The organism is Bacillus cereus group sp. Bc010, from assembly GCF_027716745.1.
In the GTDB taxonomy this organism is placed as follows: domain Bacteria; phylum Bacillota; class Bacilli; order Bacillales; family Bacillaceae_G; genus Bacillus_A; species Bacillus_A pacificus.
Genome location: NZ_JAQFUY010000004.1, coordinates 1 through 57,671, shown reverse-complemented (window position 1 = coordinate 57,671; position 57,671 = coordinate 1). Strand labels below are relative to the sequence as shown.

The window sequence follows — 57,671 nt, the reverse complement described above, 5'->3', positions numbered from 1 at the left end:
TCGTTCACTTCCTTCGTTTGTTTACACTCTTCTTTTCAAAAGGAAGAATATACCTCCTTTTGAATTTATTATAATAACGTAGTCTTTCCTGTAGTGTAAAGCTTTTCTTTCACATTCATACTTTTTGCAAGAAAAGGACATTCTACAAGTAAGATATTCAATATTGATTATTAATATTATTAATACAACAATAAGAGTTATGTTAAGTTTTTGTAAACTTTTCGATAAAATGTTTTAAAAAACGACAGTTTTTTGTTAGAATTGACTAGCCAATATATTTTACATATATTACTTTTGTGGGGGTAACTAATAATGGTCTTTAAATCAAAAAAAGATAAATTTTCTGAAATGTTAATGAATGTTTCCGAAAATTTAAAAGAAGGCGCGCAGTTTTTCGTGGAGTATAAAATTAAAAATGCTAGCGATTTAAAAGAGTTTTCTATGCGCATGAAAGAGTATGAGTCAAAAGGTGACTCATTTATTCACGAAATCATTATGGAGCTAAACAAAGCGTTTATTACTCCTATTGAACGTGAGGACATCCTACAGCTTGCAATGAGTATGGATGATGTATTAGACGGATTAGATCATAGTGCTGGTCTATTCGAAATGTATTCTATTACAGAAGCTGATGAATACATGATTAAATTCGTAGAAGCAATTAATCAATGTGCGATTGAAATTGCAAACTCTGTTGAATTAATGTCTAACAAAAAATTAGTCGACATTCGTACAAATGCGATTAAGATTAAAGATTATGAATCACAATGTGATGATATTCGCCGTCACGCGATTAAGCACTTATTCTCTCGTGAAAAAGATCCAATTAAGATCATTCAATACAAAGAGATTTACGAAGAGCTTGAAGAAGTAGCGGATAGCTGCCAAAGCGTTGCAAACGTATTAGAAACAATTATTATGAAGAACGCGTAAGGAGTTTGATCATGGATACACTCTTGATACTGACCGTTTTAGTAGTCATTTGCGCTTTAGCTTTTGACTTTATTAATGGATTTCACGATACAGCAAACGCTATTGCAACGGCTGTTTCAACGAAAGCTCTAAAGCCTAGACATGCAATTATTATGGCAGCTATTATGAACTTTTTAGGTGCGATGACATTTACAGGTGTAGCAAAAACGATTACGAAAGATATTGTTGATCCGTTCGCTTTACAAAATGGTTCTCTTGTAATTTTAGCTGCTTTACTTGCGGCAATAGCATGGAATTTGATTACTTGGTACTACGGTATTCCAAGTAGTTCTTCGCATGCAATCATTGGCTCCATCGCAGGTGCAGCTATCGCTGCTGCTGGTTTTAGTTCATTAAACTTTAAAGGATTCATAAAAATTATTGAAGCTTTAATCATTTCACCAATTATCGCATTTGTTATTGGTTATATCGTATACAGTATTTTTAAAGTCGTCTTTAAAAACTTTAATTTAACGAAGACGAACAAAAAATTCCGTATATTCCAGATTTTCACTGCTGCATTACAAGCTTATACACATGGTACGAATGATGCGCAAAAAGCAATGGGAATCATTACAATGGCTCTTATGGCGAATAGTTATCATACTTCTAGCGATATCCCGTTCTGGGTACAATTATCTTGTGCCATTGCAATGGGTCTTGGTACTTCTGTCGGCGGATGGAAAATCATTAAAACTGTCGGTGGACAAATTATGAAAATTCGTCCTGTAAATGGTGTAGCTGCTGATTTATCATCATCTCTTGTTATTTTCGGGGCAACATTCATTCACTTACCAGTTAGTACGACGCACGTTATCTCTTCTTCTATTTTAGGGGTTGGTGCTTCTCATCGTGTGAAAGGTGTAAAATGGGGAACTGCAAAACGCATGTTAATTACTTGGGTTATTACACTTCCTATTTCAGCTTCTTTAGCTGCTTTATTTTATTCTTTATTACACTTAATCTTTTAATTAAAAGTCGTCTTCCTTATTTTTCTAGGAAGACGACTTTTTTGTGAACAAAGCTTTTTCCCATGAAAAAGCGTGTATAATAATTGGTGGATAAGTTATATAGAGGAGTTGGCAATTTTGGAATACATCATGTTACTTTTCATCGGGCTAATCGCCGGGACAGTCGGGAGTCTAGTCGGACTTGGCGGCGGAATTATTATTGTTCCGTTATTAATCGGATTACACAGCCTATCACCACAACTTGCAGTAGGAACCTCAATGGTAACAGTCGTTTTTACAGGACTATCTTCCACCCTTACTTATATGAAGCATAAACGAGTAGATTACAAAAGTGGACTTATTTTATTTATCGGGAGTGGCCCTGGTGGTATCATCGGCTCGTGGGCGAATAAATTTTTAAACCAAGATACATTTTCTTTATATTTTGGGATTTTTCTTATTTTTGTCTCCATTCTTCTTATGTTACGAGACAAATTAAAACCCCTTTCTTTATCAAATATGACTGTAATCAAGCGCTCTTTTACAGATAACGAAGGAAACACTGTACACTATCAATTCCCACCGCTTCTCGCTATCTTTATCGCCTTTATAGTTGGTTTTATATCTGGGTTATTTGGAATTGGGGGCGGTGCTTTACTTGTTCCAGCAATGATGCTACTTTTTGCATTCCCAGCACATATTGCTGTAGCAACTTCGATGTTTATCGTATTTCTATCAGCAATTGTAAGTTCTGCAACTCACATCTCCCTTGGAAATGTCAGCTGGATTTACGCATTAATTCTTATTCCTGGTGCATGGATTGGTGGAAAAATCGGGGCATATATTAATACAAAATTAAGCGGTAACGCCGTAATTAATTTATTACGTATCACATTAATTATTCTTGGGACTAGATTAATCATTACTTCTTTTTTATAACGTGTTCTTTTTAGAATGCGTTTTTTCTTATACACATGAATATAAAAATCCTCCTAAGAGAACAAATAAAATTAAACAAACACATAATAACATGTAATTGGAAATATGTACTTTCTTCACGTTGACCACTCCTATAACTGCGACTGTTACCTTTATGATAGCGAAAAAATAATTTACTTGCAGTTACAAAGTGCTAACAATGCAAAATCATTTATTACAAATTTTATCCTTATATTTCATTTCTTTGTATATTCTATCGTTTTAATAAAAAAAGATGTCATATTGACATCTTTTTAGTGAAGAAGTGACCATCCCATAAAGTCTTCATGTACTTGGCACGCCCTCTTATCATTTCGATCATACAATTCAGCATAACTATCTGTTTCTTCATCATAAGCCATCGTATAAATAATTTGGCCATCCACTTCAACGGATAACACGACTCCACCTTTCATCTCTTCTACATGAATGATGGCATTTGCCGGAATTCTCATATCCGTCATTTTTATCGCATCTAACAATATACTAAACCCCCTACAGCGTATTCATTGCTAGTACTATTACACACTAAATAGTATACTACTGTAATAGCATATATTTCGTCAATGAAATTGCTGTTTAAATAGCATATTGTCTTTATACATATACACTAAAAAATAGAAATGTTTAATAAACGGGGGGCTAACATTGATTCTACACAAAGGAGATGTACTATTCCGTCAAGGTGAGGACGGTCCTTTATATTTTATAAAAACAGGTTTATTAAAAGTAGTAAGGATAGAAGAAGATGGAACACCATTTCTATTTAACATTATCGTTCCAGGAGAAACGATACCTCACCATTCCTTAATTTCACCGAAGGAATATCACGGTACAGCAATCGCTTTAATGAAAACGGAAGTTGAACCTATAATTAGCAATGAGTGGTACAATCAACTTCAAGCGGATCCTGCATCATATGCAAATATCGCTATGCAATTACAGTCAAAATTAAGAATGATGCAGCAACGTATCGACCAATTGACGACCGTCTCTCCAAAAGAACGTCTTCATCGCTTACAAGAATGGTTCACACTATATTTAGGTGACATTCCTATATATGAAATATTAACACAAACTGAAATTGGTCAGCTCATCGGTATACGCCGCGAAACGGTAAATCGATTATTGCGAGAACAAATAAAAAACGAGGTGAAATAATACCTCGTTTTTTTGCTTCTTCAAACTCCATCTATTGTAAGCTTGCTGCTGGACCGAAAAATTCATAATGAATATGCTCTTGTTTCACACCTAAATCAGTTAATGTAGCATTTATATGCTTCATAAATGCTACTGGACCACAGAAATAAAATTCTGCTTCCGTTGTCGGAATAATCGTTTGCAGCCATTCAGCTTCAATCAAACCTTCTTTATCAAAGTTTTTCATTTCCAGATCTTTTTCAGTCGGCGCCGAATAGCAAGTGTATGCTTTCACTTGTTCGTATTCATTATCTACTGCCTCAACGTGTTCTTTCATTGCATGTGTATTACTATTTAGTGCTGCATGAACAAAACATACATTACGTTTTGAATCTTGTTCAATTAACGTATTTAGCATACTCATCATTGGTGTAATACCTACTCCACCACTAATTAGGACAACTGGTAATGTTGAATCCATATTTAATACGAAATCTCCCGCTGGTGCACTTACTGGTAACATATCGCCTTCTTTTACATGATCATGTAAGTAATTAGATACTTTACCGTCCGGTGTATCTACACCTTTTTCTTTCTTGACACTAATACGATAATATTCTTTTCCAGGAGCATCTGATAAGCTATATTGACGATTATGTGTATATGTTTCACCTTCAATATTGATTTGAACCGTTACATATTGTCCTGGGATGAATGAAGAAACTTTCCCTCCATCTTCAGGTTTCAAATAAAATGACGTAATAACATCGCTTTCCTTCACTTTTTTTACAACTACAAAGTTACGGAAATCTTTCCATCCACCTTCTTTATGTGCCGCTTCTTCATACATCTCTGCTTCAATACTAATGAATGCATCAGCAATGACACCATAAGCTTCTCCCCATGCGTTTAAAACTTCATCAGGTGCACCTGCGACCTCTTTAATTGCGCGTAGTAAACATGTACCTACAATCGGGTAATGCTCTGCTTTAATACCTAAACTTCTATGCTTATGACCAATTTGTTTTACAACTGGAATAATAACTTCTAAATTATCAATGTACGTTGCAGCTGCATAAACAGCATTCGCTAACGCTTGTTGTTGTCTTCCCTTTTTCTGATTTGTATGATTGAAGATATTCAATAGCTCCGGATGTTCCGAAAATAAAATTTCATAAAATCTCGTTGTAATTTCAACGCCTTTTTCCTGTAATAATGGTACTGTTGACTTTACGATTTCAATTGTTTTTTCACTTAACATTGTATCCCACTCCTCTATTTCCTTAACTGTTTTTAGTTTAACCGAATTGTATAATACAGATTGTGATTTTAATCACTATTAACACGGTGTTTTTGTGAAAAATATATGAACATTGCACTTACAAAAGAAAATAAGCTAACTAGCTTATCATTTCAACAATATTTTTCTATACATTCCTCGTTGGCAAATGTTCTTGTAAAACCATATACCCTTCATAAGCTGCGTAACCGAGTATAGCCATTAATCCGATATAACAAGCAAATGCTGTCCATTTCGTTTTCGTATCCACTTTGTAATAGTTTTCCTGTTGTCTCTTGTCTGCATCCCATTCCTGTAATTTTCTTTCTGACATTTCAAATGCTTCTCGTATATGAATTGTATGTGTTTCTTTTTCATCTTCATATGGGACGTAATCAAGTGGCTCAAACTTTGGTAAAAGATATTCTAACACTTCAATCTTTTGAAGTTCTCCTGTTTTTAATTCTTTCTCTCTTTCTTTTTGCCTTAATACATTTATTTCATGTTGCATCATATATATATTCCGATGCACTGCACCAGTTTCTTTTAACTCTTCTTCAAGCCTTGCAACATATTCTTTCATTCCATCAATTTTATATCCTAATTCCTTAATTGGCTCATCTCTCTTTATTACTCTATACAATTCCATACAGCCGATAATAAAAATAAATCCGCCCAAAATACTTTTAAAATAAATTGAATACCCAAGTAGTAAAACAAGCCCCGCTCCCCAAATTTTCGTACTTACAACTGAAATAATCCGTCCCCCGTCTAACGGAGAAACCGGAATTAAATTAAAGAAATTAATCATACTTCCGAGTAAAATAATGAGCGCCCAAAACGGCTCTTTCGTTATCATATAAAGTGGAATAGCCGGTAAAAATGAAAGTAATCCGAAAAGAGGTCCCATATAGGCAATATATGCTTCATCTTTTGCATTTTTAGGCATCTCTTTCATCCCAATAAGAGCGCCCATAAATGGAATAAATATTGCTGGCGATGTTGGTATACCTTTTACCTTTTCTTTTCGCAGCCCATAAATGACCCATTTCATGAATAAATAACAAATAAATGAGCGCTACCCCAAATTGCCAACCATATATAACTGCGTACGCACCAAGTGATAGAAACATACTAAATACCGTTGAAAACTTTGCTAATTTAAAAATTGCAAATACCCACTTTAACTTAGAAAGTAAAAATAACCCTATTGCAACAATAATTCCCCATAATCCTTTTTTATTATTTTTCATATTCCTCTCCTTTATCTTTCATTAATGAATGATATACATTCATCAAAGCTTGTTCTTTTTTCTATTATGACATATTTTTTTCTATTGTTAGAAATAATGTTTATATAATCCATTTTTAGCCAAAAATATAAATAAAAGGAGGTGCGCACAATTGAATTTACAATCTCTCATAATAGGAGCTCTATCTTTTTTAGCCTCAACTCTTATTTTTTATACCGTTAGTTACGTGTTACTATTAGATTTGTTGCCCAATCACGTATTTATTGCTCTTATCATCCTTTCCGCTCTTATGATTTCTTTTCTTATTACACGAAAATCAATGAATGAGCCATCTGCAAAAGCAAAGTAATAGAGAGGGGGGGTTCCCCTCTCTATTATCATTTCCTAGGAAAGTTCATATAGAATTGAGGAGTTTATCTCGAATAACGTTTCACCTTATCTTTGTAAATTCATTTTTTCACCATAATCTTTAACAATTTGAATAATATTTTGAAAAACACCTATTTTTTCTTGTTTACTATTTAATATTTTCAAATCATAATTTTCATAATATGTTTCTAATGACTTTAATTGTGATTCTGAAGCACCTTGTACCGGAACAGTAGCATGCAATTCATACTGTTTATATCCTTCCTTTACCTTTTCTCCTAAGATTTTTCCACTCTCTTTTGCTCCAATTAATTTTTGAACTTTTTCTGGAAAAATGACCTGCAAATAGTATTCTTGTTCCTTCTCTAACTTGTTGTATAGTGATTGTGAAATCGTATACCGTACTGTATAATTCACTTTTTGATCGCCCGCTTTAATATGGAACGCGGTAATCTGCAAATCTTTTTTTGTTACTTCCGTTAAAGGACCTGCCTGTGTTTCATCTTCTTTTTGTTCTGATACATTTGGAAATATAGCCAAAAGCTTTTCTGTATCTTTTTTATTCAGCATATACATAGCTTTCTTATGTTGTACCCATCCTCGTCTGTCTTCTCCTCTTAGCCATGCATAATACGTTTCTTTCTTCCCATCTCTACTAATTTGTATTTCATATTCAGGTTCACCAAAGCTACCTGTTATTTCTTGTTTCTCAGCTTTATCTATAATGTCTATTACTACCTTAGCTTCTGATTCCTGTAACTTTTTCTCTTTATGTTTTTTTTGTATAACGGTTACCTCTATTGTTTCTTTCACTTCATTCACCGTCTCTTCCACTTTTTTTGTTTCTTTTTTTTGCTCAACTTGACTACAAGATGCTAGTAACATAACAAATAACAGCAATACATATTTCATTTTCAACTTAATCCTCCTTTTACAATAAGAAACTCTTATAATCTTCATACAAAAAACAAAAACGTGACACACTATAAAATACGCTATACTAAGCATTGAAAGGAGGTCTTTTTCATGTCCATTAATTTTCACGATGCAAATAATAAATACACATACGCACAGCGAAACGCCCATATTTCTTGGAGAGAAATGATAAAAAATATTACAGACGTACAAAATAAACGAATAATTGATATCGGCTGTGGTGGCGGGATTTATACGAAAGAACTTGCTCTTATGGGAGCAGAAAGTGTTGTTGGGCTTGATTTTTCAAAAGAAATATTACAGGCTGCAAAAGAAAATTGTAGCGGATTTTCAAACATTTCTTTCATTCAAGGTGATGCACATAGCGTCCCATATCCTAATGATACATTCGACATTGTTATTTCGCGCGCAGTTATTCATCATTTACAAGACGTTCCTACATTTCTACGTGAAGCTTCTCGTATATTAAAGAAAAACGGTGTACTTATTGTACAAGACCGAACTATTGAAGATTGTACGATCCCTGGAAGTCCCGAACACATCCGTGGATATTTTTTCTCTATCTTCCCAAAACTCATTGAAATAGAATCAAAAAGACGTCCAAAAACCACCACGATACAGCAAGAATTACAAAAATATTTTCTTCACGTTTTCCCGACTCAAACACAATGGGAGATACGAAAAATACATGGTTCTGTACAGGCATTATTGCAAGATTTATCACCTCGAACAGGCCGATCCATTCTATATGAACTAACAGATTGTGAACTTTCTCAACTTCTACAACAAGTAAAGACCGCCTTACAAAACGTCTCTCCTATTATCGAAAGAGATCGTTGGACCATTTGGAGCGCCATGAAGTTGTAAGGAAGGAAGCCTCACAAAATAATGTGAGGCTTCCTTCTTTCATAATCTAATTTTGCAACACTCTTGATATCCTCCACTTCTGGCCTGTGCACTTCCACACTTCGGACATACTAAATATCTAGACTGATTTGTCAACAAACTACCTTTTTGAAAGAGTAAAACTTCTGCTTGTTTAAACGAACGCGAATAATATAACCACATAAAACCAATTATAGCAATAATGCCAAATAATACTCCCATCGCAAGCATTTCAGTCACCTCTTTTGGTTTGTTCTTTCCAGCAAGTGGATTGTTGTATTATTCTCTCTAAATTCAAACAATCCCTTCTTTACTCCTATAAATATCAACTTTCTCTATAAATTTTACAATTCTCCGCAAATTTTTACTTCTGTTTTACAATTCAATTTACATCAACTATTCATTCCAAAACAAATAACATTTCCACATATATATATTTTATTAAAAAATATATTGACTTTCTAAAAAAAAAATGTAACAATACTTTCAGAATACTTGAATAAAAATTCATTGACGAGAACGAGTACGTTATAGGACTGTCCCCCAGAGAGTTGGCGATTTGCTGAAAGCCAACGTTCAGTGCGTAGCCGAAAATCATCTCCGAGAAGTAGAACCGAATGTTATAGTAAGTTCTTACCGGCTGTCCCCCGTTACAAGGAACACGTATCATGTTGTACGTTGCAGAGCCGTATACATATAGAATTATTTCTACATGTATAAATTAGGGTGGTATCGCGGGTAAATATAACTCGTCCCTTTCTTTAGGGACGAGTTTTTTGTGTTCTTACAAATGAATTTTAAAAAAGGAGGAAAAACAATGAACACTGTATCAAAAAAACATATTTTTTTCACGGGTCTTATGCTATTTTCTTTATTTTTTGGGGCAGGTAATTTAATTTTCCCTCCCATGCTTGGACAAAATGCAGGCGAAAACTTTTGGCCGGCAATGATTGGATTTTTACTAACAGGAGTCGGTTTACCACTACTAACAGTTATCGCAATTTCTTTATCAGGAAATGGTATGCAGCAACTTGCAAGTCATGTTCACCCATTATTCGGAATATTCTTTACGGTAGTTGTATACATCGCCATTGGTCCTTCTATGGGTATTCCACGCGTTGCAAATGTCGCTTATGAAATGGGCGTTAGTTCTTTCTTACCAGAAACGATTCGCTCTAGCAGCCTAGCACTTTTTGCATATACAATCATCTTCTTTGCTATCGTATATTGGCTGAGTTTGAATCCATCTAAACTTGTAGATCGTATCGGAAATATATTAACACCTATTTTATTACTCTCTATTTTCTTATTGTTTGTTAAAAGTGTATTTACACCACTTGGACAATCAGGACCTGCAATGCAAGAGTATCAAACTTCTCCGATTTTCAAAGGCTTTATGGAAGGATACTTAACGATGGATACCATTTCAGCACTTGCATTTGGCATTATCGTTGTAAATACCATTCGCTCTAAAGGTGTAAAGGATCGTAAATCCATTGCCATCGCAACAGCCAAAGCTGGACTTATTGCTGCTACTGGCCTCGTACTTGTATATGGTGCGCTTGGCTGGCTCGGTGCAACTAGTGTCTCGCTCGGATATGCAAAGAATGGTGGACAATTACTTACTGTGATCGTACAACAATTATTCGGTCCATATGGTCTGCTTTTATTATCTCTTATCGTTACACTCGCTTGCTTAACAACATGTGTTGGACTTGTATCTGCATGTAGTCAATATTTCTCAACATTATTGACTAAATTTTCATACAAAACATTCGCAAGTATCATTTGTGTATTGGGATTATTAGTTGCCAACTTAGGTTTAACAAAAATCATTTCCATCTCTGTTCCAATTTTACTTGTTGTATATCCAGTTGCGATTGTACTTGTTCTACTATCGTTACTGCATAAATATTTCGGTGGATATCGCTCTGTTTATGTAGGTGCTTTAATTGGCGCAGCAATCGTAAGCGTATTTGATGGATTAAAACAAGGTGGTATTTCAGTTTCATTTATCACATCATATTTTGAATTTATCCCTTTATATAATGAAGGAATAGGTTGGCTAGTACCTGCATTAATCGGAGCTCTTATCGGCCTTACAATCGCTAAGCTAAGCGGCGCGAAAAAAGTTCCCTTACTCACCGAATCTCGTGAAATAAAAGCATCCTAAAAAACTCCCGAAAGGGAGTTTTTTTACATTTGATAAGCAGTATGATTAAAACTGCTTATTTTATACGCTTTCGTATAATAATCGATATTTGTATCCACTGTTTCTACTTTGACAACATCGTAGCACTCTTCTTGCTTTATTAAAAATAAATAGTACTCTTCTGTCGCCTCAACAATTGCAATTTTATCTGTTTCAACATTATATTGTTCACAAAGCGCTTGTAATGCGTTCACATAATCCCCTAGTTTTTTAGACTTATCCATACCGAATATAGTTTGAACTAGCATATACATTCTCCCCTTTGTATGTACTGTTAACAACTTAATGATAGCGCTTACATTTATTGGCGTCAATAAAAAGATTTTGTACAAACTAATAACCAGTGGGGACCACCCCACTGGTTAAAATTTCACTTTATCATTTCGTCAATTGATGTCGAAACGCATAAATAACCGCCTGTGTCCGGTCACTTACATTTAGCTTATTTAATATATTGCTCACATGTGTCTTTACTGTTTTGAGGGCAATAAACAACTCGTCTGCAATCTCTTGATTACTTTTCCCCTCTGCAATTAATAACAAAATTTCAGACTCTCTTTCTGTTAACTCCTCATGCAAAGGTTGTTCTTTCTTCTGACGCATACGAGACATCATTTTACCAGTAACTTTCGGCTCTAATACCGTTTCTCCATCATAAGTAGCTCGTACAGCGTCTGCTATATCACTCGCTCTTGATGTTTTTAATAAATAACTTGTCGCTCCGGCCTCAATAACAGGATACAATTTCTCATCATCTAAAAAGCTCGTTACAACTACAATTTTTGCTTCTGGCCATTCTTGAATAATAGCACGTGTTGCTTCAACACCATCCATCTCATCCATGACAAGATCCATCAAAATAATATCCGGCCTTAATTGCAAAGCTAACTCTGAACCTTTTCTTCCATTTTCAGCTTCTCCAACTACTTCAATATCTGGCTGCGTTGATAAATATGCTGATACACCCATTCGAACCATCTCATGATCATCCACTAGTAATACTTTAATCATGATTCTCCCCCTCTCTCAATCATAATCGGTACTTTTACTTCTATTTGTGTACCTTTATTTGGAAAACTAAGTACCTTTAATGTCCCACCAATTTCATGAACACGCTCTTGTATTGACCTTAATCCGTAAGAACCAGCCTTATTCACTCCTACTTTAAAACCTACACCATCATCAATAATTTTCAATATTGCATATTGATCAATTTTTCGAAGACGCACTTCCGTTTTCTTTGCCTTCGCATGACGTAAAGTGTTAGATAGCGCCTCTTGTACAATGCGGAATAAGTGATCTTCTACACCTTTTTTTAATTGAATCGGTTCAATTAACCATTCAATTTTCATACGTTGCTTTCTAGATAGTTCTGTTAATAATTCTTCTATACCTTCTGTTAGTTTCTTACCTTCTAACTGTACTGGGCGTAAATGAAGAAGCAATGCTCTCATTTCTGACTGTGCATTTACAACCATATTTTCAACGAGCTGTAACTGCTTTTTCGTCGTTTCTGGAAATTCAGCTACTTGTTCATTAATAGCCGACATCATCATCGACATTGCAAAAAGCTGCTGACTTACAGAATCATGCAGCTCCCTCGCCAATCGATGCCTTTCTTGGGAAATCGCTTCTTGTCTCATCTCTTCATTCCAATGAGCTCGTTCATTCGTTACCTTTTGAAAGAGTCCAGCTTGCTCCTCTAATCGACGAGCCAGACCGATTACTTTTCGTTCCACTTCATGAAATTCATCATCTGCAGTAAACGAAACATCACTCGGAAAATTCCCTCGCTCTACTTCAAATAGAAACGTATTTAATCCTTGTATACGCTGCTCTATATAGTAACCGATTGCATATCCTACAATCCCCCCGATAAGTAAACTTGTAGTCATAATAAACAAGCCAATTGGAACAGAAGCGATGGATTCCTTCCATAATAAATCATATACTTGTTGCTCGCTTTTCCATACATATACAATTGTACAAATGAGTGCGATACTAACTGAGGACAACATAGAATAACGAATATACATCCACGAAATATTTTTTTGTTTCTTCATTATACTTTCCTCACTTCCGTATCGCCTACGACAAGCGAAGAAATAATTTTAATACGACGAGGAGCCTCTTTATACTGCTCTGTTCTAAATGTAACATTGCGGTTAAACCCTGTCTCCTCATGACCTGGCAAGAGCACACGTCCGACAATAACAGAATGATTTAAAGACAGTTCAATATCATATGGCACATATAAACGAATATTACCAACGACACCCCGAATAACAATTACCGTTTCTCCTTCTGGAATCATAGCAGTTGTTAAATCTATTTCCACATCACAAGCACCATATTGAACATTAATATCCTCAAGTTCATAAATATGATCCATCATTCGTACATTGCCTACAAACATATTTTTTAAATATGGTTCTGTACGATATATTTGCTTCTCTTCGTCTATAATCCCTTCTTCTTTAATTTCAACCTTCATTGCTTTTTGCTGATGCCCTTGTTGAATCAATTGATAACCAATTAAAGCTAAACAAGCAAATACGACAAGAACAAATGCTGCTGATGAAAATAAGAAGAATAAAAATACGATACCACCGACAAATAAAAATACATTTCCCCGTACATAACGATTCTTTTTACGATAATGCCTTCCAAACATAAGCATAATAAATGCAAAAATGAGACCACCTGGTTCAAAATGTCCAAGTATCATATCAAGAAAAAGACCGAATCCAAATATGATGAGGAGCATCCCCATTAATTGTGTCTTTGAAAAATGTTTCTTCATTTCAGCTCCCCCCTTCTTGTCACATATACATAGAAGAAAAGGCATTGCTTTCCAACACCTTTTCTCCTATCACTATATCATAAGCCTGTTTTATAATATACTACTATTATTTTGTTAACTCTTTCGCTAACGATACATCATTCTTTTCTTTCATTTCACGCTCCAGCTTTGCAATCTTCATATCAAATGTGTCACGTTCATGCTCCTCGTTCATACGAGTTTCTAAGTCGCGAATATGATCTTCAATTTCTTCAAAGCGTAAGAATGGATTATTTTCATCCATTTTATGCATCGCAGTATTCATACGACGATTTGCATGTGCCATATTTTCACGTGCCATTAATTCCATACGTTTTGCGTGCATTTCTTTTAATTTATTTTTCATTTCAGAAAGACGACGCTCTAGCTCATCAATTTGTTCTACAACACCTGCATACATTTCTTCTAATCGAGTTACTTGCCCTTCATAATAAGCTACTTCTTCTAATGCACGCTCATGTAGTTGTAGTTCGCCTGCTTCTTGAGCGATGATCGCTTGCTTAGATCTTTTATTCACGAAATAACGTGCTTGCTCAAGCTCACGAGCAAAGTTAGATTTTAATGTTTTATGACGCTGAATTAACTTCTCAATTTTTGTTATTTCACGCTCACTATCACGTAAATATTGGTTTAACATAGCAATTGGGTTTTTTCTTTCTTTCTCATCTAACACATTATGAAAATCTGCTAAAATTGCATCGCGTACACGTCCGAATAAAGATTGTTTCATTATAATCTTCCTCTCTTCTACTTTATAAATTTGATTTGATTGATTTTATATTAGTTTTTCATTAACTTGTTCCACTCATCTTCAAAGTTGCTATATGGTTTAGAACTTTCTGGAGCAGAATCAACAACTACATCTTTTTCTTTTTTCCACTCACGGTATCCGTAGTATAAAACTACTAATGCTGCTATACCGATTAATGCTGGGGAATGAGAAAGGGCGATGGACAAGCCGATCAAACCAACAATACCCCAAGCTAACTTTCCAAAAAATGATTGTGCTCGCACAAATGATTTATAGCTCCAGTACACAACTCCTGCTCCGATTGCGAATCCTACAATACCAGCAAGACTACCAAGAGCAATTAAAGCTAAAATACCAGCCGCGATAAACGCTAGAAATTGTTTCATCTTGTGCTTGCCTCCCTTCGATTTGATACTCTTATCTTAACTATTTTTTCTTTTTTCCATAACGAGCTTAAGAACCGTTTTTAACTCAGACTTAAGACCGAGTTGCATTCAGCCTTTTGTAAAAACATACGGTAGCATGGGATCGTTCACTCTTTTCCCGCACATAAAAAGCCGTACAGAGAACATTCTCTGTACGGCTTTCGTTACTTTTCATACACTTCATTTTCATTATGCTGTTTTATGATACTCTTTTTTTCCGCTACTTTAGAAAACCTCGGGAAACCAATTAATATAGAAATGATTCCACATACGCCAACTAAGATTGGATAAAACGCATATGGTAACAGTTCAATTGGAGATAACGCCGCAAATCCTGCTGCTGTTAACATTTGCGCACCATACGGAATTAACCCTTGCACACAGCACGAGAAAAGATCTAATACACTCGCTGATTTACGAGGATCAATTTCATATTGATCTGCAATGTTTTTCGCAAGCGGACCTGTAAAGATAATAGAAATGGTATTATTCGCTGTACACATATTCGTCATACCTACTAAACCAGCTATACCGAACTCTGCTCCTTTTTTTGAACGAATGTTACGCGTTAAAATATTCATTAAATATTGAATGCCACCATTATATTGAATCAATTCGACCATACCGCCAATTAAAATAGCAAGTAATACTAACTCCATCATACCGCCCATTCCAGTCGTTACACTTTTAAAGAAACTCTCTAACGTATAACTTCCATCTAAAAGACCGATAACCCCAGATAGTACAGTTCCACCAGTTAACACGATAAGTACATTCCAACCAAGTAGCGCTGTAATAAGTACTCCTGCATACGGTAAAATCTTTATCCAGTCAAAGCTATGCGTTTTAATCTGCGTATCGCTTCCTAAAGTAATGATTACTAATAGTACAATTGTAATAATAGCTGCTGGTAATACAATTAAAAAGTTCGTTTTAAACTTATCTTTCATTTCTGTTCCTTGTGAACGTACAGCTGCGATTGTTGTATCTGAAATAAATGATAAATTATCACCAAACATCGCTCCGCCAACAACAGTAGCCATCGTAAGTGCAATTGAGATATCAGTTTGCCCACTAATACCTACAGCAATTGGTGCTAATGCAGCAATTGTTCCCATTGAAGTTCCCATCGCTAATGAAATAAATGCTCCTATAACGAAAATGCCAGCTACGATAAATCCTTGTGGTAAAATCGATAACGCTAAGTTAACTGTAGAATCAACGCCACCCATCCCTTTTGCTGTTTCAGAAAATGCTCCTGCCAGTACAAAAATCAGAACCATAATCATAATGTCTGGGTTCCCTGCACCTTTAGCAAATCGTTCCACTTTTACATGAAAACTTTCTTTACGATTCATTGCTAAAGCGACTCCTACAGCAATTGAAATTGCTACAAGTATCGGCAATTTATAGAAATCACCTGTAATAATTCCAGAACCAATAAATAGCGCCAAAAATATCCCAAGTGGTAATAATGCCAAACCATTTCCTCTCGTTTCTTTCAAAGTACCATCTCTCCCTAGTTTCAACCTTTTTCTAATGAATAACAAAAGACCTCTTCCAACGAGAAGAGGTCTTATACATCTATAAGAAACGCTCTTCTCATCTTTCAAGCATATGCTTGCTGGATTTGGCACAGCACTCTGAAATCGAGTCCGCTGCCGAGGCATCGTAGGGCCAGTCCCTCCGCCTCTCTTTATAAGAAGGTTTCATATTTATTTTTTAATAATAATTTCTTCCCTAACTTTACTCGCTTACAAAACAAAAGTCAATTATTTTTTGTATAGATTTTTTTGGTAATTATACAAAAATTTGAATACAATAATCATTTTAACTTTTTGATTTCTTCTTCCAATATTGAAATCCAATAAAATTCACTATTTTTTATTGCAGCTATGATCCATTTCGTAGTGTACCAAGCTAACTCATACTCTTCTTTTGTAACATCGCCACTTTTATAAGCATCCTCTAGCTCATCTTCATCGAGTACATACATTTTACCATTCGGTAATAACACTACATCTAAATATAAATCATCAAAATATGGTAAGCCACAGTCATCTATTTCATATTCTTTCGCCACATCGATATAATATTGCACTAATTTTTTCTGATCATCTAACATAGCTGTAATCGCAAAGTTTTTCCCATCTATGAAATATTGAATCCACGTATACTGATTACCAGCAATACAAAGTTCCTTACCATCATATGCTTTAAAACTAGGTTCTCTCACCTTTTTTATTTCCAGTATTCCTAGCATTCCTTCTTCTATTTGCTTAACAGTATAATCCCTCTCTATTAGTCGCTTCCACGAAGAACCGTCACCATATTTACGTTTCATTTCGTCTGCTCCCTTTCTATATAGAAAAGCCCCCACATATTATGTGAGAGCTTGTTCAAATTATAATTAAGCTGCTTGCTTATTAGAAATTTCTTTCAAGTAGGCTTGTCCTTTTTCAGCGTCATACTGACCTTCCCACTTAGACATAACTACAGCTGCTAAAGAGTTACCTACAACGTTAACTGCTGTACGGGCCATATCTAAAATACGGTCAATACCAGCAATAAAGGCTAAACCTTCAGCTGGAATACCTACTGTACCAAGTGTCGCTAATAATACAACGAATGATACGCCAGGTACACCCGCAATACCTTTTGATGTAAGCATTAATACAAGTAATAATGTAATTTGTTGTGTAATAGATAAATCAATACCATACATTTGTGCTAAGAAAATAGCCGCAATTGCTTGATATAAAGTTGATCCATCTAAGTTAAATGAATAACCTGTCGGAATAACAAAAGATGTAATTGCCTTTGGACAACCAAACTTCTCCATTTTCTCCATGATTTTTGGTAAAACTGTTTCTGAACTTGCTGTAGAGTACGCTAAGATCAGTTCATCTTTTAAAATCTTAAAGAATTGGAAAATGTTAATTCCAAATATTTTCGCTGTAATTCCTAATACGACTACAACGAAGAAAATCATTGCTCCGTATACTACAATTAATAATTTCCCTAATGGAATTAATGAAGAAAGACCAAATGTAGAAACTGTAACTCCAATTAACGCAAATACACCAAATGGTGCAAATTTCATAACTTGGTTTGTTACGTAAAACATTGCATCAGCTACACCTTGGAAAAATTGAAGAACCGGTCTTCCTCTTTCACCAATTGCCGCTACACCTAAACCAAATAATACAGAGAAGAATATAATAGCAAGCATATCTCCGTCAGCTAATGACTTTACAATGTTTGTTGGAACAATATTTACAAATGTATCTGCAAACGAATGACTTTGTACTTGCTCTGTCGTATGTGTATATTTCGAAATATCTGTCTTTGTTAACTGCTCCATATTCACGCCTTTTCCCGGTTGGAAAATATTCGCAATTAATAGACCGACAATAATTGCAATTGTTGTAATAATTTCAAAGTAAATAATTGTTTTTCCGCCTAGTCGACCTAATTTTTTAACATCGCCAACACCAGCAACCCCAACAACAATACTCGCTACAACAATCGGTACAACGATCATTTTAATTAATCGGATAAAAATATCACCAATTGGTTGTAAATAGCTCACCACTGCCGGATTGCCAAAGAAAATCGCCCCAACTGCAATACCTAGCGCAAGACCAATTAAAATTTGCCATGCAAGTCCTATTCTTTTCATATTTGTTGTAACCCCCTCTTCGATGTTTCACTCTATCTCTCATTCTATCTATCTCTATAAAACTTGAAATTAAGAGTATTACATATTATTCGACAATTCACTACATTTTGTCCCTGTTAAAAATCATAAATCAAAATTTAAAATCTGACAACAAAATAAGTTTGCCCGAACGCAAATAATTTTCTTGACAAAAATAAAACCCATGTCAGAAAACCTAACATGAGAACGATTCCTTACCAGTGTTTTATTAAATGTATAACTAATATTTCACTACATAAAACAATTTCACTTTTTCCTTTATTTTACAAGAAACTCTAAAAATACACCCTTGTTACACAAATATAAAAAATGCATCTGCAGTGAAATTTATCGCTGAAAAATGATAAATTCCGACAAAACTTAGTAATTTTATAAAATTTTCTTTACATTATGGTTACAACGATAGACACTCTTCTTCTTATGATATATAACATTCATAGGGAAAGGAGCCAGACAACCATGAAAAAGAAATTTGTAGCGTTCAGCGTTTTAGCAGCAGGAACGATTTTCGCTTCCCCGTTACTTTCACCCGCATACGCTGAAACGAATCAAGATAAATTATCTAATATTCAATCTGAATTAGAAGGAAAACAAAATGACTTACAAAATAAATCAGCCGAGAAAGAACAAATAGAAAAAGAAATTCAAGAATTACAAAAGAAAATCGACGATTTAACTACTTCTATTAATAAAAACGAAGCTGAATTAAACGATACAAAAAAAGAAATTAGTAAAACACAACAAGTAATTACTGAAAAAAAGAAACATATAGAGCAATTACAAACAAACATAGATACACGTCAGGAAGTTATTAAGCAACGACTGCAATCTATGCAAGAAAAACCTCGCACAAATATCATTACGGAAGTATTAACAAATTCTGCAAACATTGCTGATCTTGTTGATAATATGTACTCTGTCAGTTTAATTTTAAACAACGATACTGATATTGTGAAAAAACAAACAAATGACCAAGATGCTGTGACGAAAGAAAAAGAGGCTGTTGAAAAAAAAGAGCAACAACTGAAAGAATCCGAGCAAAAATTAGAACAAAAACAACAAGAATTACAAAACAACCAACAACAGCAACAAACTCTTATTAGCGATCTACATACGAAAGTAGCAAAAGTAGATTCAGAGATTGAAGGATTAGAAGAATCTAAAGGCATTTTAGAAAATCAGCGTCAAGCTGTTCAAAAGGCAATTGAAGAAGAAAAACGCGCAGAAGAAGCTCGTAAAGCCGAGGAAGCTCGCAAGGCGGAAGAAGCTCGTAAACAAGCTGCTACATCTGCTCAAACAGCTCAAGCGGCCCCAACACCACACGATACAAACATCGGTGGATTTATTAAACCAGCAGCTGGATCAAAAACTTCTGGTTTTGGCGTGCGCTCTATTGATAACCATAAAGGAATCGATATCGCTGCTTCAGGAACTGTTCCAATTATTGCCGCTGCAGATGGCGTTGTTATTCGCTCAGAATTATCATCTAGTTACGGAAATGTTGTGTACTTATCTCACCGTATTAACGGAAAAACATATACAACAGTATATGCTCATATGAGTAGCCGTTCTGTATCGAATGGACAAACTGTAAAACAAGGAACTCAACTTGGATTTATGGGGAATACCGGCCAATCATACGGACAACATTTACACTTTGAACTTCATCTTGGAGAATGGAATGTCGGTAAGACAAACGCAGTTGATCCATCTCCTTATATCGGATTATAAAAAAACTCGGTGCATACCGAGTTTTTTATTTCCCCTTCACACACTATAGGCATTCCACATAGACTACAACTAAATGCCTATAGTTTACGGGGTGAATTATATGAATACACAATTACAACAAGAAATACAAGAAGCTAGAGAGACTTTTATTGGCCGGATATTTACATTTGGCGGCTCAGTTTTATTTTTAATCGGATCATTCCTCGCAGTCGTCACAGCCTATAAAGCATATAATCGTTTATTAAATACACCTACAACATAATAAAAAGACGGAGATTTCTCCGTCTTTTTATCCCACTTTAATGGGCAGTAAGACCCCCACCTCAAAATGCAGCGAAAGCAAAGAAGTTAGGTGGGGGGCGGCTGCCCATTAAAGTCCGATTGGTGAGGGATGATAATCAGTGCGGGATGAAGAAAACCCCCACTGATTAAAGTTTCACTTTATTATGCAAACATTTTAAATACGCCTATCACATTTAAAAATACAATAATTACGGTTACTGGAATAACATAACGAAGTAAGAAGAACCAAATATTAAATAATGTTTTCCCTTTCGTTTCCGTAACTTCTAATTCTTTCATTAACATTTCTTTACTCATTTTATTTGGTACGAATAGCGAAATAGCTAGTACCCCTAACGGCAGCAATACGTTACTTACTGAGAAGTCGACTAAATCAAAGAATGTTTTCCCAAATATTTTCACATCACTCATAATACCAAACGATAATGCTGACGGAATTCCAACCGCAAAAATTAGAATACCAATTAATAACGATGCTGACGGACGCTTTTTCTCGTTATCTTTCGCAACAGATGCTACTACAATTTCAAGCATGGAAATCGCAGATGTTAACGTTGCAAAGAAGAATAACACCAAAAACATAATGAAGAAAAATTGTCCAAATGGTATTTTCGCAAATACCGCTGGAAGGACGATAAATAGTAACCCCGGTCCTTCAGTCGGCTTAACACCTAATGCGAAAATCGCCGGAAAAATCGCTAATCCTGCAAGTACTGTAATAAAAACAGTTAAACTTACAATAGATGTTGCTGATTTTGCTAAATGTTCTTCTTTCTTCAAATAGGAACTATACGTGACCATTACTGAGGCCCCAACTGTTAGCGAGAAGAATGATTGTCCCATCGCGTATAAAATCGTATCTGCTGTCAGCTTTGAAAAATCTGGTTTTAAGAAGAACTCTACCCCAGCAAAAGCACCATCCAGTGTTAACGCACGAACAATAATTGCAATAAACAAAATAAATAATAGCGGCATCATATACTTACTTGCTTTTTCTATCCCTTTCTCTACACCTTTACTTACAACAAAAATCGTACAAAGCATAAAGACAAATTGCGCTCCAATCGCGCTTACTGGATTTGAAATCGTCTCACCGAATAATTGCCCATAATCAGTCACTCCATTCCAGAAGCTTCCTGTCACACTATAGTATAAGTAAAGTAAAATCCATCCACCTACAACACTATAAAAAGATAGTACACTAAAACAAGTAACAACTCCCATGCGACCAATCCAAGGATATACCTTGCTATTTGGCACTAATACTTTATACGCTGTAACTGCCTCTTTTTGCGTACTACGCCCAATAACAAATTCAGCTAAAAGGAGTGGCATACCTATAAATAAAGTTAATAGTAAAAATACAAGGAAGAATGCGCCTCCCCCGCCATTACCTGCAACATATGGAAATTTCCATATTGCACCAAGACCTACTGCGGCTCCGGCTGCTGCGAGTACAAAGCCTATTTTCGACGTCCATTGCTGTGTTTCTTTCATCATAAATTCTCCTTTTCTGAATATTTAAACTTTTATTAATTATACACTTTCATTTCATACTCGCACACCTCCTTTAGAAAATAAAAAAGTCCCCTACACGCAAATATGCATGTAGAGGACGATATATGTAATGTTAATACCGTGGTACCACCTCAATTGGATTGATAAATCCCACTTGTTCAAGTACAGGAAAAACTCCGATACTCTATCCTTTTAACGGCGGAACCCGGGTTGCCTACTACAATGTTCAACATACCTCTCGCAAGCCCATTCTGTATATTTTATCGTACCGGGCTCACACCTTACCCCAGCTCTCTGAACGTATCAAATATACATACTCTTCTTGCTCATCGATTTCATCTATTGAAGTTACTTGTGATTATAAATTATATTCTTATAGTTGTAAAGTACAATTTATTTATTATCCTATATGAACTCTTCTCTCTAATTCTTGTAAAAACAATTCTCTTTTTTGTTCATTTTGAACATATATCGACTTCAATACCTCTTGCAACAATATATTTCTCTCTCTTTTCTCTATTTGTAATTCTTTCACTTTTATTCTAACTTCGTATAAAAAATCAAGATACGATTCATACGTCTCATCATATTTATTTGCGATATCATCTCGAATTTTTTTTGCAAGTTTCGGACTCGCTCCTCCAGTAGAAACAGCTATATTAAGTAGCCCACGATGAAACGCCGCCGGAAAATGAACATTTCCACTTTCCGGATTCGTAATAACATTTACCAGCTGATTTTCTGCCGTATCTTCAGCAACCTTTTCATTCAATACGGCATCACTACTCGCTGCTACAACTAAAAAAGCACCATTAATATCACTTTTTTCATACTCCCTTTGATACCAACGAATTTTCTTTTCTTCTACAAGTTTCACTAAATTCGCATCCAATTCAGGACTTACCACAACTATATCTGCACCTTGTTTTAGTAAAGGAATAATTTTAAATCCCGCGACTTTCCCTCCACCAATGACAACAACACGTTTCTTCTCAACTCGCACTGTAAGTGGATACATATTGATCTCCCTTCAATAATTTCTTCGTTTTCTGAATTAACATATACTGAAACGCTTCATTCTTTCCTAAATACGGACTTATTTTTATCTCATCTCGCTCATATTGGCGCACTTCTTTTTCAATATGTTTCATAAGTAAACCTGTAAATAACAAGTAAGGTAGCACAACGATATTTTTTTCTTTTCGTTCTACAACTTCCTTTAACTTCTCCTCAAATTTCGGCTCGGCAGCCGCTAAGTAACAAACTTCTACTTTCTTAATCTTCTCTTCCGTTTGAAATAAAGAAGCAATCCAGTTTATATCTTTTAATACTTCAGGATCACTGCTCCCTCTTGCAACGAGAAGTAACGTCACTTCATTCTTATCTTCCTGTTCAATGCCACTTCCTCTATACACTGATTTTATAAGTGCTTCTGATACACCAAATGGATTACCATAGGTCACTTTTATACTTGGATATTGATTATTTAACTTTTCCAATTCAAACGGGATATCTTTTTTCACATGACCTGCCGCTAATAAAAAAACTGGAATAATAATAATCTCTGTAGCACCACGCTTCACACATGTACGGAACCCTTCATCAATAGTTGGACTCGCTAACTCTAAAAAACAAATTTCTTGAATACTTGCCTCTACACGGTTCATACATGACGTAATAAATGCAACCGCTTCTTCTTTCGCTGCTTTCAAGCGACTTCCATGACATATATATAAGATGGCTTTCATTTTATAACACTCCACTTACTTGATACGTACTTTCTGTCTGTTTCTCAAACCAATGGATTTTTTCTCTAAAACGGACGACTTCTCCAATTACAATCATGCTTGGATTTTGAATTTGTTCTTTTTTCGCAACATCTACAATTGTTCCTAACGTCCCAACAACTGTACGCTGCATAGATGTCGTTCCCCGCTCAATAATAGCAGCAGGCGTACTTTTATCTTTTCCATGCTTTATCAGTTGCTCACATATGTAGGGTAAATTGCTAACCCCCATATATACAGCTAAAGTCTCTACACCTTTCGCTAAATTTCCCCACTTCACATCCTCTTCAGCATCTTCTTTTCTATGCCCTGTCACAATAGCAAAACTTGCACTTGCATCACGATGTGTCACTGGAATACCAGCATAAGCAGGAGCAGCTATTCCAGCTGAAATACCAGGAACGATTTCAAACGGTACACCTTGCTTTGCTAACGCTTCAGCTTCTTCTCCTCCTCTACCAAATACAAATGGATCGCCACCTTTTAGCCTCGTTACAACTTTTCCTTTTTTCGCATATTTAATAAGAAACGTGTTAATTGTCTCTTGCTTCATCGTGTGATAATTTGGTAGTTTTCCGCAATAAATTAAATCCGCTTCAGGCTTTGCATAAGAAAGCAATTCTTTATTCACGAGACGGTCGTATAAAATAACATCTGCTTTCTCAATGCATTTCAATCCTTTTACAGTAATTAAATCTGGATCACCAGGGCCCGCTCCAACGATATATACTTTTCCCATCATCTCTCCTCATTTCTACTATTAAAGTGAAACTTCCATCCTTATATAGGAATGGAAGTTTTCATTTCTTAATATTTCAATGTTCCTTACTCATGAATAACAAAGGCTGCGCTTTTTCGAATCTTCTTTTTTTCAAATAAAGCAATCTCCTTTACTTCTGGTAACGGTAAAAAATGTTTTTCAAGCTCAATCTCCGCCATCTTAAATGCCTGTTCTTCACTTTCAGCAACAACAACAATCGGAACAATGCTATTCACTAATACCGCTTCAAATCGATATAAATCCATATTGCCCCTCCTAAGACGCTATTACTTCTTCTAACACGTTATTTAACGCTGTTTGTAATGTCTCTACACCAACACGGCCTACAAAATCATAAAACGTTTCAGCTGGTAATTTATTTTCTTTGAAATAACTTATAAATGATGCGAGTACATCAGGTAGATCCTCGCCATCTATTTTTCCTTTTAACTTTTGATTATAAGCACCACCATCTAACAGCGTTCCACCTACATATATTTCAAATGCTTCAACAATTCCTTTTTCCTTCGTTTTCATTTTCACACCTTGCAATCCAATGTCAGCAATTTGACGTTGACCACATGAATTCGGGCATCCTACCATATGAATACGAACCGGAACATCGAGTGCCATTTGTGTATCTAAGTATTCGGCAATTTTTCGTAATCTTTCTTTCGTTTCTACTAATGCAAGATTGCAATATTCAATACCAGTACAAGAAACCGCGTGACCAATAAACGATTTCGGATTTGCTGATATCGCTTCAAACAACGGCTCATTTAGCAAGCCAGTTACATTTTCTGGCGGAACATTCGGAATAATGAAGTTTTGTGAATTACATGTACGAATTTGTCCATTTCCATATTGTTTAGCAATTCTTGCAATCTCAAACATTTCTTCTGCATGTAGGCGTCCTACTGGCACATTAAAACCTACATATTTTAGTCCATCTTGTTTTTGGTCTTGGACACCATAAAAGTATCCCGCATTCCAGCCTTTAAGAGCACTTTCTCCTTTACTTTGTAATGGTCCTGTATATTCTATTAGTTTCTCTTTAAACTTCTCTGCTCCCCAGTCTGCAACAAGAAATTTCAAACGGGCTAAATGACGTTTTTCACGATATCCAAAATCACGGAATATCGTAGCAATCGCAATTGCTACCGCCTTCACTTCTTCTGGTAAAACGAATACATCTAATTCATCAGCTAAATATGGACGGGCTGATAACCCACCGCCTACTTTTATATGAAAACCAACTTTTTTCTCACCATCTATTTCTTTCGTTGCAGGTGTAAATGCAACACAGTTAATCTCTGCGTTTGCTGAATTATAAATGTTAGAACTAATAGACATTTTAAATTTACGTGGTAAGTTAGAAAATTCTTCATTATGTTGGAAATAATCATATACCTCTTTTACAATGCCAGTTGTATCAAATAGTTCATTTGCATCAATACCAGCAAGTGGATTCCCCGTAATATTACGCGTTATATCACCACACGCCCCAGCTGAAGATAACCCAACCCTTGCTAATCTTTTAAAAATATCTGGAATTTGATGAATTTCTAACCAATGAAACTGAATTGCCTGTCTTGTCGTAATATCTATTACGTCACGTCCATAATCCTCAGCGATAGAAGCAAGCACTTCTGCCTGTGCATTCGTAATAATGCCAGAAGGGATATTTACACGCATCATAAAATAACCAGCTTCCTTCGGTCTTTGTAAGTACAACCCTGCCCATTTGAATGCGTCCCACTCTTCTTTCGGAATAGATTCGAAGCCATTCTCTGCATAGTAAGGAATATCATTAAAGATTTCCAATCCATCTTTTTTTAATTTATTTTTCTCAGTTTGATTTAATTTTTCATTGTTAGCCCATACTTTTTCATAACTCATTTTTTATCCCCCTATATAAAACTACGCTCTTGTAAGTACTTCACGATTTGTTCTGCACATTCTTCAATAGAATACTTGTGCGTTTCTACAGTTAATTCCGCTTGCTCTGGTTCCTCATACGGTGAATCGATACCTGTAAAATCTTTAATATCACCTTTTCTTGCTTTTTTATAAAGTCCTTTCGGATCACGTTTCTCACACTCTTCCATTGGACATTTTACAAACACTTCTATAAATTCATCTGCAGCTAATAGATCTCTAACTTGGTTTCGGTCTACTCGAAACGGTGAAATAAACGCTGTAAGAACAACAGTCCCTTGATCTACAAATAGCTTCGCTACTTCGCCAATTCGTCTTATATTTTCCATACGATCACTTTCAGAGAAACCTAAGTCTTTATTTAAACCGTGACGTATATTATCTCCATCAAGTACATAGTTTCCAATATTCTTTTCAAATAGTTTACGAGCAACCGCGTTCGCTACTGTAGATTTACCCGAAGCTGATAAACCAGTAAACCAAATGACAAAACTATGATGCCCATTCTTCACTCTTCTCTCATCTTTTGAAACAGAAGCTGTATGCCAAGTAATATTCGTATCCATCTCATTCTCTCCCTATTCTGTTACTACTTCTTTTTTCAAACCTTTAATTAGTACCTCTACTACCTCTCTACGACTAAATGTACTTGGCGGAACCTCACCGTTTCTTAATAGTTCTCTTACTTTCGTACCAGATAAGATGACATGATCCTCTTTTCCATGCGGGCATGTTTTCGTTGAAGCCATCGCTTCACATTTCGTGCAGTAAAAACTATGCTCAAAAAATAACGGTGTAATCCCTAACTCTTCTACTGTAAAGTTTGTAAAAATTTCTTGTGCTTCATAAGTACCGTAATAATCTCCTACTCCTGCATGATCGCGTCCTACAATAAAGTGGGTACATCCAAAATTCTTTCTGACTAATGCATGGAATATCGCTTCCCTCGGTCCTGCGTAACGCATTGCTGCAGGAAATACACTTAAAAAGACACGATCTTTCGGATAGTAGTTTTGAAGTAATACTTCATAACTTTCCATTCTTACATCAGCAGGAATATCGTCCGACTTCGTTTCCCCAACGAGCGGATTTAAAAAGAGGCCATCTACAATTTCAAGAGCAGATTTTTGAATATATTCATGAGCACGATGTACCGGATTTCTCGTCTGGAATCCAACTACTGTTTTCCAACCACGTTTTTTAAATTCTTCTCTCGTTTCAATTGGATCTAAATGATAAGAAGGAAACGGATTATTTTCAAAACGTTTCGTCAGAACAATAGCTCCTCCGACGTAAACGTTCGGTCGTTCGTATAATTTTTTCACTCCTGGATGAGCCTCATCCGTCGTTTTATACACTAGTAACGCTTCTTTTTCCTTATCAGGCACAAAAATATCTTCTATTTGAATGACACCATATACATTTCCACCGTTAACAAGTTTTACTTCCTCTCCAACTTTTAGCGTCTCTGCTACCTCTTCTGTTACTGGTAATGTAATAGGTATACTCCAAACACTTCCATTATTTAAACGAAGCGTTTCTACAACCGAATCATAATCTTTCTTTCCTAAAAAACCAGTAAGCGGGCTATATCCCCCTGTCGCTAATAGTTCTAAATCACTTAATGCAATGTTGTCTAGCCCAATTTCTTTTTCAATTTGTGATACGTCGTATGTCTCGTCTATTCGATTTATTAATTCGTTTCTTGTACTCATTTTCTATACCCTCTCTTAGCTTTATTTTCAAATTCACCTTATTGATAATGAAGGCCACATTCAGTTTTTACTTTCCCGGCCCATCTACCATCTCTTGAATCGCCACCCTCTCCTACAGGTAACGTACACTTCTCACACCCAATACTTGGATATCCAATGTCATGTAATGGGTTATACGGCAAACTATGTTTGTATACATATCGCCATACTTCTTTCCACGTCCAATGAATGAGCGGACAAACTTTAATAGATCGAAAGCGATGATCTTGATTTATAAACTTTGTATGCTTACGGGTTTCTGATTGTTCCCTCCTCAGTCCCGATATCCACGCTTTTTCATTCGCTAATGATTCTTCTAAAGGCAAAATTTTTCTAATCTTACAACAGAGATTAGGATTGCTCTCCCATAGCTTGTCACCATGCAATCCGGCTTGTTCATCAAGTGTAAGTTTTGCCTGTTTTTCTATAATATTCAATGAAGGAAATCGTTCCCGCACTTTTTGAATTAATTCATATGTTTCTTGAAAATGTACGTTAGTATCTAAAAATACAACTTTAGCAGATGGATTTACTTGGTTAATAAGATGCAGCAGTACCATCCCTTCCACTCCGAAGCTACATGCGTATACAATTTCACTTTTATATTCTTTATAAGCCCAACTTAATACAGATAACGCGCCTTTCGTTTCATCTTCTTCTGAAAATGAAACATCATTTTCTTCCCACGTTTCATACGTCAACATGTTTTTTCCCCCTGTAAAAGCAAAAAGACGGTTTTAACCTAATGAAATAGGTTAAAACCGCCTCTAGTTTTTCTAGTCAGCGCTTTTTACTTTAAACGTACTTTTTCACTTTTCTCTAATTGAATGACTTTTCCATCTTGCACAACAATTGTAATTGAACCATATTTCATATCAGCAAGCATCGCTTCAATTTTCTCAGATACTTCCTCAAAATGTTCCCGTACGCTCACGCGAACAGCCCCCCTTTTTATTCATAAAAAAAATCTTTCCCATTTCGAAAAGACTGTTCGGTAATATATTTTACCTTATCTTTCAAAATGGATTCCATTTTGCTGGATTTAGCACCTTGCTTTCTATAAGCAGGTTGCCGAGCTTCGCCGGGCCAGTTCCCTCCGCTTCTCTTGATAAGCTTTGTATTTGTATTTTATCACAATTCTGATTTTTTTCAATCCTAGTTTTCCGATATATTTTAATTATTTTATTTTATAAAAAAGGAATTGCCCATCCGAACAACTCCTTTTTCCTCATTTAAACAAGTTCTTTAATACGTATGCGATCGTTCCCAATAATATTTTCATATGTTTCGCGCTCTACAACAATTTGTGATGTACCACCTTTCGCGAAGACGACAGCTGGTCTACGAATCCGATTATAATTATTCGCCATCGAGTACCCGTATGCCCCAGTACAAGAAATTGCTAGTAAATCCGCAGAAGCAACTTTCGGTAGATTAATATCCCAAATTAACATATCTCCACTCTCGCAGCATTTCCCTGCAATCGAAACAACTTCCTCGTTCTCATCATTCCCTCGATTCGCTAACATCGCTTCATAACGAGCGTTATATAAAGCAGGTCTTAAGTTATCAGTCATCCCACCATCCACTGATACATATTTCCGAATACCAGGAATGTCTTTCACAGATCCGACTGTATAAAGTGTCGTTCCAGCATCCCCTACAATGCTACGACCTGGCTCAACCCATATTTCTGGCAATGGATAATTACATACTGTAAATTGTTCTCTCACTGCACTTGTTACAGCTCGCACATACGTCTCAAGAGTTAATGGTGCATCGGACTCTGTGTAGCGTATTCCGAATCCTCCCCCTACATTTAGCACTTTTACTACATAGTTTGTTCGCTCTCTCACTGCTTCTAAAAATTGACGAAGAACTTCAATCGCTCGCACAAAGCCAGCCGTTTCAAATATTTGTGATCCGATATGTGAATGAATTCCTAACACGTTATAATTTGATTTTTGTAAAGCAAGCTCAATTGCTTGCATCGCTTGACCATTTGACACGCCAAACCCAAATTTTGAATCATCTTGACCTGTTGTAATATATTCATGTGTGTGCGCCTCTACTCCGGGCGTTACACGAATTAATATGTTCACAAATTTCCCATGTTGCACTGCTAAATCATGCAAAATTTCTAATTCTAAGAAGTTATCTACGACAAAACAACCAATATTCGCCTGAAGAGCCATCACAATTTCTTCATCTGTTTTATTATTACCATGAAAATGAATGCGCGATGCCGGAAATCCTGCTTGTAGTGCAGTATATAATTCTCCTCCAGAAACAACATCTAATGACATATTCTCTTCACGAGCTACTCGGCACATCTCCATGCACAAGAACGCCTTGCTTGCATATGCTACTTGATAAGAGAATCCACTTTCTTTAAAAGCACGATGAAACGCGCGGCACTTTCCTCGAATTGACTCTTCATCGTATACATAAAGTGGTGTTCCGTATTGTTTTGCTAGCTGCGTCGTGTCACACCCTCCAATTTCTAAGTGTCCTTGCCCATTGATTCGGCTTGTGCCGTGTAAATACATTTGAATTCCTCCCTTATTTCCTCTAAAACTCATAACCCCAATCTTCTATTCATTGCAGCACGCTTTTAGATAGACAAAAAACGCGCGGAACAATGTTCACACGCGTTTCTTATTAGGAAAAATATATATTGAAAAAATAAACGAGTTGTTATCTCCTCAAAATAAGAAACCGCATCAACATCTCCAAATAGCTCTCCATAAAATAAATCTTATGACAGTACTACATTTATTCAATGCAGTCCCAATATATGAATAATATGGTTATTCTTATATTTCGGCAATAGTCCCTTTCAACCTATGATCACAGATTCCATTAAATCTCCCATAGCTTACTCTTTCCTATCGCGGCCTCTACCTTTGAGAGTAGATGAGGTAAGTCTATTTAATTTTCAAACATCTAATTGTTGCTATTAACAATACCAAAGGACCATTTTATTTGTCAAACAATTTTTTATATTGCTTTTTTACAGTTTAGTTTCGTATCGTTTGGTAAGCGCTTTACTGAAACCTTTGTCACTTCCCATTCGCCTTCTTCGTTATTAAATGTAATCGTTACCTTCTCAAATGGTGGCGCAATTTTCCCTGCAACACGTTCATACTTTGTCACTTCAATAACTGCTTGAAATAAATATGTACCGCTATACACTTTTTTTAAACTAATAATTTTCGGGCATTGATAAGGCTTCAAGCTCCCATATTGTTTTTCGATTGCTTTATTTATTTTCGGGAATAACACAGAATAAAGGGCATCTTCCATAAGAGGTGCATCATATTGAGCTACCGACACACTTGGTGAAGCAAAAAGTATAACACTACTGCATACTATAAAATATAATAATTTTCGCATTATAACCTCCGTATTGTTACACGATTCTTTCCGCGCACGATAATAATCATACATAGAAACTCCATTTTATTGTCTCCTACTGCCCTTTTTCTACTCAATTGTTATAAAAAAGTCCACAACTCTCTTTTATTTTCGTATAATGATACTCATAGTATAATAAACATAATAATAAAGGACTGTTCGTATATATAAAATGAGGCGCTAATCAAATAGGCCCACAAGAACCGTCATGCTTTTTAGGAGAGGAGTATATTATGCTACAACGTCTGTTTCCAAAACTGCGATTCGCACTCGTTGCAGTCGTTTTATTATGGATAAAAACATATATTGTGTACAAGCTAGCGTTTGATATTAAAATTGATAATTTCTTTGAAGAATTTATGCTTTTTATTAATCCACTAGCTGCGTTACTTTTATTTTTCGGTTTTGCTTTATTTGCATCTAAACACCGAAATCGCATTATAGTTGGAATTAGTTTTATACTATCATTCATTTTATTTGGAAATGCAATGTTTTATGGTTTTTATAACGATTTCGTTACGTTCCCAGTATTATTTCAAACAAATAATATGGCTGATTTAGGGACGAGTATAAAAGAACTCTTTACGTATAAAACATTACTGTTATTCGCAGATGCGATCATCTTAATGTTTCTTTCGCGTAAATTCCCATCATTTTGCGACAAAACGCCGCTTTCTCGCTCTGAAAAGAGAACTTTCTTTAGCGGTGTAACAGCTCTATTAGCACTACAAATTGTTGTTTCCATTATTTATAAACCACAAATGTTCTCACGCTCGTTTGACCGTCAAACTGTCGTGAAAAATTTAGGGTTATACACATATCATCTATTTGATATTACACTTCAATCTAAATCTTCAGCTGAACGTGTATTTGCGAGTGGGGACGGGTTCTCTGAAATTAAAAACTATACAGACTCAAAAGATAAGCAAGTTGATAAAAACTTATTTGGAGCTGCAAAAGGCAAAAATGTTATTTTAATTTCAATGGAATCTACACAAAGTTTTGTTATTAATAAAAAAATAAATGGAAAAGAAATTACTCCATTTTTAAATGAATTTATTAAAGATAGCTTTTATTTCGATAACTTCTATCATCAAACAGGACAAGGTAAAACTTCTGATGCTGAATTTATCGTTGAAAATTCACTTTATCCGTTAGACCGCGGTTCTGTATTCTTTACTCATGCAACAAATGAATATACAGCTACACCAGAACAATTAAAGAAATACGGATATTCTTCTGCTGTCTTCCATTCAAACGATAAAACGTTTTGGAATCGTGATGTAATGTATCCTGCACTTGGATATGATCGTTACTTTAATTTAAATGATTACGTAGGCACAGAACAAATGTCTGTCGGTTGGGGATTAAAAGATAAAGAGTTCTTTGAACAATCTATTCCAAAGCTAAAATCTTTACCACAGCCGTTCTATACAAAATTCATTACTTTAACAAACCATTTTCCATTTCTTCTAAATCCAGAAGATCAATATGTTGATGAGTTTAATTCAGAAAGTGGTGTTGTAAACCGTTACTTTCCAACTGTTCGTTACACGGATGAAGCTCTTAAACAATTTATTAAACAATTAAAAGAAGAAGGTCTGTATGATAATTCCGTTATTGTCATTTATGGAGATCATTACGGTATTTCTGAAAACCATAACGCAGCTATGGCTCAGTTCCTTGGGAAAGACGCTATTACACCGTTTGATTCTATGCAATTACAACGTGTCCCTCTCATCATTCACGTGCCTGGTCAAGAAGGTAAAGTCATTTCTAAAGTGTCTGGTCAAATTGATATTAAACCAACGCTACTTCATTTACTTGGTATTAAAACAAATCAATCAGTTGAATTTGGAACTGACCTATTTATTAAAGAAAAAGACCCTCTTATGGTAATGCGTGATGGTAGCTTCGTTTCGGAAGATTATGTGTATACAAAAAACATGTGCTATAAACGAAACACAGGTGAAGAAGCAGACATCTCATTATGTCAACCGAATATTGAAAAAGCAAAAACAGAATTGAAACTTTCCGACAAACTCATTTATGGAGATTTGTTACGTTTCGATCCTAACAATCGGTATAAAACTGGAACTATGACAACGAACTTTGAATAATACAAGAAGCAACTTTATAAAAGTTGCTTCTTTTTTCACTTATTTTTCCAATCATTCTTCTATGAAATCTTTCACAAATTGGGAATTTCTTTCGTATGAGGAAGAAATTTATGGTATGATAAAATAAGTAAACTTTCATACACTAATTAAGAATTTATTACAGAAAGCAAGGGATCAGATTTTGTATAGAGCAGCTATTCCAAACTTATTTACGCTCGGAAATTTATATAGTGGATTCTTGTCAATCGGCTATGCATCTTTAGGATATTATAAATCAGCTGCTATTTTAGTACTTATCGGGATGATGTTAGATAGTCTTGATGGGCGTGTTGCTCGTTTATTACGTGTTGATTCACAAATGGGAAAAGAGCTTGACTCGCTTGCGGATGTCGTAACATTTGGTGCAGCACCTGCTGTTCTCATGTATTACACATCTTTCTCTAATTATGGAATCATCGGACTATACATAGCGGGGCTATTCCCTCTTTTCGGAGCATATCGTTTAGCACGATTTAATGTAACACCATCTTCTACTTCAATGAAATACTTCACTGGGGTACCGATTACAGCAGCGGGAGGGCTTGTTGCTTTCTTAACATTATTTTCACATACCATTCCAAAAATCGTTCTTATTACAGTATTTGTAACGTTCGCATTTTTAATGGTGAGCCGCATTCGTATCCCAAGTTTAAAAGATGTACCAATTCCACGATATAGCATCATTATTACACTATTTTTAGTGGGCATCATTATCACAATGTACCAAACAGGATTCGGTAATTTTTCTGTTTTCTTATTCATTGCTATTCCACTATATATTTTGTACATGCTATCTCAATTCCTTAGACAACGACCATCAAAAAGAGCAAATAAAGAAAAATAAAAAGAAACCTTCCGGAATCGGAAGGTTTCTTTTTATTTTGTAACGAATACTTTTTGATTGACAGGCGTTACAGGTTCTTCGCCATTTAATACAGCTAAAATATTTCTTACCGCCGTTTCGGCCATCGCATCACGCGTTTCGAATGTTGCATTTCCTACGTGAGGAGCAAGTACCACATTCTTTAATCCTTTTAGCTCTTCAGTAATTTTCGGTTCAAATTCAAACACGTCAAGAGCTGCCCCTTCAATTTCATTCGTTTTTAAAGCATGAGCAAGTGCCGCTTCATGCATAATTGGTCCACGTGAAGCATTTATAATATACGCTGTTTTCTTCATCATTTTGAACTGTTCCTCATCAATCATATGATGCAATTTCGGATTATACGCACAGTTAATTGTAATAAAGTCTGCTGTTTGTAATAATTCTTCCAATGTTACATATGTTGCTTCCAGTTCACTTTCAGCTTCGGGCTTTCGATTTGGTCCTGTATATAAAACATTCATTCCAAACGCTTTTGCACGCTTTGCAACTGCCTTTCCAATTTCTCCAAGGCCGATAATTCCAATTGTCTTACCATGTACTTCGCGGCCTAAGAAAAATAATGGAGCCCATCCGTTAAATCCAGTTGTACGGCATAGCGTATCACCTTCAGGAATTCTACGTGCAGCTGCTAAAAGAAGTGCAAATGTTAATTCCGCTGTCGCTTCCGTTGATACTTTCGGTGTATTCGTTACCGCAATCCCTTTTTCTCCGGCATATGAGTAATCAATATTATCGTAACCAGCACCGTAGTTTGCAACAATCTTTAAATTAGGTGCCGCATCAATCACTTCTTTTGTCACCTTTGTAGAAAGTAAGCTTAACAATGCATCTTTATCTTTTACACGTTCTGTTAATTCATCTAAAGAAATTAACTCCTCTTTATCATACATTTCTACATCATGATCTTTTAATAGTTCTAATCCGATTGCTGGAATTTTTCCTGCTACTAATATTTTTGCCACTATACTAACACCTCTTCTATACAAAATAGGATAGCTCTTATCTTTCATTGTAAGAAATCCACATATAAAAACCAAGGAATTTGATTATAGTTTTGAAAATCGACACTTTTCCATAAAAAAAGAGGAGATGCAAGTCTCCCCTCTTTTTACGCTTTTTCTTGCGATTGTTTTCCAAGCTTCACATCAATTGTTCCTTCTGCAACTGTATCACTAATTTGCTCCTCAATCACTGATTGAGATGTAGCATTCGTATCAGAAGTATACGCTTGTTGCTGTGCATCTTGTACATTTTGTTTATTTTGTTGTTTCACCATTTCTTTACCCTCCTTTTTATTCTTTCTTATTTTGAACAAAAAGATGGGTTTTCATGAAAAAATCGTGATCATTTTGAAATTGTTACTTCTTCTTCTAGTAATCTCATCGTTCGGACTCGTTTCGTAAATGTAGCTAAGTGAGCAATATCATGATTACGTAACGTCTTTATATTCTCTTCCACATATTTCCCTAAATCATTCGGATAATGAGCATCTGAAGAAAGTGTAATCGGAACTTCGTGTTTAGCTAATACTTGTAAATATAGCGGACTCGGACACATTTCGCGCACAGGATAGCGATAGTACAATCCCGCATTTATTTCCGTTGCTGTATTTGTTTCTACTAATGCACGCGCAATTTTCTTATAATAAGAAATTTGTTCATTCTCATCTAACCGATAATTAAATACTTTTATGTTGTCAAGATGAGCAATAATATCAAATAACTCAGAACGAACTGCGCACTCAACCGTTTTGAAAAACGTATCATATAAAGCATATAAGTCATGTTCCTTAAAGTATTCTTTCGTATCTGGATTATCAAATCCCCAGCCATTTAAAAAATGAACAGAACCAATTACATAATCAAAATCTCTTAATGCGAGTAAAGATTGTAATTGTTGTTCACCACCAATAAAATAATCTGCTTCAATTCCAAGTTTAAGCGTAACACCTCTTTTACTCCACCGTTCTTTCGCCTCTTCAATTGCCTTTGTAAAATCATGTAGTGAAGCTACCCTTACTTGGTCTAACCATTCCTTTTGTAAACGTCCAAGCCCCGAATCACTAATATCAACATATTTTTCATAGTATTCTTTCGCTTCATAAAAACGGTATAAATGATCGACAATACCAACTTCTTTTATCCCTTTTCGCAAAGCTTCTTCTAAATATAAATCAATCCATTTCGTTGTAAATGGTCCTTCATTCACACGTCTTTGCAGGCGTTCTTGTGTTTTCACAAGCCATTCCATAGAATGTTTTTCTTCTTTTAGCGGTTCATAATGTTGTAATGATTCATTTATTTTAGCTAGCCATCCTATTGAATATGGCCCTTCTTCTAAATGAATATGATAATCCACCTTCATACGTATTCCCCCTATAATGTATCTATTTCTCTTCTGTCCCCTACTCTCGAAAGCTTCCCATTTCTTTCTGTCACTTCCTCCATAATATCTTCTAATGATATATTTTTTTCGGCTAATAACACGAAGCAGTGATACAATACATCAACCATTTCTTTCACTAGCTCTTCGTTATCATTATTTTTGGATGCAATAATTACTTCCGTACATTCCTCACCAATTTTCTTTAAAATTTTATCTTCTCCTTTTGAAAACAAGTAATTTGTATATGATTCAGGAAGTGGATTTCTCTTTCGTTCTTTAATTGTTTCAAATAGTAATGTAAAGGCGTTTTTCATATGTATCCCCCTATATAATTTTGTAATGAAAACATGTTTTTTCTCCCGTATGACATGCAGGTCCTACTTGCTTTACGACAACAACAATTGAATCTTGATCACAATCTAAATAAAGAGATTGCACATGTTGGACATTACCTGATGTTTCTCCTTTATTCCATAACGACCTTCTTGAACGAGAATAAAACCATGTTCTTTTCGTTTCTATTGTTTTTTCATATGCCTCTTCATTCATATAAGCTAGCATTAAAACTTCTTTTGTATCTTCTTCAATTACAACTGCTGGTAATAGTCCTTTTGAAAAGTTAGGTTTCATAGCCGCACCTCAACATTTGCATTTCTTAACTTTCTCTTTACGTCCCCTATTGTCGCCTCACCGTAATGAAAGATTGATGCCGCTAATGCTGCATCAACTGCTGTCTTTTGAAACACTTCTATAATGTGATCAGCATGACCGCACCCGCCTGACGCGATGACAGGTACGGAAACACTTTTTGAAATTTCTTCTGTTAAACGAAGGTCATATCCGTTTTTCGTTCCGTCTGCATCCATACTCGTTAATAAAATTTCGCCTGCGCCTAGCTCTGTAACGCGCTTTGCCCACCTGATTGCATCCATTCCCGTATCAACTCTTCCGCCGTTCACATATACATTCCACTTATCTTCTGCTACTTTTCTAGCATCAATTGCGACGACAATACATTGTGAGCCAAAATGCTCTGCCCCTTCTCCGATTAATTTTGGATTTCGCACTGCTGCTGAGTTAATTGAAACTTTATCTGCTCCAGCTCTTAGTAAATTGTACATATCTTTCACATTTGAAATTCCTCCGCCAACTGTAAGAGGAATAAATACTTTTGAAGCCGTTTTTTCTACAACATCTACAATCGTTTTTCGTCCTTCATGAGTTGCCGTAATATCTAAAAATACTATTTCATCTGCTCCCGCATCATTATATAAAGCTGCTATTTCAACAGGATCCCCGACATCTTGTAGTCCTATAAAATTTACACCCTTTACGACTCGCCCTTCTTTCACATCTAGACATGGAATAACGCGTTTTGCTAACATAACTTTGTTACCTCTAGCACTTCTTCTAAATCAATCGTTTTCTCGTAAAGAGCCTTACCAATTATGACACCGTATATGTTCATATCATTTAACTTTTTCACATCTTGAATAGATGCAATTCCTCCAGAAGCAATAAGTCGAGTAGAAACGCTTTTTTGTAGTAACTCCAATTGTTCTATATTCGGTCCTGCAAGCGTCCCATCTTTCGAAATATCTGTAAACACAATCGTTTGAACACCTACATTCTCCATTTGTTTTGCTAAATCAATGTAAGAAATTTCAGATACATCAAGCCAGCCTCTCGTTGCTACGAAACCATTTTTCGCATCAATTCCGACGATGATTTTTTCTTTATATAGAAAAACTGCTTCTTCTAAAAATGGCTTATCATAAAGAGCAGCTGTTCCTAAAATCACTTTACCTACCCCTACTGAAAATAACTTCTCTACGGCTACAAGTGATCGAATTCCTCCGCCAACTTGCACTGGAATACGTACTGCCTTGCAAATTCTTTCAATGACGGACAAGTTTAACGATTCACCAGCAACTGCACCATCTAAATCAACAATGTGCAACTGTTTCGCTCCAAATGTTTCAAATATAATCGCTTGCGCAACCGGATCTTCATTCATTACTGTTTCTTTACTAAATTCCCCTTGATACAGTCTAACGCATCGTCCCTTTTTTAAATCGATAGCTGGGAAGATTTCCATGATTCTACCACTCCTTTAAAATTTTTCAACATTTGCATGCCTATATCACCACTTTTTTCAGGATGAAACTGTGCGCCATATATATTTTCTTTTGCTACAAAACCAGGTACTTTCACTCCATAATCACTTATTCCATACACAATTTCATTTGGACAATCTGCGTAATAAGAGTGGACATAATATACGAAAGAACCGTCCTCTACTCCATTCCAAAGCGCTATTTCTCCTTCTTTCTTTAACTCATTCCATCCCATATGAGGAATTTTATAAGGAACCTTTAGCTTTCGAATAACGCCTGGCAATAAACTTAGCCCGTTACAGTCTTGTAGTTCCTCACTTTTTTCAAATAAAAGCTGCATTCCTAGGCAAATACCTAGAAGTGGTTTTCTTGAACGCCCGATTTCTTGTAACACACGCACTAAATCTTTTTCTTCCAATACATCCATCGCTTTTGGAAATGCACCTACTCCTGGTAAAATCACTCCATCACTTCTAAAAATCTCTTCTTTATCACTCGTTACAATGTACGCTGCTCCAATATGCTTTAATGCTTGTTCTACACTACGAATATTTCCCATTCCATAATCTATAATGGCAATCAATTACAACATCCCTTTCGTTGAATTTACACCAGTAATGTTGGCATTTCTTTCGACTGCTTCTCTAAGCGCTCTACCAAACGCTTTAAATAAGGCTTCAATTTTGTGATGTGTATTACTTCCGTATAAAATACGAGCATGTAATGTAATATTGGCAGCATGAGCAACTGCTCTAAAAAATTCTTCCGTTAGTTCTGTATCAAAATCCCCAAGCTTCGGATTCGTTAATTCTCCTTGAAATACAATATATGAGCGTCCACTTATATCAATTGCAACAAAGCCTAAAGACTCATCCATCGGTACATATGCTGAGCCGTACCTGTTAATCCCCTCTTTACTGTGCAATGCTTCTTTCAAACAATTTCCGAGTACAATTCCAACATCCTCAACTGTATGATGCGCATCAACGAATACATCACCTTCTGCCTCCACTTGCAAACCGAATCTTCCATGCCTTGCAAATAAAGTTAGCATATGATCAAAAAAACCAACTCCCGTTCGTACAGAAACGTTCTTCCCATCATCAAGCTGTAAACTTAATTTTATTTTTGTCTCTGTCGTCTCACGTATTTGACTAGACTCACGCACTATTCTTCCTCCTCAAATCTTATTTGAATTGCTCTCGCATGCGCATGTAATCCTTCTTTATTGGCAAGCTCTACAATATGATGTTGGACATCTCTTAATGCTTCCTCCGTATAAGACAGAAAGCTTGATTTTTTCACAAAATCATCGACTGATAACGGTGAGAAAAACCTTGCCGTTCCACTTGTCGGTAACACGTGATTCGGTCCTGCTAAATAATCCCCGAGCGGTTCTGGTGCATATGGTCCAAGAAAGATAGATCCTGCATGTTTCACATAAGCTAAAGCATTCATCGGTTCTTTTATATGTAACTCTAAATGTTCCGGGGCAATTTCATTCGATAACTGTAGTGCCTCATCTATAGAAGGAACGATAAAAATGGCTCCATTTCTATTTATTGATTCACGTGCAATTTCGCCTCTTGGTAATGTTTCTAACTGCCTTTCTATCTCTTTTTCTACTTCTTTTGCTAACTCTATATTTGTTGTAATACAAATTGCTGTCGCTCTCTCGTCATGTTCTGCTTGTGATAATAAATCAGCCGCAATATATTTTGCATTGCCGGTTTCATCCGCAATAACTACAATTTCTGACGGTCCAGCAATCATATCGATATTTACTATTCCATATACTTCTCGTTTCGCTAGAGCGACGTACAAATTTCCTGGTCCAACTATTTTATCCACTTTCGGAATCGATTCCGTACCGTATGCTAAAGCAGCAATTGCTTGCGCACCACCTATCGTATAAATTTCATCTACTCCCGCAAGGCTTGCAGCAACTAAAATATGTGGATCAATTCCTCCTTCTCTTGGCGGTGTTACCATTACAATCTTTTTCACACCAGCGAGTTTTGCTGGCAATACATTCATTAATACTGACGAAGGATACGAAGCGGTTCCGCCTGGCACATATACGCCTACATTCTCTAACGGCCGAATGATTTGCCCTCTAATGATGCCTTCACTCGCACAATCGAACATCGATTGTCTTTTTTGCTTTTCATGGTACGAAATAATGTTTTTCTTCGCCTCTTGTAACGCTTCTAAAAATGAATTCTCTACAAACATACTCGCTCGTTTTTCTTCTTCTTCACTTACACGAAACTCTTTTATCTTTACACCATCAAACTTTTTTGTATAAAAAGATAAGGCCTCATCCCCACTCTCCCTTACATTTCGAACGATTTCGCTTACATTTCTTTGAACAGTTTCTTCTATTATATTAGCGTTTTCTCGTAGCAATTTTATTTTCGATAACGCCTTTTGAAAATCTTCAAAAACGATCTCCATTACAAGTCCCCCTATTTTCCTGACAAAATTTCTTGCTCCATCATATTTATAATACTGAATATTTCGTCTTTTTTAGTTTTTAATGCAGCCTTATTTACAATCATTCGAGCAGATATAGAATACATTTCCTCAAATACAATGAGTCCATTTTCTTGTAATGTTTTTCCTGTTTCAACAATATCAACAATCGCATCTACCAATCCAAGAATAGGAGCGATTTCTACAGACCCTTCTATTTTTATGATTTCTACATCCTCTCCTTTATCATGAAAATAGTTAGAAGTAATATGTGGATATTTCGTCGCAATACGTTTCTTCCGGTAGCTCTTCGGATTATAAGTAGGAATAGAAGCAACACAAAACTTACACACACCTACTCCTAAATCCAACATTTCATAAATATCTTTTTCGTTTTCCATTAAAACGTCTTTTCCAACGACCCCGATATCCGCTACTCCATGTTCTACATAAGTAGCAACATCTACTGCTTTCACCAAAATAAATGAGATATCTGTATTTTTACTTTGAAAGACAAGCTTTCGTCCTTTATTTTTAAGCTCTGAACAATCGATTCCAATCTGCTCAAAGAGTGGAATCACATGTTTTTCTAATCTTCCTTTCGTTAACGCAATTTGAATGTTACGCATGAAGTTTCTCCTTCTTTCTGGACTACCCATTTCTCGTTCCATACATATTCCACTAACGATTCGTTCTTTGCCTCAACAACCGTCACTATTTGATTTTTTCTTGCAAATTGAAAGGTGTCATTTAAATTAGAACATAAAGATATCTCTACTTTTTTCCCGTCCTTTTGAAGTAAATTTCGTAACCGTTCCGCTTCTGCTAATCTATTTAACTCGTAATGAATCATAATATCTATTCTCTTTCGTTCATACGGTTCTTGCTGCTCCTGCAGCGCCTTCACAATTTGATTAACTTGCACCGCGAGTCCAACAGCCGGCAACATTTCTCCAAAATTTCCAATTAACTCATCATATCTTCCGCCACTAACAATTTCTTCTCCAATTTCATATATATACCCTTTGAAAATAACACCTGTATAATAGTCCAAATATTGAATCATACCTAAATCAATTGATATGTACGATCCATAGCCTAGCTTGTCAATTGCTTCATATATTTCTTTCACTCTTGCAATGGCCATTTTCATTTCATTACTGGAGGCGAGTTTTTCTGCTTCCTCAATCACTTCTAAATTCCCAAATAACCTTGGTAATTTCTCCAGTAATCTTACTGTTTCATCACATCGATCAAATTTTTTTTCTCTAATAAAATTTGATAGAGCAGCATAATTTTTACTTTCAATATATGTTCTAAGAACTTTCTCTTCTTCCTCATGAATGGAGAGCTTTTTGACAATACATTTATATAACTGCACTTGCCCAATCTCTATTGTAAAAGATTGCACTTTCAACTTTTGAAGTGATTGAATGACACTTATAACACATTCAATTTCAGCTCTTACATTATCAATACCGATAATTTCAATACCACTTTGCACGATCTCATTATATTTTCCAGTAAGGGACTCATTCGCTCGAAATACATTTCCGCTATACGTCACTTTAAGTGGTGTATCACACCTCTGCGTTCCGATCACTCTCGCTAACGGAATTGTCATATCTGGACGCAATACGATAATCCTTCCCTTTTCATCAAAAAATTTATACATCTTTTCTTCATCTATCGGCCTGCTTTGAAAGGCGAACACATCATAAAATTCAATTGTTGGTGTCCTTATTTCTTCATAACCTCTCTCTAAAAAAGTACGCCTTAATTTTTGCTCCACTTCTTCAATTAACGTACATTCTTCGAATAAATAATCTCTCGTTCCATTTGGATTTGCCCGTTTCCATTTTGTCATCGAAATTCTCACACCTTTCCCTTTCTAATGTATGCTTATTTCATGCACCTAAACCGAAAATAAAAAGAGCCTTGTAGATAAAATATACCTACAAGGCTCTTTAATAGCGTGTAGGTACAACGGGAATAACCCTTGCACCTACACGTTTTCACGCTAGGTTCAAGGGCTTTATGTATGATGATGTAGTTGTGTAAGCATTTTAATAGATTGCATTGTTTTCATAATACTTACTCCCTTTCTCCTCTAATTTTTACATAGTATATAATACTTAATTCTGAATGTAAATACATTTTAAATATTCCGTTATCTTTTAATATACAGCTACCATTCTTTCATACTCCTTTATTTCTTGTTCATATTGCATTGTAATACTAATTTCATCTAAACCATTTAATAATTTCTCTTTCCACATTTTCTCTATTGTAAAATGAAACCTGTGCGTACTTGCTGTAATTACTTCATTCTCTAAATTTACTTCTATTTGTTCTCTTGCATCCGTTTTGGCAAGCTTTTCTCGCATTTCTTTATCCATTACAATTGGTAACATACCATTCTTCATACAATTCATATAAAAAATATCTGCAAACCCTCCCGCGATAATTACGCGGAAACCATAATCAGCAAGTGCCCAAGGTGCGTGTTCTCTTGAGGAACCACATCCAAAATTATCACCTGTAATTAATATACTTGCTCCTTTTCTATCTGGTGCATTAAGTGGGAAATTAAGGTTTTCGTGTCGTTCATTATCATACCGCCACTCATCAAATAAATATTTTCCAAATCCCGTCCTTTCAATTCTCTTTAAATATTGCTTCGGAATAATTTGATCTGTATCAATGTTATCATTCATAAGTACTGCGGCAGTACCTTTATGAATACGAAATGGCTCCATCATAACTCTCCTTTCTAATATCAACAAAATGACCATATAACGCAGCTGCTGCCGCCATTGCTGGGCTAACTAAATGTGTTCGTGCTCCTTTTCCTTGTCTCCCTTCAAAATTACGATTTGAAGTGGAAGCGCAATGCTCTCCTTCAGGTACTTGATCTGGATTCATTCCAAGACACATGGAACATCCAGGTTCTCTCCATTCAAATCCTGCTTCTTCAAATATGTGATGTAGTCCTTTTTGCATCGCCGCGTCCCTTACTCTTTTCGATCCAGGCACAACGAGTGCTCGCACACCTTCTTTTACCTTTCTCCCTTTCACAACAGATGCAGCAATTTCTAAATCTGAGAGCCTGGAATTTGTACAAGATCCAATAAAAACATGTTGAACTGGAATGTCATACGTACTTTGTCCAGGGCTTAATCCCATATAAGAAAATGCTCTTTCGTCATTTACATCATGCTTTTCTGGCAATTTCTCATCAATACGAACTCCCATACTCGGATTTGTTCCCCACGTAACGTATGGCGCTAAATCCGTAACGTCTATCGAAATATGTAAATCATACATTGCATCTGCATCTGTATAAAGTTCAGACCATTTCTTCTCGAAAGTTTCATAGTCTTTCGGTGCATATTTACGTCCTTTTACATAAGCAACTGTTTTTTCATCTGGCGCGATAATACCCGCTTTTGCTCCTCCTTCAATCGCCATATTACAAAGCGTCATTCTCTCTTCCATCTCCATAGCCTGAATCGTCTCTCCGTAAAATTCCATTACATATCCCGTTCCAACTGCTACACCGTACTTTGAAAGGAGATGCAAAATAATATCTTTTGCGTAAACGCCTTTCTGTAATTTTCCTTTTAACTCAATGCCCATCGCTTTCGGTTTTCTTTGCCACAGCGTTTGCGTTGCCAATACATGTTCCACTTCACTCGTACCAATACCAAACGCTAGCGCACCAAACGCACCGTGCGTTGCTGTATGACTATCACCACAAACAATTGTTTTGCCTGGCTGCGTGAGCCCAAGTTCTGGTCCGATAACATGAACGATCCCTTGCTCTTCATCTCCGATATCCGCTAACGGCACCTGAAATTGTTTACAATTTTCCCGAAGTGTATCTAGTTGCTGCTTCGCAATGCGATCAGTAATATTCCAAACATCTTTCGTTGGAATATTATGATCCATCGTTGCGAATGTTAAATCTGGTCTGCGTACCGTTCGATTTGTAAGCCGCAAGCCTTCAAAGGCTTGCGGTGACGTTACTTCATGAACAAGGTGCAGATCGATATATAATAAATCTAATCCATTTTCATTTGTCGCAACTACGTGTCTTTCCCAAAGTTTATCTAGCAACCTTTTCCCCATTATCTTCCTCTCCCTACTAGTGCTTGCTCTTCCATTTCTTGCATTACTGCCTTCGTAAATGAAGTTGTCGTTTCAGTCCCGCCAATATCTGCTGTACATTTTCCTAATTTAAGGACTGCTGAAATCGCTTCTTCAATTGCACACCCCTCTCTCGTTAATCCGAACGATTGCCCAAGCATCATGGCAACAGAGCGCATCATCGCAATTGGATTTGCCTTATTTTTCCCGGCAATATCCGGCGCTGATCCGTGAATAGGCTCGTATAGCGAAGGGCCCTTTTCCGCGTGACTTGCTGATGGAAGCATTCCTAATGATCCAGCTAATACGGAAGCTTCGTCACTTAAAATATCCCCAAATAAATTTTCTGTTACAATTACATCAAACCGTCCTGGATTCCGAATTAACTCCATAGCAGCTGCATCTACTAAAATATGTTCTAGTTCAACATCTGGATAACGAAGGGCTACTTCTTCTGTTACAGTTCTCCATAGTTTACTAGATTCTAAAACATTCGCCTTATCAATAGATGTTACTTTTTTCTTCCGTTTACTCGCTAATTGAAAGGCATAAGAAACGATACGTTCAATTTCATGGCGATGATACGTAAGTGTATCTGTTGCTACTTCGTCGGTTCGTTCTTTCGGATAAGAAAAATAAATCCCACCTGTTAATTCACGAACGACAACGAAATCAATTTCATCAGCCTTTTTTAATGGCGATAAATGTGCCGTTGCACTTTCTACCGTTACAGGGCGAACGTTCGCAAATACACCAAGCCCTTTTCTTAAAGCTAATAATCCTTTCTCTGGTCTTTCTTTCGCACTATCCCACCTTGGTCCACCAACTGCTCCTAGTAAAACCGCATCACTTGCTAAACAAGCGGCAAGCGTTCGTTGTGGTAATGGTTGCCCATTTAAATCGATAGCACTCCCGCCAAAGTACTCATCTTGCAAATGAAAATGATGACCATATAACCTTTCTACCATATGCAATACTTCCTTCGCACTTTCCATAACTTCCGGTCCAACACCATCACCAGCTAAACAAACGATACGTTTTTCCAATTTCAACACTCCTTTTTTGCTGAATTTTCAGAACATTAATTTGACAGGTGAGAATAGTCCCTCTCACCTATCAAACACTTATTTCACAAGCTGGATAAAAGATTTCAATTTCCCCGCTGCGTGGACATATGCTCTCGCCGACGCTTCCAATACGTCTTGCGCAACACCAAAACCTGATACTTGATGTGTTCCTTCTTTTAATTCAACATGAACATGAGCCAGTGCATCTTGACCTTGCGTAATAGATTGTATGCGATAATCCGCCAATTCACATTCTAATCCTAAAATTCTTTGGATTGCATTATAAATTGCTTCAATACTACCAGAGCCAGTAGCTGCATCTTCGAATACATTTCCTTCCTCATCTTTTAGTACAACTGTCGCACATTGTGTACTATTTGATACGAAATGTACTTGCAGTTGCGTAATATTATATTGCTGAGCCGCAAATGCTGCTTCACCAAGCATAAGTGCTCGTAAATCTTCCTCAGTAATTTCCTTCTTACGATCAGCTAATTTTTTAAACGCTTCAAACACTGCATCTCGTTCTTCCGTTGTAAATTCATAGCCAAGCTCTTTCATTTTTTCTGTAAACGCGTGACGTCCAGAATGTTTTCCAAGTACAAATAGGTTTTGAGATTCGCCTACTAACTCTGGTTCAATAATTTCATACGTTGTCACTTCTTTTAATACACCATCTTGATGAATTCCGGATTCATGAGCGAATGCATTCGCTCCAACGATTGCTTTATTTTTCGGTACAACCATACCTGTTAATCTGCTTACTAATGTACTTGTCGCTTTAATTTCTTTTAGCGTCATAGAAGGCTCTGCTTGATAGAAATCTTTTCTAATATGAAGAGCAACTGCGACTTCTTCTAATGCCGCATTCCCTGCTCTCTCTCCAATTCCATTAATTGTTCCCTCTACTTGCAATGCTCCCCCTTCAACCGCAGCTAGCGAATTTGCTACAGCCATCCCAAGGTCATCGTGACAATGACAAGAGAAAATTGCTTTTTCATATGAAGGAACGGATTCTTGTAAGTACTTAAAAAGAGAATAATATTCTTCTGGATTCGTATATCCAACTGTATCTGGAATATTAATTACATTCGCTCCTGCACGAATCGCAACTTCTACTGCCTCAGCTAAAAAATCTCTTGCTGTTCTTGTCGCATCTTCTGCAGAAAATTGTACTGTTGGAAATAATGATTTTCCAAGTGTAACAGAACGATGAATACTATCTAATACATCCTCTTTTGACATACAAAGTTTATATTTCATATGAATATCACTTGTAGCTAAAAATACGTGTAAACGAGGAGATACCGCACCTTTCACAGCTTCATATGCTCTTCGAATATCGCTTTCTTTTGCTCTAGCTAAACTCATAACTGTAGCATTTTGAATTGTATTCGCGATGCGTTTTACCGATTGAAAATCCCCTTCGGAAGCTGCTGCAAAGCCAGCTTCCATAACATGGATCCCTAGTCTCTCTAATTGCCTTGCAATTTGCAATTTCTCTTGTTCATTTAAATTCACTCCTGGTGATTGTTCGCCATCACGTAGCGTCGTATCCATGAACAAAATCTGCTTCATATTATTTCATCCCTACCTTTACTCGCGGCTGTACGAAAGGCATCATTTCACGTAATTTACGTCCAACTACTTCGATTTCATGTTCATTCTCTTTCTCATTTGTCGCATGGAAATTCGGTCTTCCTGCTTTATGCTCTGCAATCCAACCTCTTGCAAATGTACCATCTTGAATTTCTGCTAGCACTGTACCCATCGCTTTCTTCGTATCTTCCGTTACAACGCGTGGCCCTGATACGAAGTCGCCCCACTGCGCTGTATCTGAAACTGAATATCTCATATTTTCAAGTCCACCTTCATACATAAGGTCAACAATAAGTTTCAGTTCATGTAAACATTCAAAATATGCAAGTTCCGGCTGATATCCGGCATCAACTAACGTTTCAAATCCAGCTTTCACCAGCGCAGTTACTCCGCCGCAAAGTACAGCTTGCTCTCCAAATAAATCTGTTTCCGTTTCTTCTTTAAATGTCGTTTCTAATACACCAGCTCTCGTCGCTCCAATTCCATCGGCATAAGAAAGTGCCTTTTCAGTCGCAACTCCTGTTGCATCTTGGTATACTGCAAATAGTGCCGGAACAGCTCCTCCTTCAGCAAACGTACGACGAACTAAATGTCCCGGCCCTTTTGGTGCTACTAAAAATACATCTACATTCGCTTGTGGTTTCACTTGATCAAAGTGAACATTAAATCCGTGTGCAAAAACGAGAGAATTTCCTGCCTGTAAATTTGGCGCAATTTCCGCTTCATATACTTCTGGTTGCAGTTCATCTGGCAGTAAAATCATTACTACATCAGCCTGCTTTGCTGCTTCCGCTACTGTATATACTGAAAATCCATCTTCTTTCGCTTTATCCCAAGACTTCCCTTTTCTTAAACCTACTACTACATCAAATCCGTTATCACGTAAGTTTTGCGCATGCGCATGACCTTGCGATCCGTATCCAATGATTGCTACTTTTTTTTCCTTTAATACATTTACCGTTACATCTTTTTCATAATAAACTTTTGCCATTTTCATTTCCCCCTATATTTAAATGCTTATTGAATTAACATAACTTGCTTATCTTGTTTTTTCATACTACGCGTAAAGGCTGTTACCCCTGTTCTTGCAATTTCTTTCAAACCGTATGGACGAAGTAATTCAATTAATGCTTCTACTTTCTCCTGTGTACCTGTTACTTGCACAACTATGGAATCCTTTCCAACATCTATTACAGCGGCTCGAAACGGTTCAATTAAACTGTATAATTCCGCCCTCGCTACCGAAGTTGCTACTTTAATAAGTGCAAGTTCTCTTGCAATCATCGCTTCTTCTGTAATATCTGATACTTTCAAAACATCAATTTGCTTATGCAGTTGTTTAATTAGCTGCTCAACTTGCTGTTCATTTTCAACGTGTACAACAATCGTCATCCGCGATATGTCCGATGATTCCGTATGACCTACTGAAATACTTTCAATATTAAAATGTCTTCGTGTCATAACACCTGTAATTCGGTTTAACACACCACTTTGATTTCGAACTGTTGCTGTAACAATTCTCTTCACCTTTTTTCCACTCCCTCCATTTGGTGAACACCTTTCCCTGGCGCAACCATCGGCATTACCTTTTCTGATTGAAGTACACGGCAATCAATTACGACCGGTTCTTGTAATTCAATTGCATGCTGCAATTGTTTCTTCGCAAGAAGTGGATCATCTATGCGAACTCCTTTTATGCCATACGCATTCGCAAGAGCAACGAAATCTGGTTGACACGATAGTAAAGAGTGCGAATATCTTTGGTTATAAAATTCATCTTGCCATTGTCTTACCATTCCTAAAGCTTCATTATTTAAAATAAATACTTTAACAGGTAAAGAGTGTTCTTTTAACACACTTAATTCTTGCAGAGTCATTTGAAATCCAGCGTCACCAACAATTGCAATAACTAGTTCTTCAGGCTTTGCAATTTGTGCACCAATTGCTGCAGGGAATCCGAATCCCATCGTTCCTAATCCTCCTGAAGTTACCCATTTATCAGGATTTTTCAGCGGATAATATTGTGCTGCCCACATTTGATGTTGCCCCACATCTGTTGTTACAATCGCTTCTCCTTTCGTAATTTCATATAACATATCAATTGCATATTGAGGCTTAATACTTTCAGAATTTCGTTTATAAGAGAATGGATACTTTTCTTTTCTATTCTTTAATAAAGAGATCCACTCATGATGATTTTCTTTCCTTCCTTCTGGTTGAAGTAATACTTGGAGCGCTTGCTTAGCACTTGCAACAATAGGAATTTCAGTCGGCACATTTTTTCCGATTTCTGCTGGATCAATATCAATATGCGCGACAGTCGCCTCCTTAGCAAAATAAGCTAAATTTCCAGTAAGACGATCATCGAATCTCGCACCTATATTAATGAGTAAGTCGCATTCATATAACGCCATATTAGCTGTGTAAGAACCATGCATCCCTCCCATGCCTAGAAAAAGTTCATCATCTGGCGGAAAGCCACCAAGACCAAGTAATGTATGCACAACAGGAATTTCGTATTTACGAGCAAAACTTGTTAATTCTTTCGAAGCTTTCGCATGCAATACACCTGCTCCAGCTAAAATTAATGGCTTGTTTGCAACCCTAATTGCTTGTAATAATTTGTTTATTTGAAGTAGATTCGGTTCATAATTCGGGTTGTATCCTGGTAAATCCATTTGCGCATCACTACATCGTTCGCCTTGCTCTACTACCATATCTTTCGGAAGGTCAATAACGACTGGCCCTGGTCTTCCTGTTCTCGCAATATGAAATGCTTCTTTAATAATTCGAGGTAAATCTGAAGCCTTTCGCACTTGATAATTATGTTTTGTCACCGGCATCGTAAGCCCCATAATATCGGCTTCTTGAAAAGCATCACTTCCAATTAATGTTGTCGCTACTTGCCCTGTAAATACAACAAGTGGTAACGAATCAATCATCGCATCTGCTAGACCAGTAATCACATTTGTAGCACCCGGTCCACTCGTTGCAATGACAACCCCTGGATTGCCAGTAATTCTGGCATATCCTTCAGCAGCGTGAATAGCACCTTGTTCATGCCTTGTTAAAATATGCGGAATTTCACAGTCATAGAGTGCATCATAAAGAGGTAAAACAGCACCACCAGGATAACCAAAAATCACTTCTACTCCTTCCTTTTCTAGCGCTTCTAACAATAGCTGTGCACCAGTTGCCAGTTTCTCTTCCGTTTTTGAAGACATTGTTCTTATAAGCCCCCTTTTAAAAACTTTTATCAATAAAAAAAATCCTACGTCCACACTCCAGCTATGTGCTGAAGGGACGAAAGATTTCGCGGTACCACCCTTCTTTGCAAGAATACTCTTGCCTCAGTGACCCATAAAATGAGTCTAGCTAGTAACGGAGCTACCGTCTAAGCCTAGACAAATGCTTCAGCTTAGCACTCAAGGGCGATGTTCGTCGACGTGAACCATCGGTTTCCAGCAACCACCGACTCTCTGTGAGGCTTCACAATCAACTACTCCTCCCTATCAACGCTTTCTTATGTTATAAAAAGTTGTTATCCAACTTTATTTTCTTCGTAAATTTTCTCTCCATCTTCTATAACTAACTTTCGGAATTCTTCTAGTAAACGATTCGTATGTGGACCCGTTTGCCCTAAACCAATCGTTCTACCATCTACTGTCGTAACAGCAATCACTTCAGCTGCTGTTCCTGTTAAAAATACTTCATCAGCTACATATACGTCATGTCTTGTAAATAACTCTTCTCTAACGTCATATCCAAGTTTTTCACCAATTTCTAAAATAGCGTTTCGTGTAATGCCTTCTAACGCTCCAGCAGAACTTGGTGGTGTAATTAATTTATTTCCTTTTACAATAAATACGTTATCCCCTGAGCCTTCAGCTACGTATCCTTGATCATTTAACATAAGCGCTTCTTGTACTCCAGCCAATTTCGCTTCGATGCGAACTAAAATATTGTTTAAGTAATTTAAAGATTTTACTTGAGGCGACAATACATCTGGACGGTTTCGGCGCGTTGCAACTGTTACAACTGGAATCCCTTTTTCATAATATTCTTGCGGGAATAAAGATAGTTGCTCTGCAATTACTACTACATTCGGTTTCTTACAAGAATCAGGATCTAACCCAAGATTTCCTGCTCCTCTCGATACAACTAGGCGAATGTATCCATTAGATAATTTATTTTGTCGAATCGTCTCAACAACAATATTCGTTACTTCATCTAAAGAATATGGAATTTCTAACATGATGGATTTTGCTGATTCATATAACCGGACAAGATGCTCTCTCAAACGGAAAACATTACCGCTATAGACTCTAATTCCTTCAAATACTCCATCTCCATATAAATAACCATGATCATATACTGATACTTTTGCCTCGTCTTTTGGAACAAATTCTCCATTTAAGAAAATCCATTGCTCGTTCACTGGAAAGCGCCTCCTATGTTCTATGAATTTTTTATTGTTTCCTAGTTTACTCTCCTTTCTAAATAAATCAAGTGAATTTTTAGAAAATTTATAATTTTTATTCGTACGTACATCTTTAATTATATTGATTTAACAACATTGTTAACGTTTACAAAAAGTCAAAAAATTTTTTTCGTCAATTTCCATTAAAAAAATATTTGTTTAAAAGAAGGATTTTCGTCAATTGATACGAATCTATTGTATTCAATAAACGGACGTCCGTTTTTATAAATTCGGGAATATACAACGACTTTTGCTGAAAAAGGGGGGAAATAATAAAAATAACGCTGTCTAAAAATAACATTCATATTTTTCATTTCGGAATCATAATCCTATTTTTAAAAAACAATTTGTCAAAATGAAGGAGGAAATCAATATGGCGTGTGTACAAATTAAAGGAACGAGACAAGAGGTAGTAGAAATGCTTCAACTATTCGATCTAATGGATACGAAAGGTTTTTGTAAATTCGATAATTATGTAGAGGTAGAACCAAATAATAAAGAACATAACAATTTTATTGCTTCCATCGACATCCATTCAAATACTTCTTCCGCCCAAGATACTTTAAACGATCAATTCGTAAGCCAAATGCTTACTGGTGTATATAACGACTAAATAAAGTCGTACTTTAATCAGACTACCCGTAAATAACAGATAAATATATGCTTCCTACCGTCTTTGTATAAATATATACGATGAACTTGAGCATACTAACAACTAGATGGTAGGAGGTGAGAATTATGGCTAAAATTGGTGTTGAAAATTCGTTAACAGATGTCCAACAAGCTCTTCAGCAACAGGGGCATGAAGTCGTTACAATTAACTCGGAACATGACGCACAAGGATGTGACTGTTGCGTTGTAACTGGGCAAGATTCTAATATGATGGGTATTGCAGATACATCAATAAAAGGATCGGTAATTAACGCCCACGGTTTAACAACAGATGAAATTTGCCAGCAAGTTGAGAGCCGCATTTAAATTCCATACAAAAAAGAAAGAGGACTCCTTCTGAAAAGGAGTCCTCTTTTTTATATTCACCTAACGGGAAAGTAACATATACTGGATGAAAGCCCTACCTCTCTCTCATCATTACGGTTCCACTGACCGCTCCTTGATTCACTAGTATACCTATAAAGCCTATAATTATAATTTATAGGGTTTGTTCACAAAAGTTGTTGGTAAAACTACCCGATCTTTCGCAAACTTTTCGTATTATATTTATAAGATTTATTTACTTTACACTAGCTGTAACCGAGACACGAATTAAAATTTTAACATCAATATAACAACTTGTCAACATTTTTCACAAATTTAAAACAGACAATAACGGTTTGTCTGTTTTAGAATGGAGCTTTTTCTTTTATTACATATACAACAAAACCGCTTACTAACATACATAAGCCAACTACTAAGTTTTTGATATTAATCATAAATTCCTCTCCCTCATTCCACACATCATATATATTTACAGTTCAATTATTCCGATCATCCTAAAGCGCACTTTTTCTAATATATCATAATTCCTAAAAAATGCAAGTTCACTTTTAGCGACCATTTACAAATTTATCTACAGTGCTTGGTACGGTATTTAAAGCTTTTTCAATTAAATGTGTACTACTATTGAGATGTAATACTTGCACACCGTTAGAACCAACTACTAAAAAAGCAACTGGGCTAATAGAAACCCCAGCCCCGCTTCCGCCTCCAAATGGATGACTTTGCTTATTCTCTTTATGCTGCCCTTGTCCATTATTATGTTTTTCGGAAATAAATTCACCTTTAAAGTCACTTCCTCCAGCTCCAAAACCAAAGGCCACTTGAGATACTGTTAATACTACATTTCCGTCAGCTGTTGAAACTGGACTTCCAACAATCGTATTTACATCTACCATCTCTTTTAAATTTGTCATTGCTGTTTTCATTAAATTTTCAATTGGATGTTCCATTATGTATTGCACCCTTTCCTCATTATTCTTTTTTATACTTTCCAAAATAGAGGAAGTCATACTAACTTTTCCTATTTCAAAAAAACAATCTTCACCTTTTAAATGGATATTACTCCCTGTACATACTCGGATAAAAAGGAAAAAGAGATACATACTACTATTGAACCTTGTTATGAAAGGAGTCATGACTTTGACTGAGAAATTTGATGAGTATAAAAAAAGAGATAGAATAGATAGTGATTATAGTGACTATAAAGAAGAATATGCAGCTGAGGTTGCACCACAGCGCATTGATTATGATTACGATGAGAAGGAACATAAAGATGATGTAAGATCGTCCGCTGCTGGATCAACGGCTGGCTTTATCGCTCTTGCCTTATCTATCTTATCACTTTTCACCTTCCCAACATTATTCGGTCTTGTTTCTGTACTACTAGGTATTTACGCTTATAATCGCGGAGCTACTGTAACTGGTGGTATCGCTGCGATTGTCGGCGGAATTGCAGCACTCATTGCAATTTTATTCCGAGTAGCGCTTATCGGCTTATTGTTCTCCCTCTTTTAAAAAGAAAAAGGTATCTCGCTTATGCGGGATACCTTATCCTGTAAATACATCTTCTGACGGATATTTAATTTTTTGTTTTGCTGGTCGCGCTAAAGAAAATACAAGTGTTAACGGTCCGATTAATCCACAAAACATAACAAACATAATCATACATTTTCCAAACGCTGATAACTTTGCAGTAATTCCCATCGTTAATCCTACCGTTCCAAACGCTGAAATTGTTTCAAATAGTAACTGAATAAAACTGAAGTCTTCTGTAAGCATTAACATAAATACTGCTGCAAAAATAAGGATTTGACTAGCAACGGCAATTGCTAATGCTCTCGTTACTGTCGACATTTTAATTGTGCGCTGAAATAATACGATTTCCTCTTTCTTTCTAAAGAAAGAAAGAACAGATGTAACTAAAATAACAAACGTTGTTAATTTAATCCCTCCACCTGTTGATACACTTCCTGCACCAATAAACATTAAAACCATCGTAAATAATATAGATGATTCTTCCATTCCCCCGTAGTCAACTGTATTAAATCCAGCCGTACGAGGAGTAATCCCTTGGAAAAAAGAAGCCCATAACTTTTCATTTAACGGTAAATTCCCTAACGTCTTCACATTATTATATTCCAATACAAAAATCACAATCATCGCTATCACATTTAGCGCTACCGTTCCAATAATCATGATTTTGGAATGAAGCGATAGTTTTCGAAAACTCCGGCTATACCATATATCAATTAGTACGGTAAATCCGAGACCACCTATTACGATTAAAGAGCAAATCCCAATATTAATAATCGGATCGCCTACATACCTTGTTAAATTATCCGGCCATAGAGCAAATCCAGCATTATTATAAGATGCGATCACGTGAAAAATACTATAGTATAAACCTTTTCCAAAGCCAAACTCTGGAATAAAACGAAATGATAAAAAGATGACTCCAATAAACTCAATACAAATTGAAAATATAAAGACACGTTTTACTAATTTTACGAGACCACCTATATTTGTCTGATTAAACGCCTCTCCAATTAATAAGCGATGACGTAATCCGATTTTTTTACCTAATACCCAAACAATTAAAATGGCAATTGTCATAAGACCTAAACCGCCCGTTTGAATTAAAAACATAATTACAATTTCGCCAAACATCGTAAACGTACTTGCAGTATCTACTACTCCCAATCCCGTTACAGTTGCTGCTGATGTTGCCGTAAAGAAAGCATCTACCCAACTAATATGTACTTTCGTTGCGAATGGTAACTTTAATAACAAACCGCCAACCACAATTAAGCAGAAAAAACCTAATGCTAATATTTGTGGTGGATTTAATCGTATAAAACGATTATACAGCCTTTGTCTTTTTGTTACTTCCATATTCACTAGCTCCCTTTTTCCCCTCATAACTAAAGGCTTATAAAAAACCTTAAATAGCAGGATAAACCTTATATTCTTATAATATAGTTGAGCATAATCCTTTTTTTCATAGTTTTCAACTGTTATTTATACTCGAACTTCACTTCATTTATAAAAAGACTCTTTCTATTATAAGTATCCTTACTCTATAACTCTCACAACAATCATTTTATATGTATCATTCCTTAAATCCTCATACCTTTCACTCTATGTTCACATAGGGGTCACATCTATCTTTTATAGTATATGTATCGGAGCTGTTCCTCCCTAATTTATAAGACATTCCCCAGTGTCTTGAACAGCTTTCCATCCCTAATTAAATTGACATAAATTGTCCCCTTCCTTTGGCCATCCTGTGTGATGGTCTTATTTTTTGTCTTTCTATCTTCTATTTAAAACTCCCTCTCTCTTTCACTCTATGTTCACACGGGCGTCACATCCACATTTTATAGTATATGTATCGAAGTTGTTCCTCCCTAATTTATAAGACATTCCCCAGTGTCTTG

62 protein-coding genes, 1 pseudogene, 3 riboswitches and 3 other annotated features are annotated in these 57,671 nt (G+C 36.1%); of the genes and pseudogenes, 14 read left to right on the top strand and 49 right to left on the bottom strand.

From position 1 onward, the window contains the following. Positions 1-312: 312 nt before the first annotated feature. From PDQ68_RS07235 to PDQ68_RS07225, 3 genes are all read left to right on the top strand, one after another. A complete protein-coding gene (locus PDQ68_RS07235) occupies positions 313-933 on the top strand; it encodes a DUF47 domain-containing protein (protein ID WP_000231448.1) in 621 nt (206 codons plus the stop codon). A gap of 11 nt (positions 934-944) precedes the next feature. Next, entirely contained in the window at positions 945-1,943 is a 999-nt protein-coding gene (locus PDQ68_RS07230; protein ID WP_061183999.1) for an inorganic phosphate transporter, read from the top strand. Positions 1,944-2,060: 117 nt separating this feature from the next. Then, positions 2,061-2,861: a sulfite exporter TauE/SafE family protein gene (locus PDQ68_RS07225; protein WP_000455758.1), complete on the top strand. Its 801-nt coding sequence runs from the start codon at positions 2,061-2,063 to the stop codon at positions 2,859-2,861. Between the two features lie 293 nt (positions 2,862-3,154). Here PDQ68_RS07225 and PDQ68_RS07220 read toward each other — a convergent pair whose 3' ends face one another. After that, positions 3,155-3,382: a hypothetical protein gene (locus tag PDQ68_RS07220; protein ID WP_000882907.1), complete on the bottom strand. Its 228-nt coding sequence runs from the start codon at positions 3,380-3,382 to the stop codon at positions 3,155-3,157. Between the two features lie 166 nt (positions 3,383-3,548). Here PDQ68_RS07220 and PDQ68_RS07215 point away from each other — a divergent pair, with 166 nt between their 5' ends. Beyond that, complete coding sequence (locus PDQ68_RS07215; protein ID WP_000600575.1) at positions 3,549-4,061, top strand: Crp/Fnr family transcriptional regulator; 513 nt, start codon at positions 3,549-3,551, stop codon at positions 4,059-4,061. A gap of 31 nt (positions 4,062-4,092) precedes the next feature. Here the strand turns inward: PDQ68_RS07215 and hmpA are convergent, their stop codons facing one another. Together hmpA and PDQ68_RS07205 are read right to left on the bottom strand one after the other, a co-directional pair. Continuing rightward, positions 4,093-5,301: an NO-inducible flavohemoprotein gene (gene hmpA, locus PDQ68_RS07210; RefSeq protein WP_000947720.1), complete on the bottom strand. Its 1,209-nt coding sequence runs from the start codon at positions 5,299-5,301 to the stop codon at positions 4,093-4,095. Between the two features lie 166 nt (positions 5,302-5,467). Next, a pseudogene (locus PDQ68_RS07205) lies at positions 5,468-6,572 on the bottom strand (site-2 protease family protein). A 151-nt stretch (positions 6,573-6,723) separates the two neighbouring features. Between PDQ68_RS07205 and PDQ68_RS07200 the strand changes: the two are divergent. Then, positions 6,724-6,921, top strand: a complete 198-nt coding sequence (locus PDQ68_RS07200; protein ID WP_001053353.1) for a hypothetical protein — start codon at positions 6,724-6,726, stop codon at positions 6,919-6,921. 86 nt (positions 6,922-7,007) lie between these two features. Here PDQ68_RS07200 and PDQ68_RS07195 read toward each other — a convergent pair whose 3' ends face one another. Next, on the bottom strand, positions 7,008-7,859 hold the full coding sequence (locus tag PDQ68_RS07195) for a YhfM domain-containing protein (protein ID WP_000782993.1): 852 nt from the start codon (positions 7,857-7,859) through the stop codon (positions 7,008-7,010). Between the two features lie 108 nt (positions 7,860-7,967). On the opposite strand from PDQ68_RS07195, the gene PDQ68_RS07190 reads away from it, so the two are divergent. Continuing rightward, positions 7,968-8,744: a class I SAM-dependent methyltransferase gene (locus tag PDQ68_RS07190; RefSeq protein ID WP_061183997.1), complete on the top strand. Its 777-nt coding sequence runs from the start codon at positions 7,968-7,970 to the stop codon at positions 8,742-8,744. 39 nt (positions 8,745-8,783) lie between these two features. On the opposite strand, the gene PDQ68_RS07185 is transcribed toward PDQ68_RS07190, so the two are convergent. Then, positions 8,784-8,993 (bottom strand): hypothetical protein, encoded by a 210-nt coding sequence (locus tag PDQ68_RS07185; RefSeq protein ID WP_000880630.1) that lies wholly within the window; start codon positions 8,991-8,993, stop codon positions 8,784-8,786. A 270-nt stretch (positions 8,994-9,263) separates the two neighbouring features. Further along, positions 9,264-9,522 (top strand) — a binding site (T-box leader). A 57-nt stretch (positions 9,523-9,579) separates the two neighbouring features. Here PDQ68_RS07185 and brnQ3 point away from each other — a divergent pair. Next, the gene (brnQ3, locus tag PDQ68_RS07180; RefSeq protein ID WP_061183996.1) at positions 9,580-10,935 is read left to right on the top strand and encodes a branched-chain amino acid transport system II carrier protein BrnQ3; all 1,356 of its coding nucleotides are present in this window, start codon (positions 9,580-9,582) and stop codon (positions 10,933-10,935) included. A 23-nt stretch (positions 10,936-10,958) separates the two neighbouring features. Here the strand turns inward: brnQ3 and PDQ68_RS07175 are convergent, their stop codons facing one another. The 9 genes from PDQ68_RS07175 to gltP form a co-directional block, all read right to left on the bottom strand. Continuing rightward, complete coding sequence (locus PDQ68_RS07175) at positions 10,959-11,297, bottom strand: DUF3922 domain-containing protein (RefSeq protein WP_410973882.1); 339 nt, start codon at positions 11,295-11,297, stop codon at positions 10,959-10,961. Positions 11,298-11,352: 55 nt separating this feature from the next. Further along, positions 11,353-11,985 (bottom strand): response regulator, encoded by a 633-nt coding sequence (locus PDQ68_RS07170; RefSeq protein WP_000598709.1) that lies wholly within the window; start codon positions 11,983-11,985, stop codon positions 11,353-11,355. Then, entirely contained in the window at positions 11,982-13,037 is a 1,056-nt protein-coding gene (locus PDQ68_RS07165) for a sensor histidine kinase (protein WP_270786642.1), read from the bottom strand. The genes PDQ68_RS07170 and PDQ68_RS07165 overlap by 4 nt, the downstream gene beginning before the upstream one ends. Then, a complete protein-coding gene (liaF, locus tag PDQ68_RS07160; RefSeq protein WP_000716091.1) occupies positions 13,037-13,777 on the bottom strand; it encodes a cell wall-active antibiotics response protein LiaF in 741 nt (246 codons plus the stop codon). Before liaF ends, PDQ68_RS07165 begins: the two co-directional genes overlap by 1 nt. A gap of 106 nt (positions 13,778-13,883) precedes the next feature. Continuing rightward, on the bottom strand, positions 13,884-14,546 hold the full coding sequence (locus PDQ68_RS07155) for a PspA/IM30 family protein (RefSeq protein ID WP_061183995.1): 663 nt from the start codon (positions 14,544-14,546) through the stop codon (positions 13,884-13,886). 50 nt (positions 14,547-14,596) lie between these two features. Then, positions 14,597-14,953, bottom strand: a complete 357-nt coding sequence (locus PDQ68_RS07150; RefSeq protein ID WP_000808648.1) for a lmo0954 family membrane protein — start codon at positions 14,951-14,953, stop codon at positions 14,597-14,599. A 203-nt stretch (positions 14,954-15,156) separates the two neighbouring features. Next, complete coding sequence (locus PDQ68_RS07145; protein ID WP_153016953.1) at positions 15,157-16,497, bottom strand: Na+/H+ antiporter NhaC family protein; 1,341 nt, start codon at positions 16,495-16,497, stop codon at positions 15,157-15,159. Positions 16,498-16,591: 94 nt separating this feature from the next. Next, a riboswitch (SAM riboswitch) is annotated at positions 16,592-16,697 on the bottom strand. Between the two features lie 120 nt (positions 16,698-16,817). After that, positions 16,818-17,336, bottom strand: coding sequence for a ribonuclease FAU-1 family protein (locus tag PDQ68_RS07140; RefSeq protein WP_000824671.1), 519 nt, complete (start codon positions 17,334-17,336; stop codon positions 16,818-16,820). Between the two features lie 66 nt (positions 17,337-17,402). Next, on the bottom strand, positions 17,403-18,674 hold the full coding sequence (gene gltP / locus PDQ68_RS07135) for a glutamate/aspartate:proton symporter GltP (protein ID WP_000821138.1): 1,272 nt from the start codon (positions 18,672-18,674) through the stop codon (positions 17,403-17,405). Between the two features lie 498 nt (positions 18,675-19,172). Here gltP and PDQ68_RS07130 point away from each other — a divergent pair, with 498 nt between their 5' ends. Together PDQ68_RS07130 and PDQ68_RS07125 are read left to right on the top strand one after the other, a co-directional pair. After that, positions 19,173-20,444, top strand: coding sequence for a murein hydrolase activator EnvC family protein (locus tag PDQ68_RS07130; RefSeq protein ID WP_000726431.1), 1,272 nt, complete (start codon positions 19,173-19,175; stop codon positions 20,442-20,444). A 100-nt stretch (positions 20,445-20,544) separates the two neighbouring features. Then, entirely contained in the window at positions 20,545-20,706 is a 162-nt protein-coding gene (locus PDQ68_RS07125; protein WP_001095994.1) for a hypothetical protein, read from the top strand. Positions 20,707-20,888: 182 nt separating this feature from the next. On the opposite strand, the gene PDQ68_RS07120 is transcribed toward PDQ68_RS07125, so the two are convergent. The 12 genes from PDQ68_RS07120 to PDQ68_RS07065 all read right to left on the bottom strand — a co-directional run bounded on the left by PDQ68_RS07120 (position 20,889) and on the right by PDQ68_RS07065 (position 31,954). Next, positions 20,889-22,244 (bottom strand): sodium-dependent transporter, encoded by a 1,356-nt coding sequence (locus tag PDQ68_RS07120; protein WP_016716991.1) that lies wholly within the window; start codon positions 22,242-22,244, stop codon positions 20,889-20,891. A gap of 111 nt (positions 22,245-22,355) precedes the next feature. Next, positions 22,356-22,604 (bottom strand) — a binding site (T-box leader). A gap of 61 nt (positions 22,605-22,665) precedes the next feature. Continuing rightward, a complete protein-coding gene (locus tag PDQ68_RS07115; protein ID WP_000283349.1) occupies positions 22,666-23,283 on the bottom strand; it encodes an NAD(P)-binding protein in 618 nt (205 codons plus the stop codon). After that, complete coding sequence (locus PDQ68_RS07110) at positions 23,258-24,013, bottom strand: sirohydrochlorin chelatase (protein WP_061183994.1); 756 nt, start codon at positions 24,011-24,013, stop codon at positions 23,258-23,260. Before PDQ68_RS07110 ends, PDQ68_RS07115 begins: the two co-directional genes overlap by 26 nt. Position 24,014: 1 nt before the next feature. Beyond that, entirely contained in the window at positions 24,015-24,791 is a 777-nt protein-coding gene (cobA, locus tag PDQ68_RS07105; RefSeq protein WP_061183993.1) for a uroporphyrinogen-III C-methyltransferase, read from the bottom strand. Between the two features lie 86 nt (positions 24,792-24,877). Next, positions 24,878-25,078, bottom strand: coding sequence for a DUF3906 family protein (locus tag PDQ68_RS07100; protein WP_000366912.1), 201 nt, complete (start codon positions 25,076-25,078; stop codon positions 24,878-24,880). Between the two features lie 10 nt (positions 25,079-25,088). Then, positions 25,089-26,711, bottom strand: a complete 1,623-nt coding sequence (locus tag PDQ68_RS07095) for a nitrite/sulfite reductase (RefSeq protein ID WP_000119632.1) — start codon at positions 26,709-26,711, stop codon at positions 25,089-25,091. Between the two features lie 11 nt (positions 26,712-26,722). Further along, entirely contained in the window at positions 26,723-27,316 is a 594-nt protein-coding gene (gene cysC, locus PDQ68_RS07090; protein WP_061183992.1) for an adenylyl-sulfate kinase, read from the bottom strand. Positions 27,317-27,328: 12 nt separating this feature from the next. After that, a complete protein-coding gene (sat, locus tag PDQ68_RS07085) occupies positions 27,329-28,465 on the bottom strand; it encodes a sulfate adenylyltransferase (protein WP_049111560.1) in 1,137 nt (378 codons plus the stop codon). Positions 28,466-28,503: 38 nt separating this feature from the next. Next, the gene (cysH, locus tag PDQ68_RS07080) at positions 28,504-29,208 is read right to left on the bottom strand and encodes a phosphoadenylyl-sulfate reductase (RefSeq protein WP_061183991.1); all 705 of its coding nucleotides are present in this window, start codon (positions 29,206-29,208) and stop codon (positions 28,504-28,506) included. Between the two features lie 86 nt (positions 29,209-29,294). Further along, positions 29,295-29,438 carry a YezD family protein gene (locus tag PDQ68_RS07075; protein ID WP_000116161.1) on the bottom strand — a complete coding sequence of 48 codons (144 nt, stop codon included), beginning with the start codon at positions 29,436-29,438 and terminating at the stop codon, positions 29,295-29,297. 72 nt (positions 29,439-29,510) lie between these two features. Beyond that, positions 29,511-29,619: riboswitch (SAM riboswitch) on the bottom strand. 117 nt (positions 29,620-29,736) lie between these two features. Continuing rightward, positions 29,737-31,053, bottom strand: coding sequence for a diaminopimelate decarboxylase (gene lysA / locus PDQ68_RS07070; protein ID WP_061183990.1), 1,317 nt, complete (start codon positions 31,051-31,053; stop codon positions 29,737-29,739). Positions 31,054-31,233: 180 nt separating this feature from the next. After that, positions 31,234-31,415, bottom strand: a riboswitch (Lysine riboswitch). Between the two features lie 89 nt (positions 31,416-31,504). Further along, positions 31,505-31,954 carry a DUF3888 domain-containing protein gene (locus tag PDQ68_RS07065; protein ID WP_061183989.1) on the bottom strand — a complete coding sequence of 150 codons (450 nt, stop codon included), beginning with the start codon at positions 31,952-31,954 and terminating at the stop codon, positions 31,505-31,507. A 200-nt stretch (positions 31,955-32,154) separates the two neighbouring features. Here PDQ68_RS07065 and PDQ68_RS07060 point away from each other — a divergent pair, with 200 nt between their 5' ends. Further along, positions 32,155-34,041, top strand: a complete 1,887-nt coding sequence (locus tag PDQ68_RS07060) for an LTA synthase family protein (protein WP_061183988.1) — start codon at positions 32,155-32,157, stop codon at positions 34,039-34,041. Positions 34,042-34,222: 181 nt separating this feature from the next. After that, complete coding sequence (gene pssA / locus PDQ68_RS07055; protein WP_000285422.1) at positions 34,223-34,924, top strand: CDP-diacylglycerol--serine O-phosphatidyltransferase; 702 nt, start codon at positions 34,223-34,225, stop codon at positions 34,922-34,924. 32 nt (positions 34,925-34,956) lie between these two features. Here the strand turns inward: pssA and PDQ68_RS07050 are convergent, their stop codons facing one another. From PDQ68_RS07050 to ilvE, 20 genes are all read right to left on the bottom strand, one after another. Continuing rightward, on the bottom strand, positions 34,957-35,928 hold the full coding sequence (locus PDQ68_RS07050; RefSeq protein WP_001062826.1) for a 2-hydroxyacid dehydrogenase family protein: 972 nt from the start codon (positions 35,926-35,928) through the stop codon (positions 34,957-34,959). A 146-nt stretch (positions 35,929-36,074) separates the two neighbouring features. Beyond that, a complete protein-coding gene (locus PDQ68_RS07045) occupies positions 36,075-36,242 on the bottom strand; it encodes a DUF4025 domain-containing protein (protein ID WP_000240694.1) in 168 nt (55 codons plus the stop codon). A 68-nt stretch (positions 36,243-36,310) separates the two neighbouring features. Then, entirely contained in the window at positions 36,311-37,330 is a 1,020-nt protein-coding gene (locus PDQ68_RS07040) for a histidinol phosphate phosphatase domain-containing protein (RefSeq protein ID WP_061183987.1), read from the bottom strand. A gap of 11 nt (positions 37,331-37,341) precedes the next feature. Then, entirely contained in the window at positions 37,342-37,665 is a 324-nt protein-coding gene (gene hisI, locus PDQ68_RS07035) for a phosphoribosyl-ATP pyrophosphatase (protein ID WP_000786130.1), read from the bottom strand. 10 nt (positions 37,666-37,675) lie between these two features. Next, positions 37,676-37,981 (bottom strand): phosphoribosyl-AMP cyclohydrolase, encoded by a 306-nt coding sequence (gene hisI, locus PDQ68_RS07030; protein ID WP_000803969.1) that lies wholly within the window; start codon positions 37,979-37,981, stop codon positions 37,676-37,678. Beyond that, positions 37,978-38,736 carry an imidazoleglycerol phosphate synthase cyclase subunit gene (gene hisF, locus PDQ68_RS07025; protein WP_000880229.1) on the bottom strand — a complete coding sequence of 253 codons (759 nt, stop codon included), beginning with the start codon at positions 38,734-38,736 and terminating at the stop codon, positions 37,978-37,980. The genes hisI (PDQ68_RS07030) and hisF overlap by 4 nt, the downstream gene beginning before the upstream one ends. Beyond that, complete coding sequence (gene hisA / locus PDQ68_RS07020; RefSeq protein WP_016716982.1) at positions 38,730-39,449, bottom strand: 1-(5-phosphoribosyl)-5-[(5-phosphoribosylamino)methylideneamino]imidazole-4-carboxamide isomerase; 720 nt, start codon at positions 39,447-39,449, stop codon at positions 38,730-38,732. Before hisA ends, hisF begins: the two co-directional genes overlap by 7 nt. After that, complete coding sequence (gene hisH, locus PDQ68_RS07015; protein WP_000560331.1) at positions 39,422-40,051, bottom strand: imidazole glycerol phosphate synthase subunit HisH; 630 nt, start codon at positions 40,049-40,051, stop codon at positions 39,422-39,424. Before hisH ends, hisA begins: the two co-directional genes overlap by 28 nt. Further along, the gene (gene hisB, locus PDQ68_RS07010; protein ID WP_001209290.1) at positions 40,052-40,636 is read right to left on the bottom strand and encodes an imidazoleglycerol-phosphate dehydratase HisB; all 585 of its coding nucleotides are present in this window, start codon (positions 40,634-40,636) and stop codon (positions 40,052-40,054) included. It lies immediately after the preceding gene. Beyond that, on the bottom strand, positions 40,636-41,925 hold the full coding sequence (gene hisD / locus PDQ68_RS07005) for a histidinol dehydrogenase (RefSeq protein WP_016716981.1): 1,290 nt from the start codon (positions 41,923-41,925) through the stop codon (positions 40,636-40,638). Before hisD ends, hisB begins: the two co-directional genes overlap by 1 nt. Positions 41,926-41,936: 11 nt before the next feature. After that, positions 41,937-42,572, bottom strand: coding sequence for an ATP phosphoribosyltransferase (gene hisG, locus PDQ68_RS07000; RefSeq protein ID WP_016716980.1), 636 nt, complete (start codon positions 42,570-42,572; stop codon positions 41,937-41,939). Next, the gene (gene hisZ / locus PDQ68_RS06995) at positions 42,548-43,810 is read right to left on the bottom strand and encodes an ATP phosphoribosyltransferase regulatory subunit (protein ID WP_061183986.1); all 1,263 of its coding nucleotides are present in this window, start codon (positions 43,808-43,810) and stop codon (positions 42,548-42,550) included. The genes hisG and hisZ overlap by 25 nt, the downstream gene beginning before the upstream one ends. 310 nt (positions 43,811-44,120) lie before the next feature. Next, positions 44,121-44,702, bottom strand: coding sequence for a 3-isopropylmalate dehydratase small subunit (leuD, locus tag PDQ68_RS06990; RefSeq protein ID WP_061183985.1), 582 nt, complete (start codon positions 44,700-44,702; stop codon positions 44,121-44,123). Next, entirely contained in the window at positions 44,680-46,074 is a 1,395-nt protein-coding gene (gene leuC, locus PDQ68_RS06985) for a 3-isopropylmalate dehydratase large subunit (RefSeq protein ID WP_000518107.1), read from the bottom strand. Before leuC ends, leuD begins: the two co-directional genes overlap by 23 nt. After that, on the bottom strand, positions 46,074-47,138 hold the full coding sequence (leuB, locus tag PDQ68_RS06980; RefSeq protein ID WP_000415369.1) for a 3-isopropylmalate dehydrogenase: 1,065 nt from the start codon (positions 47,136-47,138) through the stop codon (positions 46,074-46,076). The genes leuC and leuB overlap by 1 nt, the downstream gene beginning before the upstream one ends. Before the next feature lie 78 nt (positions 47,139-47,216). After that, positions 47,217-48,737 (bottom strand): 2-isopropylmalate synthase, encoded by a 1,521-nt coding sequence (leuA, locus tag PDQ68_RS06975; RefSeq protein WP_000809579.1) that lies wholly within the window; start codon positions 48,735-48,737, stop codon positions 47,217-47,219. A 1-nt stretch (position 48,738) separates the two neighbouring features. After that, a complete protein-coding gene (ilvC, locus tag PDQ68_RS06970) occupies positions 48,739-49,749 on the bottom strand; it encodes a ketol-acid reductoisomerase (protein WP_061183984.1) in 1,011 nt (336 codons plus the stop codon). Positions 49,750-49,775: 26 nt separating this feature from the next. Continuing rightward, positions 49,776-50,285, bottom strand: coding sequence for an acetolactate synthase small subunit (ilvN, locus tag PDQ68_RS06965; protein WP_000822948.1), 510 nt, complete (start codon positions 50,283-50,285; stop codon positions 49,776-49,778). Next, positions 50,282-51,982, bottom strand: a complete 1,701-nt coding sequence (gene ilvB, locus PDQ68_RS06960; protein ID WP_061183983.1) for an acetolactate synthase large subunit — start codon at positions 51,980-51,982, stop codon at positions 50,282-50,284. The genes ilvN and ilvB overlap by 4 nt, the downstream gene beginning before the upstream one ends. A 72-nt stretch (positions 51,983-52,054) precedes the next feature. Further along, positions 52,055-52,283, bottom strand: a binding site (T-box leader). A 16-nt stretch (positions 52,284-52,299) separates the two neighbouring features. Further along, positions 52,300-53,196: a branched-chain-amino-acid transaminase gene (gene ilvE / locus PDQ68_RS06955; RefSeq protein ID WP_001005497.1), complete on the bottom strand. Its 897-nt coding sequence runs from the start codon at positions 53,194-53,196 to the stop codon at positions 52,300-52,302. Positions 53,197-53,611: 415 nt separating this feature from the next. Here ilvE and PDQ68_RS06950 point away from each other — a divergent pair, with 415 nt between their 5' ends. Together PDQ68_RS06950 and PDQ68_RS06945 are read left to right on the top strand one after the other, a co-directional pair. After that, the gene (locus PDQ68_RS06950) at positions 53,612-53,851 is read left to right on the top strand and encodes a DUF3911 family protein (protein ID WP_000752504.1); all 240 of its coding nucleotides are present in this window, start codon (positions 53,612-53,614) and stop codon (positions 53,849-53,851) included. Positions 53,852-53,976: 125 nt separating this feature from the next. Continuing rightward, positions 53,977-54,216, top strand: coding sequence for a YkuS family protein (locus PDQ68_RS06945; protein WP_001062581.1), 240 nt, complete (start codon positions 53,977-53,979; stop codon positions 54,214-54,216). Positions 54,217-54,578: 362 nt separating this feature from the next. On the opposite strand, the gene PDQ68_RS06940 is transcribed toward PDQ68_RS06945, so the two are convergent. Further along, complete coding sequence (locus PDQ68_RS06940) at positions 54,579-54,668, bottom strand: hypothetical protein (protein WP_000608225.1); 90 nt, start codon at positions 54,666-54,668, stop codon at positions 54,579-54,581. Positions 54,669-54,782: 114 nt separating this feature from the next. Further along, a complete protein-coding gene (ytfJ, locus tag PDQ68_RS06935; protein ID WP_001997038.1) occupies positions 54,783-55,244 on the bottom strand; it encodes a GerW family sporulation protein in 462 nt (153 codons plus the stop codon). Between the two features lie 112 nt (positions 55,245-55,356). On the opposite strand from ytfJ, the gene PDQ68_RS06930 reads away from it, so the two are divergent. Then, a complete protein-coding gene (locus PDQ68_RS06930) occupies positions 55,357-55,749 on the top strand; it encodes an imidazole glycerol phosphate synthase (protein WP_001997037.1) in 393 nt (130 codons plus the stop codon). A gap of 33 nt (positions 55,750-55,782) precedes the next feature. On the opposite strand, the gene PDQ68_RS06925 is transcribed toward PDQ68_RS06930, so the two are convergent. Next, positions 55,783-57,126: a TrkH family potassium uptake protein gene (locus PDQ68_RS06925; protein WP_000454127.1), complete on the bottom strand. Its 1,344-nt coding sequence runs from the start codon at positions 57,124-57,126 to the stop codon at positions 55,783-55,785. Between the last annotated feature and the right edge of the window lie 545 nt (positions 57,127-57,671).

What these genes read in the sequence shown, in the direction of transcription:
- PDQ68_RS07130 (WP_000726431.1), top strand. Translation starts at nt 19,173, where the DNA reads ATGAAAAAGAAATTTGTAGCGTTCAGCGTTTTAGCAGCAGGAACGATT.
- PDQ68_RS07040 (WP_061183987.1), bottom strand. Translation starts at nt 37,330, where the DNA reads ATGAAGGTGGATTATCATATTCATTTAGAAGAAGGGCCATATTCAATA.
- PDQ68_RS07230 (WP_061183999.1), top strand. Translation starts at nt 945, where the DNA reads ATGGATACACTCTTGATACTGACCGTTTTAGTAGTCATTTGCGCTTTA.
- leuC (WP_000518107.1), bottom strand. Translation starts at nt 46,074, where the DNA reads ATGGGGAAAAGGTTGCTAGATAAACTTTGGGAAAGACACGTAGTTGCG.
- PDQ68_RS07110 (WP_061183994.1), bottom strand. Translation starts at nt 24,013, where the DNA reads ATGAAAGCCATCTTATATATATGTCATGGAAGTCGCTTGAAAGCAGCG.
- lysA (WP_061183990.1), bottom strand. Translation starts at nt 31,053, where the DNA reads ATGTATTTACACGGCACAAGCCGAATCAATGGGCAAGGACACTTAGAA.
- PDQ68_RS06925 (WP_000454127.1), bottom strand. Translation starts at nt 57,126, where the DNA reads ATGGAAGTAACAAAAAGACAAAGGCTGTATAATCGTTTTATACGATTA.
- hisF (WP_000880229.1), bottom strand. Translation starts at nt 38,736, where the DNA reads ATGTTAGCAAAACGCGTTATTCCATGTCTAGATGTGAAAGAAGGGCGA.
- leuA (WP_000809579.1), bottom strand. Translation starts at nt 48,737, where the DNA reads ATGAAGCAGATTTTGTTCATGGATACGACGCTACGTGATGGCGAACAA.
- PDQ68_RS07165 (WP_270786642.1), bottom strand. Translation starts at nt 13,037, where the DNA reads ATGAAGAAACAAAAAAATATTTCGTGGATGTATATTCGTTATTCTATG.
- hisI (WP_000786130.1), bottom strand. Translation starts at nt 37,665, where the DNA reads ATGAAAAACGCCTTTACATTACTATTTGAAACAATTAAAGAACGAAAG.
- PDQ68_RS06945 (WP_001062581.1), top strand. Translation starts at nt 53,977, where the DNA reads ATGGCTAAAATTGGTGTTGAAAATTCGTTAACAGATGTCCAACAAGCT.
- PDQ68_RS07150 (WP_000808648.1), bottom strand. Translation starts at nt 14,953, where the DNA reads ATGAAACAATTTCTAGCGTTTATCGCGGCTGGTATTTTAGCTTTAATT.
- PDQ68_RS07185 (WP_000880630.1), bottom strand. Translation starts at nt 8,993, where the DNA reads ATGCTTGCGATGGGAGTATTATTTGGCATTATTGCTATAATTGGTTTT.
- hisZ (WP_061183986.1), bottom strand. Translation starts at nt 43,810, where the DNA reads ATGACAAAATGGAAACGGGCAAATCCAAATGGAACGAGAGATTATTTA.
- cysC (WP_061183992.1), bottom strand. Translation starts at nt 27,316, where the DNA reads ATGGATACGAATATTACTTGGCATACAGCTTCTGTTTCAAAAGATGAG.
- ytfJ (WP_001997038.1), bottom strand. Translation starts at nt 55,244, where the DNA reads ATGACTTCCTCTATTTTGGAAAGTATAAAAAAGAATAATGAGGAAAGG.
- hisG (WP_016716980.1), bottom strand. Translation starts at nt 42,572, where the DNA reads ATGCGTAACATTCAAATTGCGTTAACGAAAGGAAGATTAGAAAAACAT.
- liaF (WP_000716091.1), bottom strand. Translation starts at nt 13,777, where the DNA reads ATGAAGAAACATTTTTCAAAGACACAATTAATGGGGATGCTCCTCATC.
- ilvC (WP_061183984.1), bottom strand. Translation starts at nt 49,749, where the DNA reads ATGGCAAAAGTTTATTATGAAAAAGATGTAACGGTAAATGTATTAAAG.
- PDQ68_RS07115 (WP_000283349.1), bottom strand. Translation starts at nt 23,283, where the DNA reads ATGTATCCACTTACAGTGCGAGTTGAGAAGAAACGTGTTGTTGTCATT.
- hisA (WP_016716982.1), bottom strand. Translation starts at nt 39,449, where the DNA reads ATGGAAATCTTCCCAGCTATCGATTTAAAAAAGGGACGATGCGTTAGA.
- sat (WP_049111560.1), bottom strand. Translation starts at nt 28,465, where the DNA reads ATGAGTACAAGAAACGAATTAATAAATCGAATAGACGAGACATACGAC.
- leuD (WP_061183985.1), bottom strand. Translation starts at nt 44,702, where the DNA reads ATGGAGCCATTTCGTATTCATAAAGGTACTGCCGCAGTACTTATGAAT.
- PDQ68_RS07065 (WP_061183989.1), bottom strand. Translation starts at nt 31,954, where the DNA reads ATGTATGATTATTATCGTGCGCGGAAAGAATCGTGTAACAATACGGAG.
- brnQ3 (WP_061183996.1), top strand. Translation starts at nt 9,580, where the DNA reads ATGAACACTGTATCAAAAAAACATATTTTTTTCACGGGTCTTATGCTA.
- hisI (WP_000803969.1), bottom strand. Translation starts at nt 37,981, where the DNA reads ATGAAACCTAACTTTTCAAAAGGACTATTACCAGCAGTTGTAATTGAA.
- PDQ68_RS07155 (WP_061183995.1), bottom strand. Translation starts at nt 14,546, where the DNA reads ATGAAACAATCTTTATTCGGACGTGTACGCGATGCAATTTTAGCAGAT.
- hisD (WP_016716981.1), bottom strand. Translation starts at nt 41,925, where the DNA reads ATGGAGATCGTTTTTGAAGATTTTCAAAAGGCGTTATCGAAAATAAAA.
- PDQ68_RS07235 (WP_000231448.1), top strand. Translation starts at nt 313, where the DNA reads ATGGTCTTTAAATCAAAAAAAGATAAATTTTCTGAAATGTTAATGAAT.
- hmpA (WP_000947720.1), bottom strand. Translation starts at nt 5,301, where the DNA reads ATGTTAAGTGAAAAAACAATTGAAATCGTAAAGTCAACAGTACCATTA.
- cysH (WP_061183991.1), bottom strand. Translation starts at nt 29,208, where the DNA reads ATGTTGACGTATGAAACGTGGGAAGAAAATGATGTTTCATTTTCAGAA.
- PDQ68_RS07170 (WP_000598709.1), bottom strand. Translation starts at nt 11,985, where the DNA reads ATGATTAAAGTATTACTAGTGGATGATCATGAGATGGTTCGAATGGGT.
- PDQ68_RS06950 (WP_000752504.1), top strand. Translation starts at nt 53,612, where the DNA reads ATGGCGTGTGTACAAATTAAAGGAACGAGACAAGAGGTAGTAGAAATG.
- PDQ68_RS07190 (WP_061183997.1), top strand. Translation starts at nt 7,968, where the DNA reads ATGTCCATTAATTTTCACGATGCAAATAATAAATACACATACGCACAG.
- PDQ68_RS06930 (WP_001997037.1), top strand. Translation starts at nt 55,357, where the DNA reads ATGAAAGGAGTCATGACTTTGACTGAGAAATTTGATGAGTATAAAAAA.
- PDQ68_RS07095 (WP_000119632.1), bottom strand. Translation starts at nt 26,711, where the DNA reads ATGAGTTATGAAAAAGTATGGGCTAACAATGAAAAATTAAATCAAACT.
- PDQ68_RS07045 (WP_000240694.1), bottom strand. Translation starts at nt 36,242, where the DNA reads ATGGTGAAACAACAAAATAAACAAAATGTACAAGATGCACAGCAACAA.
- PDQ68_RS07100 (WP_000366912.1), bottom strand. Translation starts at nt 25,078, where the DNA reads ATGGATTTATATCGATTTGAAGCGGTATTAGTGAATAGCATTGTTCCG.
- PDQ68_RS07140 (WP_000824671.1), bottom strand. Translation starts at nt 17,336, where the DNA reads ATGAAACGTAAATATGGTGACGGTTCTTCGTGGAAGCGACTAATAGAG.
- PDQ68_RS07125 (WP_001095994.1), top strand. Translation starts at nt 20,545, where the DNA reads ATGAATACACAATTACAACAAGAAATACAAGAAGCTAGAGAGACTTTT.
- PDQ68_RS06940 (WP_000608225.1), bottom strand. Translation starts at nt 54,668, where the DNA reads ATGATTAATATCAAAAACTTAGTAGTTGGCTTATGTATGTTAGTAAGC.
- cobA (WP_061183993.1), bottom strand. Translation starts at nt 24,791, where the DNA reads ATGGGAAAAGTATATATCGTTGGAGCGGGCCCTGGTGATCCAGATTTA.
- PDQ68_RS07060 (WP_061183988.1), top strand. Translation starts at nt 32,155, where the DNA reads ATGCTACAACGTCTGTTTCCAAAACTGCGATTCGCACTCGTTGCAGTC.
- gltP (WP_000821138.1), bottom strand. Translation starts at nt 18,674, where the DNA reads ATGAAAAGAATAGGACTTGCATGGCAAATTTTAATTGGTCTTGCGCTA.
- ilvB (WP_061183983.1), bottom strand. Translation starts at nt 51,982, where the DNA reads ATGTCTTCAAAAACGGAAGAGAAACTGGCAACTGGTGCACAGCTATTG.
- PDQ68_RS07120 (WP_016716991.1), bottom strand. Translation starts at nt 22,244, where the DNA reads ATGAAAGAAACACAGCAATGGACGTCGAAAATAGGCTTTGTACTCGCA.